The 41,583-nt window shown below is 54.5% G+C and carries 40 protein-coding genes; 36 read left to right on the forward strand and 4 right to left on the reverse strand.

What is annotated here, in order from left to right; genetic code table 11:
* The 8 genes from VLH40_02075 to VLH40_02110 form a co-directional block, all read left to right on the forward strand.
* Positions 1-594, forward strand: a 594-nt coding sequence (locus VLH40_02075) for an adenosylcobinamide-GDP ribazoletransferase (GenBank protein HSV30797.1), incomplete at its 5' end; no start/stop codon positions are given.
* Between the two features lie 69 nt (positions 595-663).
* On the forward strand, positions 664-1,275 hold the full coding sequence (locus VLH40_02080; GenBank protein HSV30798.1) for a histidine phosphatase family protein: 612 nt from the start codon (positions 664-666) through the stop codon (positions 1,273-1,275).
* Positions 1,260-2,219, forward strand: coding sequence for an adenosylcobinamide-phosphate synthase CbiB (gene cbiB, locus VLH40_02085; GenBank protein HSV30799.1), 960 nt, complete (start codon positions 1,260-1,262; stop codon positions 2,217-2,219). The genes VLH40_02080 and cbiB overlap by 16 nt, the downstream gene beginning before the upstream one ends.
* An 85-nt stretch (positions 2,220-2,304) precedes the next feature.
* Positions 2,305-3,531: a lysylphosphatidylglycerol synthase transmembrane domain-containing protein gene (locus tag VLH40_02090; protein HSV30800.1), complete on the forward strand. Its 1,227-nt coding sequence runs from the start codon at positions 2,305-2,307 to the stop codon at positions 3,529-3,531.
* A 143-nt stretch (positions 3,532-3,674) separates the two neighbouring features.
* Positions 3,675-6,296: a methyl-accepting chemotaxis protein gene (locus VLH40_02095; protein ID HSV30801.1), complete on the forward strand. Its 2,622-nt coding sequence runs from the start codon at positions 3,675-3,677 to the stop codon at positions 6,294-6,296.
* A 96-nt stretch (positions 6,297-6,392) separates the two neighbouring features.
* A complete protein-coding gene (locus tag VLH40_02100; GenBank protein ID HSV30802.1) occupies positions 6,393-7,418 on the forward strand; it encodes a biotin--[acetyl-CoA-carboxylase] ligase in 1,026 nt (341 codons plus the stop codon).
* A 38-nt stretch (positions 7,419-7,456) separates the two neighbouring features.
* Positions 7,457-8,047 (forward strand): biotin transporter BioY, encoded by a 591-nt coding sequence (locus tag VLH40_02105; GenBank protein HSV30803.1) that lies wholly within the window; start codon positions 7,457-7,459, stop codon positions 8,045-8,047.
* 113 nt (positions 8,048-8,160) lie between these two features.
* Positions 8,161-10,755 (forward strand): methyl-accepting chemotaxis protein, encoded by a 2,595-nt coding sequence (locus VLH40_02110; protein ID HSV30804.1) that lies wholly within the window; start codon positions 8,161-8,163, stop codon positions 10,753-10,755.
* A 165-nt stretch (positions 10,756-10,920) separates the two neighbouring features.
* Here VLH40_02110 and VLH40_02115 read toward each other — a convergent pair whose 3' ends face one another.
* The 3 genes from VLH40_02115 to VLH40_02125 form a co-directional block, all read right to left on the reverse strand.
* On the reverse strand, positions 10,921-11,919 hold the full coding sequence (locus tag VLH40_02115; protein ID HSV30805.1) for an aldo/keto reductase: 999 nt from the start codon (positions 11,917-11,919) through the stop codon (positions 10,921-10,923).
* A 159-nt stretch (positions 11,920-12,078) separates the two neighbouring features.
* A complete protein-coding gene (locus VLH40_02120; GenBank protein HSV30806.1) occupies positions 12,079-12,423 on the reverse strand; it encodes a hypothetical protein in 345 nt (114 codons plus the stop codon).
* A complete protein-coding gene (locus VLH40_02125; protein ID HSV30807.1) occupies positions 12,420-12,569 on the reverse strand; it encodes a hypothetical protein in 150 nt (49 codons plus the stop codon). The genes VLH40_02120 and VLH40_02125 overlap by 4 nt, the downstream gene beginning before the upstream one ends.
* 86 nt (positions 12,570-12,655) lie before the next feature.
* On the opposite strand from VLH40_02125, the gene VLH40_02130 reads away from it, so the two are divergent.
* The 8 genes from VLH40_02130 (at position 12,656) to VLH40_02165 (ending at position 19,334) form a co-directional block, all read left to right on the forward strand.
* Positions 12,656-13,318, forward strand: coding sequence for a hypothetical protein (locus tag VLH40_02130; GenBank protein HSV30808.1), 663 nt, complete (start codon positions 12,656-12,658; stop codon positions 13,316-13,318).
* Between the two features lie 66 nt (positions 13,319-13,384).
* On the forward strand, positions 13,385-13,867 hold the full coding sequence (gene rpiB, locus VLH40_02135) for a ribose 5-phosphate isomerase B (GenBank protein HSV30809.1): 483 nt from the start codon (positions 13,385-13,387) through the stop codon (positions 13,865-13,867).
* A gap of 444 nt (positions 13,868-14,311) precedes the next feature.
* Positions 14,312-15,394, forward strand: coding sequence for an LptF/LptG family permease (locus VLH40_02140; protein HSV30810.1), 1,083 nt, complete (start codon positions 14,312-14,314; stop codon positions 15,392-15,394).
* 8 nt (positions 15,395-15,402) lie between these two features.
* On the forward strand, positions 15,403-16,107 hold the full coding sequence (locus tag VLH40_02145) for a tetratricopeptide repeat protein (GenBank protein ID HSV30811.1): 705 nt from the start codon (positions 15,403-15,405) through the stop codon (positions 16,105-16,107).
* 1 nt (position 16,108) lies between these two features.
* The gene (locus VLH40_02150; protein HSV30812.1) at positions 16,109-17,317 is read left to right on the forward strand and encodes a tetratricopeptide repeat protein; all 1,209 of its coding nucleotides are present in this window, start codon (positions 16,109-16,111) and stop codon (positions 17,315-17,317) included.
* A gap of 30 nt (positions 17,318-17,347) precedes the next feature.
* The gene (locus VLH40_02155; protein HSV30813.1) at positions 17,348-17,926 is read left to right on the forward strand and encodes a sigma-70 family RNA polymerase sigma factor; all 579 of its coding nucleotides are present in this window, start codon (positions 17,348-17,350) and stop codon (positions 17,924-17,926) included.
* Positions 17,927-17,964: 38 nt separating this feature from the next.
* On the forward strand, positions 17,965-18,495 hold the full coding sequence (locus tag VLH40_02160) for a glycogen-binding domain-containing protein (protein HSV30814.1): 531 nt from the start codon (positions 17,965-17,967) through the stop codon (positions 18,493-18,495).
* Positions 18,492-19,334 carry a hypothetical protein gene (locus tag VLH40_02165; protein ID HSV30815.1) on the forward strand — a complete coding sequence of 281 codons (843 nt, stop codon included), beginning with the start codon at positions 18,492-18,494 and terminating at the stop codon, positions 19,332-19,334. Before VLH40_02160 ends, VLH40_02165 begins: the two co-directional genes overlap by 4 nt.
* A gap of 65 nt (positions 19,335-19,399) precedes the next feature.
* On the opposite strand, the gene VLH40_02170 is transcribed toward VLH40_02165, so the two are convergent.
* The gene (locus VLH40_02170) at positions 19,400-20,461 is read right to left on the reverse strand and encodes a 3-isopropylmalate dehydrogenase (protein HSV30816.1); all 1,062 of its coding nucleotides are present in this window, start codon (positions 20,459-20,461) and stop codon (positions 19,400-19,402) included.
* A 767-nt stretch (positions 20,462-21,228) separates the two neighbouring features.
* Between VLH40_02170 and VLH40_02175 the strand changes: the two genes are divergently transcribed.
* The 20 genes from VLH40_02175 (at position 21,229) to VLH40_02270 (ending at position 41,343) form a co-directional block, all read left to right on the forward strand.
* Positions 21,229-23,259, forward strand: a complete 2,031-nt coding sequence (locus tag VLH40_02175; GenBank protein ID HSV30817.1) for a flagellin — start codon at positions 21,229-21,231, stop codon at positions 23,257-23,259.
* 154 nt (positions 23,260-23,413) lie between these two features.
* Positions 23,414-23,734 (forward strand): four helix bundle protein, encoded by a 321-nt coding sequence (locus VLH40_02180; GenBank protein HSV30818.1) that lies wholly within the window; start codon positions 23,414-23,416, stop codon positions 23,732-23,734.
* Entirely contained in the window at positions 23,731-24,105 is a 375-nt protein-coding gene (locus VLH40_02185; protein ID HSV30819.1) for a flagellar protein FlaG, read from the forward strand. Before VLH40_02180 ends, VLH40_02185 begins: the two co-directional genes overlap by 4 nt.
* Entirely contained in the window at positions 24,105-25,481 is a 1,377-nt protein-coding gene (gene fliD / locus VLH40_02190; protein HSV30820.1) for a flagellar filament capping protein FliD, read from the forward strand. Before VLH40_02185 ends, fliD begins: the two co-directional genes overlap by 1 nt.
* A 320-nt stretch (positions 25,482-25,801) precedes the next feature.
* Positions 25,802-26,218, forward strand: a complete 417-nt coding sequence (gene fliS / locus VLH40_02195; protein ID HSV30821.1) for a flagellar export chaperone FliS — start codon at positions 25,802-25,804, stop codon at positions 26,216-26,218.
* The gene (locus VLH40_02200; GenBank protein ID HSV30822.1) at positions 26,211-26,591 is read left to right on the forward strand and encodes a hypothetical protein; all 381 of its coding nucleotides are present in this window, start codon (positions 26,211-26,213) and stop codon (positions 26,589-26,591) included. The genes fliS and VLH40_02200 overlap by 8 nt, the downstream gene beginning before the upstream one ends.
* A gap of 250 nt (positions 26,592-26,841) precedes the next feature.
* Positions 26,842-28,191, forward strand: coding sequence for a sigma-54 dependent transcriptional regulator (locus tag VLH40_02205; GenBank protein HSV30823.1), 1,350 nt, complete (start codon positions 26,842-26,844; stop codon positions 28,189-28,191).
* Positions 28,192-28,813: 622 nt separating this feature from the next.
* A complete protein-coding gene (locus VLH40_02210; GenBank protein HSV30824.1) occupies positions 28,814-29,185 on the forward strand; it encodes a carboxypeptidase-like regulatory domain-containing protein in 372 nt (123 codons plus the stop codon).
* Between the two features lie 2 nt (positions 29,186-29,187).
* Complete coding sequence (locus VLH40_02215; GenBank protein ID HSV30825.1) at positions 29,188-29,802, forward strand: carboxypeptidase-like regulatory domain-containing protein; 615 nt, start codon at positions 29,188-29,190, stop codon at positions 29,800-29,802.
* A gap of 48 nt (positions 29,803-29,850) precedes the next feature.
* Positions 29,851-31,080, forward strand: a complete 1,230-nt coding sequence (locus VLH40_02220) for an ROK family transcriptional regulator (GenBank protein HSV30826.1) — start codon at positions 29,851-29,853, stop codon at positions 31,078-31,080.
* Between the two features lie 70 nt (positions 31,081-31,150).
* Complete coding sequence (locus VLH40_02225; GenBank protein HSV30827.1) at positions 31,151-33,178, forward strand: chemotaxis protein CheA; 2,028 nt, start codon at positions 31,151-31,153, stop codon at positions 33,176-33,178.
* A 6-nt stretch (positions 33,179-33,184) separates the two neighbouring features.
* Positions 33,185-33,550 carry a response regulator gene (locus VLH40_02230; protein HSV30828.1) on the forward strand — a complete coding sequence of 122 codons (366 nt, stop codon included), beginning with the start codon at positions 33,185-33,187 and terminating at the stop codon, positions 33,548-33,550.
* A gap of 43 nt (positions 33,551-33,593) precedes the next feature.
* On the forward strand, positions 33,594-35,117 hold the full coding sequence (locus VLH40_02235) for an ATP-binding protein (GenBank protein HSV30829.1): 1,524 nt from the start codon (positions 33,594-33,596) through the stop codon (positions 35,115-35,117).
* Positions 35,117-36,457: a hypothetical protein gene (locus VLH40_02240; GenBank protein ID HSV30830.1), complete on the forward strand. Its 1,341-nt coding sequence runs from the start codon at positions 35,117-35,119 to the stop codon at positions 36,455-36,457. The genes VLH40_02235 and VLH40_02240 overlap by 1 nt, the downstream gene beginning before the upstream one ends.
* 308 nt (positions 36,458-36,765) lie before the next feature.
* Positions 36,766-37,176, forward strand: coding sequence for a flagellar basal body rod protein FlgB (gene flgB, locus VLH40_02245; GenBank protein ID HSV30831.1), 411 nt, complete (start codon positions 36,766-36,768; stop codon positions 37,174-37,176).
* A 2-nt stretch (positions 37,177-37,178) separates the two neighbouring features.
* The gene (gene flgC, locus VLH40_02250; protein HSV30832.1) at positions 37,179-37,574 is read left to right on the forward strand and encodes a flagellar basal body rod protein FlgC; all 396 of its coding nucleotides are present in this window, start codon (positions 37,179-37,181) and stop codon (positions 37,572-37,574) included.
* Positions 37,575-37,659: 85 nt separating this feature from the next.
* Complete coding sequence (gene fliE, locus VLH40_02255) at positions 37,660-37,962, forward strand: flagellar hook-basal body complex protein FliE (GenBank protein ID HSV30833.1); 303 nt, start codon at positions 37,660-37,662, stop codon at positions 37,960-37,962.
* A gap of 5 nt (positions 37,963-37,967) precedes the next feature.
* Positions 37,968-39,566: a flagellar basal-body MS-ring/collar protein FliF gene (fliF, locus tag VLH40_02260; protein HSV30834.1), complete on the forward strand. Its 1,599-nt coding sequence runs from the start codon at positions 37,968-37,970 to the stop codon at positions 39,564-39,566.
* 3 nt (positions 39,567-39,569) lie between these two features.
* Positions 39,570-40,589, forward strand: coding sequence for a flagellar motor switch protein FliG (gene fliG, locus VLH40_02265; GenBank protein HSV30835.1), 1,020 nt, complete (start codon positions 39,570-39,572; stop codon positions 40,587-40,589).
* Between the two features lies 1 nt (position 40,590).
* Positions 40,591-41,343, forward strand: coding sequence for a FliH/SctL family protein (locus VLH40_02270; protein HSV30836.1), 753 nt, complete (start codon positions 40,591-40,593; stop codon positions 41,341-41,343).
* Positions 41,344-41,583 lie beyond the last annotated feature (240 nt).

Genomic DNA, 41,583 nt, shown 5'->3' on the forward strand with positions numbered 1-41,583 from the left:
AATTTGGGTGCCTGGCGATTTGTTCTGGCGGCAACCGGCGACCGGATGATTGCCGCACTGACGGTGGTCCTGGTTTGGATCGGGCTCACCCGGGCGCTTCATCTGGACGGGGCGGCGGATATCGCCGACGCTCTGTTTGGAGGCTGGACCCCGGAACAACGGCGGTCGATTCTCGCAGACTCCCGCCTAGGGACGTTCGGAGTCGTTGCGGTGTTTGTTCTCCTCGCAGGAAAACTCGTTTTCGTTTTCGGCTTAGCGACCTCTTTTCCGCTGGTGCTGGCTCCGGTTCTGGGGCGGACGGCAGCCTTATATATGGGGATCTTGTTCCCCCCCCTTCCTTTGGGGGGAAAAGGGATGGGAAAGGAGATCAGCGGCCGGATTCCCGCTTGGTATGGCTTACTATGGGTGGCGATCGTTGCCGGCTTCAGTCTGGCGCAGGGCGGCCGGACTCTTTTGAAAACGGCGGTTATCTTTATTATGATCTACCTGTTTGGGCGAGCGTTGGTGCGTACCCTTGAGGGAGTAAACGGCGACGGGCTCGGGGCCGGAGTCGAATGGGCGGAATTCCTGTTTCTTTTCCTGCAAAGAGCGTGAATGACTTCGAGATTAACGGGAACGATGCTCGAAGACAAGTAAGACTGAAGAATGCGAGGATTTGAGTCGATGAAAGAGATAACGTTATTGCGTCATGGAGATACCGAAGCTACGGAGAAGGGATATTTTTCCGGCTGGAGCGATGTTCCCCTCTCAAGGCGGGGGCGGGAACGCATCGCCCTCCTCCGTCCGTTGTTCTCGGATCGGCGATTTCAAGGAATTTTTGTCAGCCCCCTGAGCCGAGCGTTGGAAACGTTCCGCCTGCTCTTCCCGGAGGGTTCAAGCTTCGAAGTCCACGAAGACATCAGAGAACGCTCTTTCGGAGACTGGGAAGGGGTCGCTTGGGAAGACATCGGGAAACGATTTCCTGAAGAGATAGAGCGCTGGAAAGCGGAACCGTTTTTGTTTACTCCCCCCGGCGGGGAAAGCTTTGTCCAAATGCAAAACCGGATTAGCTGTTTCTGGGAAGAAATCACTTCCCGGGAGGACGGAAGGTATCTGGTGGTGACCCATGCCGGGACAATCCGCTGTCTTCTCGCGCACCTGACCGGGATGTCGTTTCAGACGACATTTCATCTGCTGCTTGATCCGGGGGTACGGTTGAACCTCCGCCATGGCCCGCTTTTTACCCAGGTCGTCTCCCTGGAAAACTCCGAGGTCCCAACATGCCCGCCCTTTTGAGGTTGCTGGCCGGATTTTTCCTGGACCAGGTCCTAGGAGATCCGCCGGACCGATGGCATCCGGTGGCCTGGATCGGCCGGCTGATTGATGCCTTGGAGCGGATTTTCTTTCCAAAGGTCCGTAACTTCAAAAAGGAGTTTGTTTTCGGTTTTATCGTAGTGTTTCTTACCGTCGGAGGGCTGGGGACCGGCTACTACTTTCTCGCCCGCTTTCTGCGGGGGGTTCATCCGGGTCTTTTTTGGGCCCTGGAAATCTATTTTATTTTCCACTTTCTGGCTTTTTACACGTTATCGCGAAGGGGCCGTGAGGTCAAGCGCTCTCTTGAGGGGGGCGACCTTGCTGCGGCACGGCGGAAGCTCCGGCACCTGGTGGGACGGGACACCGCTCACCTCTCTGAACGAGAGATGGTGCGAGGCACGCTGGAGTCATTGGCCGAGAATTTCAGCGATGGCTTTGTTGCCCCGCTTTTCTATATAGCGATTTTTGGGGCCCTGGGCGGACTGGTATATAAAACGATCAATACGCTGGATTCCGTGCTCGGCCATAAAGATTATCGATATTATTTTTTCGGATTTGCCTCCGCCCGGGTTGATGACGTCGCGAGCTTTATCCCGGCTCGCCTGTCTGTTTTGTTTGTCGCGCTGGCGGCCTCTGTCTTGGGAGCCTTCGGGCGGGAGGCGATCGAATCGGCCTGGCGGGATGCCCGCCGCCACCCCAGTCCGAACGCCGGCTGGCCGGAAGCGGCTCTGGCCGGAGCGTTGGGGGTTCGGCTGGGAGGGAGCAACTATTACCAGGGAAAGCGGGAGGATAGGCCGTTTATGGGAGAACCACGGCGTGAGCTGACGCCAATGCGCATCGACGAGGCCCTGTGGGCCTTGAAAGTCGCCTCCTTCCTAACCATGGCGGTCTTCGCCTGGATCCCGATTATACTAGTCAGGCTCTAAGGACCGGGCGGACCCGTTCGGTGGCCGCCCGAAAGACATGCCGGAAGAGAGCAAAATATTCTTGTTGAATCAGAGAGGCTAAAGAATGAGCACCCTTAAGAATCAAGAGCCAAACGGACCGCCGGAAAAGTCTGTAGCCGGAGGGTCCGAATCAGAAGAAGGCATCCTCTCGAGAACCCTGTACGGACAGAAGCGTTTTGAACGGAAGAAAATCATCCGGCAGGTTCTCGCGTCCGTTGCGATCAGCCTGGCCAGCGTCGCCCTGATCTTTTTCTTTTTTGCTCAACGGGGGATTGTGGTCGACCTCTCCGTTTTTCGTCCGGCCTGGTTTTTCGTCGGGCTCATCACGATGGTAGGGAAGTGGCTTTTGGATGGGACGCGGGTTTTCCTGAGCGCCAGGGCTTGGAAAAAACGCCTTCGCTTTCGGGACGCCGTGGGAGCGGTGCTTTCCGGGCACTTCGTGTCCGCGATCACTCCCTTTTCTACCGGCGGGAGCCCGGTACAGGCGTTTGTGTTGGCCCGCTCCGGGCTGACCTGGGGAGAGGCCGGCAGTTTTGTGGTCATCACCGGAATTCTCTTTCAGTTCAGCCCCCTACTGCTGTTTATCGTTATGATGGGCGTCTTTCGGATCGGTTTCACATTGCGAGGATTTTTGCTTGACCTATTATATTTCTTCGCCGTTTTTTATTCGGCCCTTCTTTTGATGCTCTTCTATCTGCTTCTTTACCCGAAGACGCTCTACCGTCTGATCAACTGGGGTATGCGCGTTGTTCGCCGTCGGCTTCGCCGGATCAAGTTCAATGAAGATGTGGTTTGGAAATGGATCAACGATTTTATGGGAGACTTCCGCCGCGGCTTTAAAATATTTATTTTACAAAAACCCCAATACCTGATCTGGAATCTGGGCTGCTACCTGGTCCAGAGCTTGATGTCTTTTTCCGTGGCCCAACTGGTGCTCCTCTCGCTGGGGGCTCAACCTTCCTACCTGGCGGTGGTGGAATCTCAGATCCCGCTCTTTTATGTCTTTGCCCTGACCCCCTCCCCAGGAGCCAGTGGTGCTGTGGAATTCTCCATCGCCTCGGCTTTCCTGCGCTTTGCAGGAGCCGAGAGGCTGGGCGTGTTCGTCCTTTTCTGGCGATTAAGTACCTATTATTTCACCCTACTTATCGGTGGCCTGACCCTTTTTTTCATTTTGAAAAAAAACGGCAAGCAGACGTCTTCTGGTGACACCGGCGGCGCCGGAGAGCCCGCGGGTCGGGAGCGGCTTTCCAAAAAAACCGCAAACCCTGAAAACACCCAAACCCAAGTCTAAAGATTTCCGGGATGCGGACGATAATACTAAAATAAATATTCCGTCCGCTTTCCGGAGAGCCTGTCCGAGAAATAGCAAGTTAGACAATGTGGGCTTGGAGAAGAAGGCCAGAGAAGTCTACTTTCGGGAGGAGAAGATAGGCCATGACCATTCGTTCAAAGCTGCTTACCGGCTTTATCGTTGTCGCTGCCCTGGTTGCCCTGGCTGGCGGAATCGGCATCTTCGCTTTTTCCCAGATAGTAAGGAACATCTCGCGCATGGAGGAAACCATTCCATGGTTGTTTTCATCCTTTCGCATGAAAGAGCGGTTGGCTCAGAGCTTCCAGGTTGTGACCCGCTACCTTGCCGAGCGGGATCCCTCCCGCCTGGCCGCCCTGGAAGAGGATTTTTCTTTCTTAATGAACACCGTAGAGATGTACGAAGAGGCATTGCTATCCGGAACGGACAGCCCTGCTTTTAAAGAGAAGGGGCAATTTCGGACAGCATGGGAAAAAGAAGGACTTCAACTTCCCATCTCTCGGATTACGGAGGGTTCAGAGACGAGTGAACGCGTGCGGGAGCTGTCCCAGCTTCGGGAAAATTACCGCGCACTCACGGCACAGTTGATCAACACACACCGGGAGCGACTTATCGGTAATGAAGAACTCGCCCGGAAGAGCCTGGCCCTGGATGATCCGGTGGCCTCCCTGGAGAGATTCATGCTCTCGCTGGAAACAGCCATTGCACAGAACAACGTATCGATCGGCCAGACCCGCGATCTGCTTGCCCAATATGCGCTGACCAGGAACCGAATAGGCAACCAATTGGGGCCGGTTGATGGATCGCTTAACATGTTGGAGTCGGGAATCGAGGGCAATATAGTTTTTTCACGCGCGACCAAGGACCTTTTAATCGAACGGATGGCTTCGATCCGCGAACACCGGGAACGCCTTGTGGAAGTGATTGTCCGCTCAGAAGAACTCCCGGGATCCGATTTCGAGGCGGAGATTCTGCAGACGTTCCGGGACACCGTCTCCGAAATCAACCGGCTGGGGCGCGAACTCAGTAAACTGAGCCTCAATGAATGGATCACCCAAATCGGGGCGATGAATATCGCCCGAAAAAACTATATCATCGCTCCGGACGATGAGAAAGAAACCTTTCGCCAGGCCCACGACAGTATCTTCAGTGCGCTTGGCGAATTCTTGGGTGGGGAATTCCTGAAAAGCTATGAAGAACGGATGGCTAATCATATCTATGAAAAAAACTGGCAGGAATATGCACTGCTTTGGTCGGATGTGGTCGAAACCAGCGACCGGCTGGAGGCGCTCGAAAACGAACAAAATCAGGCTCTGGAGCGCATGCATTCACTCCAGGCGGATTTCTCGCATTCCCTCGACGAGTTCAACCGCGTGATCAGTGGCGAGTTCCGATCAGCAGTCGGAAGCATCCACGCCACCGAACAATCCCTGCAACGGGTTCTTTATGGGACGACTGCCGCGGGGTTGGTCATCGCCGTAGTCCTCGGATTGCTTCTGGCCTCCTCCATTGTCCGCCCTCTCCGCAAGGGAATGGAGTTTGCTGGCACCCTGGCCTCCGGAGACCTCACCGGCCGAGTGGAAAACCGAAAAAAGGACGAAACCGGCCACCTTCTGGAATCACTGAATACCGCCTCCACCTCCCTTCGTTCCTTCATGAGTGAAGTAGCCACCTCGGCCCGCTTTATTCAGGAAAAAGTCACTGACTTGGCCACCTTCGGCAATGAAGTGGCCCAGACCGGAGAGCAGATTGCTCAGACCGTTTCCCAGGTCTCACAGGGCTCGGAAGATCAAAGTCGTAATCTGAGCGAGGTATCTGAAAAGATGGGCGAACTGGTCGAAGCGGTTCGACGGGTTTCCGGACAGCTCGTCGAACAGGTTGAGTGCTTTGGGGAGGCCTTTTCCCAGGTCGAAACGATATCCCGGAGTATAAACGAAACGGCCAGGAATCTTGATGAAGCCCGTACCCGTACCCAAGAGTCGGCCGAGAGCACCAGGCAGGGACAGGAACGGTTGACTGCCGTTTCATCGGCCATGCACGGCATCCAGAAAAGCGTGGTCCACGTGTCCCAGATTATCGGCCGGTTGGGCGAGAGCTCCCGGGAGATCGGCAACATCACCGACCTCATTACCGGCATTGCCGATGAAACCAACCTTCTGGCCCTGAACGCGGCCATCGAAGCGGCTCGGGCCGGCGAGGCGGGACGGGGCTTTGCGGTGGTCGCCCAGGAGGTGCGTAAATTGGCCGAAGAATCCGCCCAGGCCGCCCAGCGCATCTCGGGGCTGATCGGCGACATCCAAAAAGAGGCCCGGCTGGCGGTCGGCTCCATGGAAGAGAGCACCGGGCGGGTTTCTCAAGGGGTAGGAGCCGTCGCAGAAGCGGGCCGCTCCTTTGAGACGATCACCCAGCTTGGTCAACGGGTCAACGAAGAAGTCAGTCAGATCGCGCGCTCCTTTAAGACCATCGAAAAAGCCTCGCAGCAGGTGGTGGACACCTTACAGGGGATGGTGGGTATCTCCCGCTCGTCCCACGATTCGGCCAATGAAGCGGCAAGCCTCTCGGAAGATATTTCCGTTACCCTGGCAAGCGTAGCTTCCATTTCGGAGGAGAACGCCGCTTTGAGCGAAGAAGTGGCCGCTGGTTCTGAAGAGCAAAACGCCGCGCTCCAGGAAATTCGTAGGAACATCGAGGAAATCAACCGGATGGCCAAGAGACTGGAAGACAGCCTGGGAAAATTCAAAATTTGAAAATTCAATGATTTTTGACCCTGAAGATTCCGACTGGAGATTGGAGAGGCAAACCACCACAGTTCACCGCCGTCCGTGGATCAAGAGCGATAGTCCATGCCCAACGATCCGATGAGATGGGAAAACGGGAAGGATCTGGCTGACCGGATTCTTCCCCTCCTGGCCGAAACAAGCCCTGGTTTTGTTTCCGGAGAGGAGATTGCCGGGAGGATGGGCGTCAGCCGGGTCGCGGTGTGGAAGGCGATTCAACGACTCAAGGGACACGGCTTGGCGATACAAGCCTCCCGGAAAGGATACTGCTTGGAGGGGAGACCGGACCTTCTCTGGCCATCTTACCTGGCATGGCTCCTCGGGGAGCGGTTCCCAAACCTCTCGATTGTGTACCGGGAAACGATTGATTCGACCAGCACCCTAGCCAAGCGTCTTGCCCAGGAAGGAGCCGGAGCCGGCACCTTGGTTATCGCCGATCAACAAGGGCGGGGGCGGGGCCGCTTAAGCCGCTCCTGGTTCTCCCGACCCGGAAAAAGTCTGCTTTTTTCTATCCTGCTCCGGCCCCAAGTAGCCCCCGAACGCCTGCCGTCTCTTTCTTTGGTTACCGCCCTGGCTCTGGCCAGGAGCCTGGAAAAACAGAACCTCCGTCCGATGCTCAAGTGGCCGAACGATCTCCTGCTCGGGGGGAAAAAGGTGGCGGGAATTTTGCTTGAGTCGTCGATGGAACCAGATCAGATCGAGTGGGTCGTGGTGGGTGTGGGTATCAATGTGAACTACTCTATAGAAGATTGGTCACAGGAACTGGCTCCCCGATCGACCTCTCTTCAGGAAGTGACCGGAAAATCGCTGAACCGGGCAGAACTCCTGAGAGGTTTTCTGGAGGAATTTTCCCGCCACATCGACCAGTGGACGACAGCGGGATCGTTTGCGGCTCAGAAAGGTGCCTACCTCGAGCGCATGGCCTGGCTGGACCGTGTAGTCGATATCCGCTCCGGTAAAGAGTGTAAACGGGGAGTCGCGATCGGCGTCGGAGACGGAGGAGACCTGCTTCTCCAGGTCGGAGGTGAAATCGAACGGATAAGGTGGGGGGAAGGCTCCCTGGTGATTGACAGGAACAACCCAATATGTTAACTTAGCTGTAATATCAAGTTAACGTAAGGGGGTTCCCCATGATCAGAAACAGAAGAAAAATGGTAAGAAGCGCGCTGTTTGCCGCCTTGATTGCAGCCACGGCGCTGTTTTTCCGCGTGTCTTCCGGTATTGTACCTTTTAGTCTCGTTCCCTTGGTAATCATATTAGGAGGCTTGTTGCTCGAACCGGACGAGGCCCTTACCGGCACCAGCCTTTATCTGGCCCTGGGACTGGTTGGTTTTCCGGTTTTTGCCGCACCTCCTTTCGGAGGCCCCATGTATGTTCTGCAGCCGACGTTCGGCTTTCTCCTCGGTTTCCTGTGGTCTGCCCCCCTATTGGCTTTCATGGTGCAACGGTCCCGCCGGAGGACGTTCACCCGTCTGTGCCTGCTCTCAGGGGTGGCCATGGGACTCCTCTATCTCCCCGGCCTAATCTATCTCTGGCTGGTTCTCAACTTTATTATGGGAGTCGATACGGGAATAGCGCGGGTTTTCTCGATCGGTTTTTGGCCCTTTATCGGCCCGGATATCTTGAAAGCCCTGTGCGCTGCCCTTCTGGCTTGGCGCCTCCGCCGCCTGCCCTGGGTCGCCCATTCCCGGAAAGAGATCATTGTCGAAATGAACCGGTGAGTTAGTTTTGGGAGGCGAGGCGGCAGGGCAATTATTGGCAAGAAAATTCATCTTCCTTTCATAGGGGACCATAGAACCCAAATAGGTCAATTCGAGAAGGGAGGATACCGGGTTTGAGGATTTCGGCGAAGATTTCTCTTGGTTTTATGTTGCTGGCGATCCTGGCGGCGGGTATCGGCAGTGTCGCGATTTTTGCCTTTTTCCAGGTGAGAGGCTCTCTGGAAGAGGTTCGGAAACAAACTCCCATGTTTTTCACTACGTCTCGCATGAAAGACGTGTTGTTTGATCTGAATGCTCTGATGAATGCCTTTCTGTGGGAGGAAAACGATGCGGCGCTCGACCGGATGAGCGGGGAGTTCGATCGGCTGGAACAGAGATTTATGGCTTATATGGAGGCCCTGCGCCTAGGGAGTGAATCGGTGGAATTTCAGGAGTCGCCTTATGCTCAGGCATGGGACGAGGAGGCCTTTCCCTTTCCCTTGGAAGCGATACCCCAGGAAAGCCCCTTGCAGGCCAACCTCCAGGCACTGAGGATGTTAGATATCAGGCACCGGTCGAATACCCGGGTAATTCAAGACCTCTGGAGAGAGCGACTGCAAATCCGCCGGACGATCAGCGAGACCTCCCTGGCGATGGACGAGCCATCGCGCATTGTGGAAAGCTTTATCAGCTTGGTGGGCGACACCGTCGTCAGACTGACCAATCCGATCGACGAGGTCTTCTTTCTACTTTTTCGCTACACGGCGGGCGGAGCCCGAGACCAGCGGCTCGCGGCGGGGATCGATGCGTATTTCGCGAGCTTCGAACAGGACGTGGAGCGGTCTACGCTGATATCCCAGGCCAGCAAGGACGATATTTTAGCGAAAACGGATATCTTTCAAGAAGCCTGGTCGCGGACCGTGGCGATCATCCGGGCGGGCGAGGACCCTGGTGAGACCTTCATGGAGTTTAACCGAAGCTATCGCGCTCTGAAAGGGTCGTTGAATCGGTTGCGCTTGGATCCCTGGCTCAAGGAGATCAACACCATCAACCAGGGACGAATGAATTATCTCGTCGCGGCCGATCCGGAAAAGAAGGCGCAAATCCGTAAACAGATAGACGCGGCATTTACCGCTCTGGGGGGGTTTCTGGAAGAAGAGTTTTTGGTTGCCTACGACGCGACGATGGCCCAAAGCGTGATCGAAGATCGCTGGCTGCCCTTTCGGGACATGTGGCGGGATATCATCCGCCATGAAGGACTTCTCGCGCCGTTGGACAGCCAGACACAAAGGGCGATTCACGAAACGCGGGAGATCGGACAACGGCTTTCGGATTCGATGGAAGAGATGAACCGGGTGGTATTCGTGAACTTCGAAGAAACCGTCGCCGACCTCGCAATGCTCGAGTCACGGCTTTCCCGGATCCTGTACCTGGTGACCGCCGTCGTTTTGCTTTTGGCCGTGACCCTGGGGGTTATTCTTTCCCGGAGCATTGTCCGACCGATCCGGCAAAGCGTCGCGTTTGCCCAGGTGTTGGAGCATGGCGATCTCAGCCAAGAGATAGAGGAAAAGCGTTCCGATGAAATGGGCACTCTTTTCACCTCTCTGAATCGAGCGTCGCGTACTTTGCGCGAATTTCTCAGGGAAGTGGCCGATTCGTCGGAGCGGATCATCAATTCCATGCATAATCTACACCGCACATCACAAGAGATCGCCCAATCGCAAGACCAGATCGCCCAGACAGTTTCGCAGGTCGCCCAGGGATCTGATGAGCAGAGTAAAAGCCTGACCGAAATTTCCCGAAACATGGAGTCGCTCCTGAACGGGATCCGGGAGATGGCCCACCGGCTCATGGACCAGTCGGAAAAAGCCTCCCGCTCTCTTGAGGAAGTGAAGGAAGTCCGAGAAAACATCGGCTTGACCGGTGAAAACATGGCGAGCGTAAAAGAGGCGGCCTCTTCGGCTTTTCGGGCGACTACCCTGGGGCAGGAAACCCTGAAGGACGTAGTCGTGGCCATGGGGGATATCCGGGAATCAGTTCTTTCTGTAGGCGAGGTGGTTGAAAAGCTGGGGAAGAGCTCCCGGGAGATCGGCAACATCACCGACCTCATTACCGGCATTGCCGATGAAACCAACCTTCTGGCCCTGAACGCGGCCATCGAAGCGGCCCGGGCCGGCGAGGCGGGACGGGGCTTTGCGGTGGTCGCCCAGGAGGTGCGTAAATTGGCCGAAGAATCCGCCCAGGCCGCCCAGCGCATCTCGGGGCTGATCGGTGAGATTCAATCCGAAGCGGGGAAGACAGTCAAATCCATGGGAAAGAGCCGGGAAAAGGTCGAAACGGGAGCCGGGGCGGTGGAAAAAGCCCGGGAAGCCTTTGGGGATGTGTTCCAGGCCAACCGGGTGGTGGCCGACGAAGCCGAAAAAATTACCATCTCCTTCTCCCGGGTAGAAGCATCGTCCCAACGGATTGCCGAACTGGTCGGCGAAGTTACGGAAATATCCCGTCAGGCGTACGCACAGACCCGGTCGGTTGTCGAATCTACCGAGTCGGTTTTTGGAAGTCTGAACACCGTGGCATCCATTTCGGAAGAAAACGCCTCCGGAGCGGAGGAGGTGGCGGCGGCTTCCCAGGAACAACATGCGGCGTTCCAGGAGACAGAGAAAAGCGTCGCCGACACGGTCAAGCAGGCCGAAGCCTTGAAAGGAGACCTGGAAAAATTTACGATATAGACTTTCGGGAGTTCAGTGGGCGGAGCCTTTCAGGTCAGCCGCCCACTGAACAAACAGCCGGAGTCTTCGGCGCGGCTCTCCCCGGAAGACTCCTCGGAAAAAAGAATGGTGAACAGTGATAATGGACCTTCCTCCCTGACGCTGTCAGCCGCGCTGACTGGGCAACTATTCTGTGATGAGGTGGTTAGCCCAGTCGATGAAGCGATAAGGATAGAGTTCGGGTGGCAGGCTTGCCCGGTCAAGTAGTTTCAGATCGTCGTCCGCGAGGGTCCAGCCGGTGCATCCTAAGTTATCTTCCAATTGTTGTGGAGTCCGGACCCCCAAAATGGGAATCGTTCCTGGGCGGGTGAGCAACCAGTTCAGGGCAGTTTGTGAGACGGTCTTTCCATATTTTTTTGCGGCTGCCTCAAGGAGGGCAAGGATTTTGAAGTTCTTTTCCGTTGCCCGGCGCTCCCAGGAATCTTCGTATTCCTTGCGCTGGCCGGGAAGCCGGCCTTCCGCCGGCCGCTCTCCGGCTCGGTATTTACCACTGAGAAACCCGCCGCCCAGCGGCCCCCAGGCCATGACGCTCAGGCCACAGGCATGACAGGCCGGCACCACTTCGTACTCGATATTCCTCTCCACTAAGCTGTACTGCATTTGAGCGGAGACAAACCTCGACCACCCCCCGCACCCGGCAACGGCGGAAGCTTGGGCGATTTGCCAACCGGCATAATTGGAACACCCCAGGTAGCGGACCATCCCCCGCTGCACAAGCGAGTCAAGGGTTTCCATAATTTCGTCGAGGGGAACGGTATTGCTCCAGCAGTGGACCTGGTAGAGGTCGATATAGTCGGTCTGCAGACGCTTGAGGCTGCTTGTGAGCGCTCTGAAAATAGCCTTACGGGAAACATCGGCTCCGTAGGGTCCCGGCTCCGTCCGGAAATAGACCTTGCTGGCCAGCACCACCTCTTCCCGCCGTCCGACCAACGCCCGGCCCAGGATTTCTTCAGACCGTCCATTGGCGTAGACGTTAGCGGTATCGATAAAATTGCCGCCGGCATCTATATACCGGTTGAGCATGGCCAGCGAGGTTGCCTCATCGGTTTCCCGCCCAAAGGTCATGGCACCCAAGGACAACTCCGATACCAAAAGACCGCTTTGACCCAGGACAACATTGTTCATGGTTTTAGCCCCCTGTCTTCATCGATAGATCCCATCCTTCTTATTATACTCTTTGCCAAAGACTTTTTCCCAAGACCCTGCATCCTGCCACTCTTCGATTTCTATGCCCTTCTGCCAGCTGTTGACAGAGGCGGTTTGGTTTTTTCGTCCCCGGTTTTGTTATGGACCATTTCGATCCCCCAATTCCCGAAGGCGTCGTCCGGCCGAGTCGATCAGGGTGCTACCTCCCATGCGCAAGGGGCCGGCAGGAATCGGTCTGAGGTCAAAGTGTTTCCTTCCCTCGACGACGAGTCGACCCTGGCTACCGGCAATCAGGCCCTTGACCATCCAAGAAACGGGATCCCATTCGATTCTGTGCGTGAAGGAGACATACCGCTTCTGTCCGGGGAAAAGCCAGATATCGGCAAATTCGGATTGGGAGATCCTGATCCCGTCCTCAGCCAAAAGAAGATCGATGCGGCCTTTGGTAACCTGCAAAGGGAGCAAGCCGCCGTTCGACATCACCAGTGTCCCAGCCGGCTTGCAGTGATCCCGGCTAATGTTCTCGATTCCGGTCGGAGCCGAGAGGTCACGGTTATCGACCGCAGGGTGATCACAAGAAGGACGGCCAAGAGAATGACCATGATAGCGATGATCAGGAGTAGTCGCATTTTTCAGCCTTCTCTCATTTCAGTGCTCCACTGACACTATGATATCATGCTCCACGGTTCCTCTCCCTATCTGCGTAAATCCCAAGATGCTATGCGCCTTCGTGGACGGAACCAAGACCATGGTGGAGATGGCCGAAGTGTCCAACGCCACCGGTGCGCTCCCCGATATCCCCGGCATGCACGGAGCGCCGGTGGACCTGGTTAACCTCTCCTACCACTATATCCCTCGGTCTGAGGGTGGTTTGTTCGGGCATGACTTTGTGGTAGACTATTCTACGGGAAAAGTAGCCCCCGGAGTCTTCGTGGTGTTCACTACCCCCTCTGGACATTTGCGCCGGGACCTCGGGTTTTATTCAATGGGAGAGGGTCCCTATTATACCCTGTTCCGTCCTTATCATCTGTGTAGTTTCGAGACGCCCATTTCGATAGCCCGTGCGGTGATTGCCGGTGAACCAACTATCAACACGACACGGGTTCATTCAGAAGTCGCTGCGATGGCCAAGCGGGACCTGGAGCCGGGTATGGTCATCGACGGAATCGGGGGTTTTGACGTTTTCGGAAAAATCTACTCCTGCCAAGAGGCAAAGTCCTTGGATGCCTTACCCATTGGTCTGTCGGCCGGGGCCCGGGTTTTCGTTCCGGTTAAAAAAGGCGGGATGATCACCCGACAAGGTGTAGAGGTCAGCCGGGAATCCTTCGCTGCCAAACTGAGAGACTTACAGGACACCTTGATGACCATGGAGCGCTGAGTCTACAGACGTTGAAGGTAGCCGGCGGGCGCAATTCGGAAAAACGCTGAGGAAGGAAGAAGGCACATGATCATTGCCCTGGGTTCAGACCATGCCGGCTTTGAACTGAAAGATACGATCAAGCGCAAGCTCGAAACGGGTCCTCACCGGGTGATCGATGTTGGGACACAGGCCTCGGAGCCGCCGGTCGCGACCGCCGCCATCGCCCGGCTGGTCGCTCAAAAAGTGCTTCGCGGGGAAGCGGAGCGAGGAGTTCTCATATGTGGAACCGGGGGAGGTATCTCGGTGGCCGCGAACCGTTACCCCGGAATCCGGGCCCTACTCTGTTTCAACCGGTTCACCGCCGAGATGGCCCGGAAGCATAACGACGCTAACGTCCTGGCGCTTGGCTCCCGGACCACCGAGGTCGAAGTCGCTTGCGAACTGGTGGACATCTTTTTGAACACCCCGTTTGGGGGGGGGAAATATCTTCCCCGGATCAAGCTTCTGGAAGAAATAGAACGAGAAGTATATGATCTTTTAAAAGAAAAATACGGATGCCGGGAATAAATCCGGGCATATCCCTTATTTAACTAATAATGGAAGATACAACCAAGCGAAGCGGTTGACCGGTCAAAACCAGACCCCGGACGCGCGCGTCCGGGGTCTGGTTTTTTTGCGACATCTCAGACCATTATGCCGTTATGATGTTCCCGGGAAAACTGTTATAATACCGATCGGAGTTTTTCTCTCCTTACGCCCCAAGGAACCGTTCCGAGAGATGGCTTGTTCATCCCTCCTGGTCCACGTCGACTCGATTGAGCCACGCTCCGAATGATGACGAAGATAGGGGTGGAGGGTAAGGCGAGGAACCCGTTGATCGGGATTCGTATATATGAATTTATCTTGCAGCTTGAAGGGGTAAAGTGGAAACCCGAATGCTCTTCTCAAAGGACGCTCTCCTGGTCCACAGGCTCCTCCCCCCTTTGATTGGCCAATTTGGAGGGTTTTTCTATGTTTAGAGTCATGGACCGGTATCTTATGAAAGAGAGCACGATCGGCATGTTCACCTGGGTGGGAGCGGTCACCATTGTCATGTTGGTCCAGACCATTTTCGAATTGGCCGATTTCTTCGTGAACAAACGGGTGCCCCTTTTAATTGTCCTGGAAATCCTCCTGCTTTATATTCCCGCGCACATGGTGATGACGTTTCCTATTTCCGGCTTGCTTGCTTCCCAATTGACCCTCAGCAGGCTGTGCCGGGAGTCGGAATTGGTCGCCATCGAAGCCGGAGGGGTCAGCCTGAAGCGTTTTCTGCAGCCCTTCCTGATTTTCGGCCTATTCGTAAGCCTCGGTGCGTATGCCATCAATGATTTCGTGGTACCGGAGGCCAATCACCGCGCCCAGGTATTGATCCGGGAATTTGTTTATAAGGAAGGACCTCCCCGTATCGAGCAGAACGTTTTTTTCCGGGATGCCGACAACCGTTATTTTTATGTCGGCGAAATCGATAACGAAAGCTGGGAGTTGCGTAACATCATTATTTACGAACTCGGGACCCGGCACGATTACCCGGACGTCATTCTGGCTCAAACCGGACTGTGGCAGGATGAACACTGGATTCTTCGGGAGGGAGTCACGCACCGGTATAATGAACTTGGTCATCTCATCCAGGAGATCGAATTTTCGGAAATGGTCATTGACATGCGGGAAGAATTGAAAGACTTTTTCACCCGGCAACGGTCCCCGGAGGAACTGTCCAGCCGGGATCTCAGCCGCCAGATCGATATTCTCCGGCAGGCCGGAGCGGCCACCGAAAATTACGAGGTGGCCTATTATCTTAAGATGGCTATCCCTTTTTCAGCCTTTGTGTTTCTGTTGTTCGGCATGCCTTTGGGCATCCAGCGTACCCGCGACCCCAAAGCCCTGGGAGTGATCGTTACCGTGCTCATGGCCTTTGTCTACAACATGCTGTTATCGATAACCCGTTCGCTGGGGAGGGGCGGGGTGATGGAACCATGGCTGGCCGCTTGGTTGCCGGATATCTTGTTCGGGGTCTTGGGCTTAATTCTGTTTGTGACCGTAGACCGGAAGTGAGGAGGCTTATGAAGCAGACTCTATACCGACAGCGTGGATGGATGATCGGTATTCTCTTGGTACTTGTGGTCGCCCAACATACGGGTATGGTCATGGCGACCGAAAATGATCTATATCGGCAGGCGATGGAGGCTCGGTCCCGAGGTGAATTCGACGAGGCCTATCGGCTGTTCGAGCGTTCAGTGGAGGCGGGGATCCGCGTACATGATGCTTACTGGGAAATGGGCATGATCCTGCTGGAAAAAGGATCGAGTTACCGGGTCATGCGCCAGGCGCTTCGCCTGTCGCCCCGGATTGTCGAAGCCTTCCAGGAACACCTCGCGTCCTCGCCGGATGACGATTGGAGTTGGTTCCGACTCGCTTATGTCCATGGATTGAGGAGTAAGGCCCCAGGTATCCGGGAGTGGGAAGAGGCGGAAATGGCTATTCTTCGCGCTCTGGAGATCTCACCAGAAAATTCCTTTTACCTGCTGCATCTTGGTTACATTTATTATAAAATGAATGAGTTACAAAAGGCGGTGACCGTTTTTCACCAGGCCTTGGAAAAGGATCCGACCTATTGGGAGGTCCGGTATTACCTGGCCCTGGTATACCTTGAGCTCAACGAGAAGGACCTGGCCCGGGAAGAGCTACGCATGATCACCGACAGTCTTCCTCGGGATACGGATCTTTATGATCGGGCGGCAAGAGAGCTCAGAAGATTGGGGGATTGAGATGGCATTCAGCGCTCGTTTGTGGATTACGCTGACCGGCATCACCTTGACCCTTATGTGCCTGACCTTTCTCTCCGGATGCGGTGGGATCGGCGTACGGGAGACCGGCTCGGTGTCCGGTGAAGTCTGGAGTGATTTCGAACCTCTTTCCGGTGTGCTGGTGGAAGCCCAAGGAGTAAGTACGACCACCGGACCGGAGGGGGACTTTTTTCTTGACCGGGTGCCCGTCGGAGAGCGTTACCTCTTTTTTTCCCGGACCGGCTTCACCGGCAACTTCAGCCGAGTGCGAGTCGAAAAGGGCAGAACCAGCCTGGTCAATCCGGAAGGCAGGATTTTCCTGGCCTTGCGTAATGAACAAAGCCTGGCCGAGTATATTTTTATCCTTTACGAGGGCGGACTATATGAACGGGCTATTTTCGAGTCCGAGCAGTTTTTAACCGAATATCCAGCCGGCTCCCGAACCGGCGATATTTTTTTTATTCAAGGTGCATCGTGGTACTATCTGGGAGAATACCAGAAAGCAGTGGATGCGCTTTCTGAGATGTCGGCCTTTTATCCGGAAAATCTTTTTGCTGATGACGCCCGCTATCTTTTAGCCAAGAGCTATGGCGAAGGCTTGGGGAACTTTGGGGCGGCGATCGTTCAATACCGTTATTTGGTGGACAATTACCCCCACAGCCCGCTGGTGCCCACCGCCTATTTCGAAATGGCTGACGCGTATTACATTCTGGGATTCTTTTTCGAAGCCGCCCAGATTTATGAACTGACGATAGGATTGGGAGGGGAGGTAGGCCGTAAGGCGACCTATGCATTGGGGCACTGCTATTACCGTATGAACCAGCATCAGGAAGCAGCCCGCCAATTCGCCCTGTATGTTGCATTATACCCGGCAACCGATCTGTCTGACGATGCCCAGTACTTTGAAGGAGCATCCCATTTCCAGAACAGAAAATTCCCGGAAGCCCTGATCGCTTTTGAAAAGACGGTCATCAATTATCCGAACGGGACTTGGTATAACGGGATTCTCATCGCTCCGGCCGCTCTTTTTCACAAGGGCCTAAGCCTAGAGAGAATGGGCCGGTTCCAGGAAGCCCATGACGTGTATGTCGGTATAATTGTCAACTACCCCAGGGCCTTGTGGGCTGACGGGACCTCGCTTGTCAACAGTGCCCGATTTCGGATCGATTGGCTAAGGGCCAACGTCCTATAGCGTCGCGTCTCTAATAACAAGCCATCTGACATGACGGAGAGAAACGACCGGGATATAGTCAATGAAGTGTTGAACGGGAACGCGGAGCTTTTTTGCTTATTGATTCACCGTTACGAGAAAGCCATTTTCAACTATATCTACCGCATGGTCAAACAGAAGCAGGAGGCCGAGGACCTTGCCCAAGAAACTTTTGTCCGGGTCTTCTCGAAACTGAGGAAATACAATAACACCTACGAATTTACCACGTGGATCTACCGAATCGCCCTCAATGTCTGCCGTGATTCCTTCCGTAAAAAAAGGCTGGTGTTTTTCTCTCTGCAAAATCCGGTTGGAGAGGAAGAGGAATCCGAGCTGGAAGACTTTATCGAACAGGCCTCTTTCCAGGATCCCGATGGTGATGTACTCAATCAGGAACTCCGTTTGGAAATCGAGCGGGCGATCGAGCGACTGCCGCTCAAGTTCCGGGAGATCATCGTTCTGCGCCACATAGAAAATTTGTCGTATGAAGAAATCGCCGCGGTCACCGGATTACCGATTGGGACGGTAAAAACCTATATTTACCGGGCTCGGAAGCGACTACAGGACGATCTTCAGAGGTATTTGGACTGAAACCGGCGCGGGTTTTTTACGTATAAGAGGGTGAGGCGATGATCATGAATCACAGAGAAGAGAAGCTCATAAAATTTTTGGAACAGCTACCGAAGAAAGAAGTTCCCCCCGATTTTTCCTCTCGGGTGATGACGGTCCTGGGAAATCGGCGAGCTGGAGCAGTGGTCTTTTCCGACATCAAAAAATGGGTGGTCATTTCCCTGGCCGCTGCGTTCCTGGGCTTGGTGTTTCTTACCGACCTTCCCCTGCTGCCGCAGATAGAAGTAACTCAAACGGTTGGTTATCATAAGGTGGAGCTGGTATTTTACCCCTCTTCACAGAGTCCCCGAACGGTGGCGGTGGCTGGTGATTTCAGCGACTGGGATTCCATCCAAATGGACCGAAAATCGGGAGATTACTGGAAAGTCACCCTACAGGTTAGACCGGGAAGGTACCAGTATGCCTTTGTTGTGGACGGTTCTTTGTGGATTCCCGATCCCCTGTCATCCCGTAAGGTGGCCGACGGTTTTGGGGGGTTCAATTCCGTTTTGGTGGTTAACGGACTTTTGAATTATAATCCTGTGGAATGAAAGCGTTTGCCATTGTTCTGTTCATCCTTTGTTTTTGCATTGTCCCTGCCTTTGCCGGAGAGACAATCGAGGGCTTGATCGAAGACGCTTCATCATACAGTGAAGAAGACCGCGCCTACCTCCTCATCCGGGTCAATGAGATTGTCCGGGAAATGGACTCATTAGGGCTTCCCACCGAACCGGTTTTACGGAAGCTCCGGGAAGGACTGCGCAAGAAGGTCTTGCCCTACAATATCGTCCTGACCTTGGAAAGCCGGAAAAGCTCTATTTCGGAAGCGCGGGCCATTCTCAGTGAAATCGACCCGGCATTCGAAGGTGATGAAGGACTGCTTATCAACTTGGCCCTTTCTCTCGAACACGCCGTCCCGCCGGAAGCTGTTTTGGAAGCCCTCCGGGAGACGATCGCCCGGGATGGTGATTGGATCCACCTTATGGTAGACTCCCTGTCTACATTTTTGGAGATGGGCGCCTCCCCTCAGCAGGCCGCTAGCCTCACCCGCGAGGTGGCCCGGAGAAACCCGAGTCCCCGGGATTTGCGGCGCATCACCAAGCTGATCGAGCGCGCTCGGCGGGAAGGGGTCGACCCGCGAAGGACCGCCGAAGCGTTGGAGGCGGCGCTTGGCCGTTTTGGGAACCTGAACCTGGTGGAAATGGAAATGCAAAGCTTCATCAGTGACGCCCGCAACCAACCTTCTCTCTCAATTGGTCAGGGCTCGATCGTTACGGAACCGGGTATCTCCTCCGGTGGGACTCCTGCCCAAGAGGGCGGTGCCCCGATCGAAGCGACCCCTCCTTCTGGAGTCCCTCCTGCCCAAGAGGGCGGCACCCAGCTTGATTAAAATGCATTAACGCCTCTCTGTATTGACTCAGAAAAGCCTCTTTACCCTCCGCCATCCTTGCTTCCTCAGTCCAAAAGCCTGGTGACCAGATCGCCGACCTCAGAGGTGGATAATCCCATCTTTCCCGCACTCATACTTTTAATCCGGCCGGTGGAGAGCGCGGCAACCATCGCCCTCTCCACGGCTCCCGCCGCTTTCTTTTCACCGATCACGTCCAGCATCATCTGCAGCGCTCCAATGGCCGCCAGCGGGTTGATGATATTCAGGCCAGTATACTTGGGAGCCGATCCACCGATTGGTTCGAACATCGACACCCCGGCGGGATTAATATTTCCACCGGCGGCGATACCCATGCCGCCCTGGATCATCGCTCCGAGGTCGGTGATGATGTCTCCGAACATGTTGTCGGTGACGATTACATCAAACCATTCCGGGTTTTTCACCATCCACATGGTGGTTGCGTCGACATGGGCGTAATCGGTTGTGACCTCCGGGTAGTCTTTGGCCACTTCATGAAAGGTCCGCTCCCACAGGTCGAAGGCATAGGTGAGGACGTTGGTCTTGCCGCACAGGGTCAACTTTTTCTCCTGGTTCCGCTTCCGGGTATATTCGAAGGCATAGCGCAGGCAGCGCTCCACGCCGTGCCTGGTATTCACCGACTCCTGAATGGCGACCTCCTGGGAAGTTCCCTTCCTCAGAAATCCGCCCGAGCCGACATAGAGTCCCTCGGTGTTTTCCCGGACCACCACAAAGTCGATCTCTTCCGGGCCTTTGTCTTTTATCGGGGTCCAGACATTCGGGTAGAGCTTGACTGGTCGAAGGTTGATGTATTGATCAAGAGCAAAACGAGTACGCAACAAAATCCCCTGTTCGAGAATACCCGGCTTGACCTCGGGATGACCGATGGCTCCCAGATAAATCGCGTCGAGAGAGCGAAATTCGTCGATCACCGAATCGGGAAGGGTTTCCCCGGTTTTTTGGTAGTATTCGCCCCCGAATGGATAGGCCACCGTCTCGTAAGCGAATCCATATTTGCCAGCTACCGCCTCCAGTACTCTCAATCCTTCGCGGACTACCTCTGGTCCGGTTCCGTCTCCTGGGATTACACCGACCTTGTAAGTATTCATCTAAGAACTCCTTTCTGCGTTGCAATATCCAAATGGGAATGCGTCTTTGCGTGAACCCGCCTCTGGCCTTCAGCAATGTAACACGAAGACAGGCAATACACAAGCGGCGGGTTTAGATCTACGAACTCGCGGTGGATCCAGGAGCGCCTGATCGGCGATACTCAGCATGAAGTGTTTGCCCACCTTCCCTCCGCGGAGGCAGGCTTTAGTGGCCCCGAACAAGACCTCCCGGGGGCGGGTGCGGTCTTCGACCAGGAGGGGGTTGAAGCAGACGATCAGCCGTTCCCCGGGGTAGTTGATTCCCGCAGGAGGATGACCGGAGGGGAGGGGGCTGCCGGTTGGGTACGATATCGCTATGCGTGGTTGTATCTATGGGGTGGTCATATTGGGTTGGAACTTCGCTCTGTGACCGTTGGTGACTACCCTCGGAGTCGGGGCGTCTGAGTCCGGCCGGGTTCGAAAGGAGGTGGCCTTTGGAGAAAGCTCTCTGGAAAATTTTTCTAAAACCCCCTTTCTCCCACTAAAGTTTCCGCTCGTTTGGCCGATAATTACCAGTGTATAAGTTTCTCGGGGCAGATGAGACGAGGCAACCCCGGCACTTTTTTAGGAGGTGATAGCCCAAACATACCGAATGAGCGATACCCACAACCAAAGGGACGGCAACTTGTCCGTTCCGGGGATGAGCAAGTAACGCTCATCCAGCGATAATGCAAGTTCCAACAAGGGCATGGATGCCCGAACATACCTTATGGAGGAGGTAAATTACAATGGGTCTGCGTATCAATCAGAACATGATGGCGCTCAACGCGCATCGTAACCTCGTGTCCACCAACAAAGCCCTCTCCCGCTCACTCGAAAGACTCTCTTCGGGTCTGCGCATCAACAGAGCCGCCGATGATGCCGCGGGATTGGCCATTTCGGAGAAAATGAGGGCTCAGGTACAAGGCCTGGGCCAGGCCATGCGTAACGCCGAAGACGGCATCTCCCTCATCCAGACCGCCGAAGGCGCGCTCAACGAAGTTCACTCCATCCTCCAACGCATGCGGGTGTTGTCCGTCCAGGCGGCCAACGACACCCTGACCTCCAGCGACCGGGTGGAAATCCAGAAGGAAATCAACCAGCTCAGGGTCGAGATCGACCGCATTGGCAATACCACCGAGTTCAACACCAAGCAGCTTCTCGATGGGACCACCGCGGCTCTGGCCTCGACCGATAGACTGTCGACGGTTGTTTTTATGCGCGACGGAATGAGAGTCATTGACCAGTTCGGTCAGAAGGCTGTCGGTGGCGGAAACTACCGCATCGATATCCAGGCAACTCCCGGTGCTGCTCAAGTGATGATGACCGACATCATGAGGGTCATGCACGCGGAGAATGTAAGGAATGTTCCCGGAACCGGGGCAAACGTGAGCATGGTACAGAGGTTCAATGTAGTGGGTGCCGCTGGAGCAGCGATATCTGAGATTAACATTGAACTTACCGCTGCCACTGCTACAACAACAGCTACCACTGTTACTTGGTCTGCAGCCGGCACTATAACCGTTCAGTTAGCTAGGGATGCGGCAGGGGCCGTTACCGCAACCACCCAGGATGTTTACAACGCATTGGCTGCAACTGCCGCTAATGTTTCTGTTCAGTCGCCGACCGGGGCAGGCCCTGTAGATATGGCTTTTAATGAGGTTTTCAACTTCAGACTGGGCGATGGGACCGTTGTGGCCCAAGAAGGATTGACTACCGTTGCCAATCAAATCGGCAGTTTCGTCGGTGATGTAGCTAACTTTTCTTCGGAGCTGCGCAACATCGACCGTTTTTGGGATGCCAGCGGGAACTTCCTGCTCCAAAACCCACAAACCATAACTCTTATCCAGGGCAATGGAAGGGAAGCCTCGATTACCCTGTTCAGCTCAGACACTGTTCAATCGGTGATCGACAAGCTCAATGTAGCTATCGGAGTTGGCCTGGAACAGAATCAGGATATTGGGACCGCCAGAGTCACTAATTATGTAAGCTACGTGAGTCCCCACCAGACGGCTGCCATAACAGATCAAGGATTTATGTCGGTTCCGGGTAACTTTGTCATCCAGACCGCGGTGACCGGAAATGACGGAGAGTTGAACTTTCTCGGGGACGAAGACCTGATCAAGGCGCTCAGCCTCACCACCGTTCAGCAATCAAGAGAAAATACTTTTAGTATCGATGTCTTTGACGCCCACGATCCGACCAGAATCGTAGCTTCCAATGTGGAAATATCCGGAAACCGCCTGATCGGACTTGTCCACTCCAGCGTCGACGTGGAGTTCGCCTCCAATAGCGGTCTTAGCGTAGCTTGGTCAGCCGCTTCAAGCTCATGGGTGTTCACGGGTGGGACAGCCAACCAAACCACTACTTTCGTCCACCTGGCTGACAATACCCAGGTCTTCCAGATCGGGGCCAATCCCTTGCAGGACGTGGGAGCGGCCATCGGTGACATGCGGGCTCGTTCCCTGGGGGTCCACAATGTACTGGTCACCACGCGTGACCTGGCCAACCGGGCGATCAGCCAGGTTGACCAGGCCGTTGCCCGAGTCTCCGGTGAACGTTCCAAGCTCGGTGCCCTGCAAAACCGGCTGGAACATACCATCTCTAACCTCGGCGTGAGCAGCGAAAACTTGGCCGCCGCCGAGGCCCGGATCCGCGATGTGGATATGGCCGAAGAGATGATGGCCTTCACCCGCGCGCAGATTCTCCTCCAGGCCGGCACCGCGATGCTGGCCCAGGCCAATACCATTCCGCAGACCGTTCTGCAGCTCCTGCGGTAGAGACCATAAAAAAAGCGGGGGGGGCTCAGGGCCCCCCGCTTTTTTTATGGCGAGGAGGGGAGGAAGCGATGAAGCGATGAGAGAGAGGCTCCCCTCATCATTGTTTACTGATCAGCGTTCACCGCTCCCTGCATTTACGGAGGAGCCCGAGAATGTGCAGGGGGTTGAAGAAGTGGGGAGTAATCTGGCTGGGGGAGCCGCCCGGTTTTCAAGGAAGGAATTTATCCAGTTTGTTGGAATGGCCCGGGGAGCATTATCTGAATTGGAAACGCAATTAATCATTGCAAAGAAGGTGGGATATCACGTTGATGGATTACTGATGGATGAGGTCGAGGTATTGCGCCGAAAAACGTTGAATTGTCCGCGCTATCTTAGGTTGGGAAATTGTCGTTACGGCGTGACAAAAAACGAGGATAAACCGAAAGAATTTTGTCGCTCTTCCTCGCTTCCTCCTCAAAGGGGTGAGAATGAATGAATGTTCAACCGGTATTGAAGGCGGCGGTTAGCGTGAATAACGCCGCCGTGGGCCAAAAGCGTGAGTTTTCGGAGATCAAGCCACCACGCGGTGAGGAGAAGGCGGCTATAGTCACAGAGGTGTCCGGTCGGGAGAGTCGGGAAATTCCGGAGGAAAAGGTCGCCGAGGTGGCCCGGGTTCTCAACCAGGTGCTGGCGATCCTGGATATCGAGGCCCGTTTTTCGGTGCACGAAAAGAGCCGGGAGATCATGGTCACGCTACTCAACCGGGACACCAAGGAAGTGATCCGCCAGATTCCCCCGGAAAAAGTGCTGGATATGCTGGCCCAGTTGAAAGAGCTGGTGGGAATACTGTTTGACGAGGTGATTTGATGGGCATTATGACGATTGACGGGCTGGTTTCGGGGTTGGATACCAGCGATATTATCAAAAAACTGATGGAGATTGAGCGGGCACCGATTACCCGGATGGAAAACGATAAGACGGTCAACGAGGCGAAAATCGAAATCCTGCAAGATCTCAACACCCGCCTCCTCACTCTGAAAAGCTATGCCGACAACTTGAAAACCCCTTCTTTTTTCCAGTCTAAGTCCGCCGTTTCTTCACAAAGCTCGGTCCTTGGCGCCGAGGCGGGAACGACGGCCCAGCCTGGGCGGCATGCCCTGACTGTTGAGCGGCTGGCCCTGGCTCACCAGGTTGCCGCGCACAACGGGATCGGGCAGGGGTACGCGAGCAAAACCGCGCCGGCTTTCGGGACCGGGACCATTACCCTTCAGATGGGGCAGACAACAAGGACCATCACCATAACAGCGGCGAACAATACGCTCGAGGGGATCCGCGACGCCGTCAACCGGACCGGACTCGCCCTCTCGGCCACCGTCGTCTCCACCGAGACGGGCTTTTCCCTGTTGGTGATGAGCAGAGAGACCGGAGTGGCGGGTGAGGTCGCTTTCACGGTGGATCTTACCGGATTTACGCCGGGTTACGAACTCGCTTTTCGTAACATCCAGCCGGCCCAGAACGCCCGGGTTCTCCTGGGGACCGTCAATCCCCTGGTGTATGAAGGCAACTCCAACCGGATAACCGACCTGATTCCCGGCGTGACCATCGACCTCAAGACAACCAGTGCTGTGCCGGTCATGCTTGACGTCACTGTAGATACCAGTCTCGTGGAAGAAAACATCAGGGGGTTCATTTCCAACTATAACGAAGTGCTGGACACGATCAAACAGCTCACCCGCTATAACCCCGAGACCCGGGACCAAGGGGTGTTTTTGGGAAATTTCGTCGTTTCCAACCTCCGGCATCAGCTCGAACGGGTGGTTTCCGGAATTGTGGCGAGCGCGCCACCGGAAACCAACAGTCTGCCCATGATCGGTATCCGACTCAGCCGGGAGGGACGCTTGCAGCTCGAAGACCCGGAAAAGCTCAGAACAGCCCTAACCGATAATCTCAACGGGGTCAGGAGCCTCTTTACCGGGGGGATCGCCACCGACCTGTCTGACACTTTGCGGAATCTCACCACCTCCAACGGAGGCGTTCTCTGGCTGGAACGCGACCGTTTTCAACAGCGCCTCACCCAAATCGACCGGCGCATTCAGTCCATGGAACATGTTCTTGCCCTGCGGGAAACCCGCCTTCGCCGCCAGTTCACCCGCCTCGAGGAAGTCCTGGGCGACCTTCAGGCCCAGGGCAATTGGCTAACCCAGCAAATACAACGTATGCAGACGGGAGCGGCGGGAGGATAGCAATGGGTGGATGGGTAGATGGGGAGACATGAGACGATCAGCCGTATCATTTCCGAACAATATTGCCGAAAGGGTAGCGAGAGCCTCCGGGAAAGAATATGTTCAGTTTACCTATATTGTCCCGGGAGCGCTCTCGGAATTGAAAACTCAACATCTGATTGCCAGGGGTTCGGTCTTTGTTGACGATGATGATGTGGCCAACAGCATTCTTAGCCCGAGAAAGAAAACTTTAAGCTTTCTCAGGTCGTTTAAAAACGATCAAAAAACCAATAGATTTAATGAATTGAATGAAGCGGTCACCAGAAAGGAGAACATCAGAAATGAATGCCTACAATGGGTTGATGACTCGTTCGTACCAGCGAAACGCGGTGGATACCGGATCGCCCCTGCGGCTGATTATCATGTTGTATGACGGTGCGATCCGGTTTTTTCGTCTGGCGGAGAAGGCCCGCCAGGACGGAAATGCTGAACAGGTTCGGGAGCATATTTTCAAAGCGGAGAAAATTATTTTCGAGTTGATGGCCTCTTTGAATATCGAGGAGGGTGGGGAGATCGCCGCCGGTCTGTTCCGGCTTTATCAATTCATGGTTGATCAGTGCAGTCATGTGCATGAGGAGAACGGAGCGGAGGCTTTGGCCAATATCCTCAAAATACTGGTCGGCTTGCGAGCATCTTGGGTAGAACTGGAAAAGGCGCCGCAAGTTTTTGAGCCTCAGCCGGTGAACGTCAGTGGATGATGCGCGGTACGAGAAACGGAAAATCGAATTGTATCGGGAGATGTACGGAATCACCCGGGATATGCTCTTATGCTCCGAGCGGGGAGCAATGGAGGAAGTGGCGGAGTGTATCGCGAAGCGAACGGTACTCATCGAGCAATTGAAATACCTGGCAGAGGAGGGCGGTCCGCATGGCCCGGATGAGGGGGAAAGCATGGTCGTCCTCTTGTGGGAGATGACGGAAATGGATGAAGCGGTCCGGAATAACCTGGAAAAAGGCCTTAAGGAAGAGACTGCCAGGATAGAAGAGGCGCGAAATCAGATGCGTATGCTCAAAAACGTACGGGACACCGCTTCTTCCTCCACACCCCGGTTTTTGGACAAAAAGGGGTAAAAGGAGACCATCTTAGATTTATTAAATAAATTTATAAATTTACGGCAATAACCCTGCAGTATTATCCTCAAGATACTTCTATTTCCACAAGACTTACAAATGTCTTTCATTTTGTGTACAATAAGACTGTGCTGAAGTCCTTCCACCGGCCATTGGATGACCAGCAGAAAAACAATGCTGGATAAACTGGTGAATAGCGGGATATGGAGAAGATCCGGTGAATTGCTTTTCAACCAATTTGGGGTGAGCCGTGACTGTTGCCAAAGTTCTGGTGGCTGATGACGAAAAGTACATGGCTGAGATGCTCTGTGAGATCCTCGAGGAAGAGGGGATGCTCGTGGAGACCGCCGCCCATGGCCGGGAGGCGCTGGAAAAATTCCGCAAATTTGACTTCGACCTGGTTCTCCTGGACCTCAGAATGCCGGAAATGAGTGGGCTGGAGGTCCTCCAGCAACTCAAGAAGGATGACCCCGACATCCCGGTGATAGTGATCACTGCGTATGGATCCGTCGACAACGCCGTGGAGGCGCTCAAGATCGGAGCGTATGATTTCGTTTCCAAGCCTTTCAAGATCGAAGAGCTGAAGAACGTCGTTTCCAAGGCTCTGGAGCTCGAAAGCTTGCGGCGGGAACGGGAATATCTCCGGGAAGAAATGCGGGAGGAATTCCAGTTCGAGGGGGTAGTCGGGGAATCACCGGCGATGCAGGAAGTGATGAAAGTGGCCAAGCTTGTGGCCAGGACCGGGGCTTCGGTTCTGATTTATGGGGAGAGCGGGACCGGTAAGGAATTGCTGGCCCGTTCGGTCCACAATCAAAGCGAGCGTCGGGACAAACCGTTCGTCGTGGTCAATTGTGGAGCGATCACTGAAACACTTCTGGAAAGCGAGCTGTTCGGACACGAGAAAGGATCTTTTACCGGGGCGCACAGCCGGAAGTTGGGAAAATTCGAATTAGCCGAAGGCGGGACGGTGCTTCTGGACGAGATCGGGGAGATGAGTCCGGCCATGCAGGTGAAACTTCTCCGGGTGCTCCAGGAGAAAAGCTTCGAACGGGTGGGTGGAACCCAGTTGATCCGGGTGGATGTGCGGATTATTGCCGCGACCAACCGGGACCTGAGTAAAGCCATGCAGGAGAACAGCTTCCGGGAAGACCTCTATTATCGGTTGAACGTAATGCCCATTGATTTACCGCCGCTGCGGGACCGCAAGGAGGACATCCCGGTTTTGTGTGAGTTTATCCTGAGAAAACATGCCAAGGTCCTCCACAAAAAAGTCAAAGGGATTTCTCCCCAGACCATGAGATTATTGAAAAAATATCATTGGCCGGGGAACATCCGTGAACTGGACAACGTCCTGGAACGAGCCCTGATCCTGACCCAGGACGAGACCGTCAAGATCGAAGACCTTTGGCTCTTCCGCGAGCAGGGCCGAGCCCAGAAATTCAAGCTGTTACAGGACATGGAAAAAGAATATGTCGCCCGGGTCCTCAATGCGGTGGAAGGGAGCCGAGAGAAAGCAGCCCTGATCCTGGGTATCAGCGAGACAGCATTGAATCAGCTTGCTGGGGAGAACAACACGGGAGAAAAAGGAAAAAAACTGTAAACAGTCAAAAAAAACCTCCTAATCTCAGGTTTCCCTCCTTTTTCTTGGATTATCCTATAATTGATTTTGCTGCAAAAACTCATTTCAGCAAGACCCCGTTGCCATCAGCAACGCCTCATCTGGCATTTTCTGGCACGCATCAATGACCATGTCCGGTTGCAGTGCTGCTAAAAAGGCCATCCTTGGCCTATTTACTTCGAAAATGCGGTGATTTCGGCGGCTGATTTAGGCAACTCAGGCCCCGGCTTCCTTCGTTCTTTTGCAGCAAAATTACTTATTGTAGTAGAATCATAATTTTTATCTGGTAATCTCCGGATCCTCAGCCGCCAGGCGTTCCTCTCCGGTTTTCCCTCACTGGGCGGGTTTTTGGCAACGATGTTTATCTCCTCCCCTTTGGTGAGCCGAGTAAAACCACCAACCCCGAAACTCTTATCCCGGAACTGTACGGCTCAGTGAATTTCATGAGCACTGCCAGGTGGTGTCGGGAGGGAAAAACGGAAGGCCGTTAGGTTGTAGGCTGAGAAACCAAACCGGAGTTTTATCATATTGGGGGGTCCTCTGAGCGCCTGAGCGCCTGAGGAACTGAGTCACTATAGCCTGCTGAAACAGGGGGATTATTCTAATGAAACTATGCCGAAACGGGATTGTTCTTTGTCTGGCCCTTGCCGGTGTTCTTGTGGGAGTGGCTCTTTTGGCCGGGTGTGTCCGCTGGCAGGAGAAAACGGTGGGTTTTTATGTCTATGCCATGGAACCTTTCTCGGTGGAAGGTTATGTCTTACCCCTTTTCGGAGCCCGGGTGGCGATTGCGGGCGGAGTTTCCCTGACGTTGTACACCAATTCCCACGGTAAGGCAGTCACGCAGCTCCCTCCGGGCACCTACCAGGTGACGGCGTCCCATTCCGGTTATTCCCCGGTTAACCGGGTGATTACTCTGTATACCTTGGATTTGGGCCCCCTATACTATGATTTTCAGCTGGCTCCTACGGGAGGGTAGTGATGCCAAGCCGGATTTTCATTGTTCAGGCCCTTTTGATTGGTTTTGTTCTTGTCGGGTGCGGCGGGTCGAACCTCTCCCAACTTCCCCCGGTCCGTCCCATGGTCAGCGTATCCGGCCGGATCACCGACGCCTCGAGCGGTGAAAGGCTTGGCGGAGCTTTGGTTAAGGTCCGGGACTATCCAACTCGTCGGGACCTAAGCGCCGTTGACGGCTCTTTCCTGTTACGCATGGTCCCTACCGGCCGGCAAATTGTCCTGGTCACCCTGTTCGGCTACGACCCTTATGAAACTGTGGTGGAGCTCGAGCCAAATCTCGATCTTACACTCACTGTCGCGATGGTTCCGCAACGGGGGGCCTTGCTGGGATACGTGTTCGATGAAACGGGCAATCCCCTGGGTGGAGCTCGGGTGACGGTCGGGGGGTTGTTCGTGAGCACAACCAGCGACGATGGGCGTTTCTCCTTTGTAGAGCTACCGGTTGGCGGTCATCTGATCGTCGTCGAAAAAACTGGGTATCTCCCACATACGGGAAGTGTCACTATCGCCAAGGGGGAATATGCTGTTTTGGAAATCACCCTTTTATTCCCCTTGGGAGGAGGAACCGGAAATAACTGAATAACATGTTATAATAGAGGGACCATAGGCACAAAAAGGAGGTTTCTGATGCCCAGAAGGAAAAATAACATCGTAAGAAATTACTATAAAGCTCTCATTAAAAACCTCAACCGGGTTTATGGTCCCATATCCCGGACGACTCTCCGGAAAATGACGGGAATGAAGCCGGCCAGCATTACCGACGTGACCAAAGAACTCTTGCAGGAAGGCATCATTCGGGAGAGAGGTCACGAGAGTTCCAAGCGAGGAAGAAGGAAGGTCCTCTTGGACATCAACCCGGACGGGGGACGGGCGGTGGCGGTGGAATTCAGCCCATCCCGGATTTTAGGGCTGGGGATCGACCTCAAGCTCGGGGTTTGCTACAAAACCCGGCGGTCGCTACCACCCAAAGCGGGCAAGGAGATCGTCATCGAGTCGATCAAAGGGGTATTTCGTGAGGTGTTCGACTCCCCTGGTGTCAAGGCGGCTCCGGTCCTCGGGTTCGGGGTGGCCGATCCGGGGATTGTCGATACGCGGGGCGGGATCTCGGTTTTCTCCACTCAGGTCAAGGGATGGGAAAATGTGCCGCTCAAGGAGATTTTTGAAAAGGAATTTCCCTATCCGTTTTTCGTGGAAAGGGATACCCGCTGTCGCTTGATAGCCGAGAAAAACCTCGGGTTGGCCCGTCCTTACAACGACATTCTGATGGTCGACCTTTCCTCCGGAGTCAGCTCCGGAGTCATGTCGGAAGGAAAGCTGTTTCGGGGGAGCCGGGGCGCCGCCGGGGAACTGGGACACATGATGATGGTGGAAAACGGACCCTACTGTAACTGTGGGAGCCAGGGTTGTCTCGAAGCGTTGGTGTCTTCTCGGGCGGTGGTGCAAAGGATCCTGGAGGCCATCCGGTCAGGGGCGACTTCCCTGCTCGAGGACATGGCCGGGGGAAACCCCGAGCGGATTGATATTCACATGGTTGCCCAGGCGGTGGAAGACGGAGATAAGCTCTCCCTGCGGGTGGTGGAGGAAACCGGCCGGCTGATTGGGGAAGCGATTGCCAATGCGGTGAACCTGTACAATCCGGAAATCGTGGTGCTCACTGGGGAACTTCTTTCCTTCGGGGATCATATTCTTCAGCCAATCGAGGGAACGGTGAGACGCCAGGCCTTGAGCTACAACACGGCCGACCTGAAAATCGAGGTGGCCGAAGTGGGTGAGGAAGGAGCGGCCTGGGGTATGGCTGCCCTGCTGCTTGATCAAGTTTTTGAAATCCGCGGCCTGCATCTGGAGGCAGAAGAATAGCTGCTCAAGAGCCGGCGGTGAGATAGTGCTTCGATAGTCAGCCGAACAATGAAGCCATGGGAGGTTAACCGTGCCGGACCAGTTTGATATCAATAAATATGTCGGGGTTTTCCTGGAAGAGGCCGATGAACATATCGAACGGCTTGAGGAAAACCTGGTGCAATTGGAAAAGGAACCAGGTAATCGAGAGCTCGTACAGGCGGCTTTCCGATCGTTTCATACCATCAAGGGCTCTTCGGGTTCCATGGGTTTTGCGCGAATGATGGAACTGGCTCACATAATGGAGAACGTTTTGGAAGGTGTGCGGGGCGGGCGGCTTGAGCCAGCCCCCCTGCTTATTGATGCGCTTCTGCGCGGTGTAGACCTCCTGAAAATCCTGCGGAACGATATATCCTTCCTCGGCCAAGAACCGGATGTCGACATCGGGACCGTGGTTAGCCTCCTGAAATCTTTTTTGTCTGAAAAACCCGGGGCCAATCCTTCGCCACCCATGGACTCAAAACTACGGCCGGAAAGACTGGCGGAGACTACGGAAGGTTCTTTCACAAGAAAAAAGGATCTGAATTTACAGGTCATCCTGAACGCAGAGTGCTCCATGAAGGGAGTGCGGGCCTACCTGGTGATTAACCGCCTGCAAGAAGCAGGAGTGACGGCGGTCTCTACCAATCCCTCCCTTGCGGACCTTGAAACTGAAAACTTCGGCCAGGAATTCACGGTCATAATCCAAACCGAGAAAGGTGAAGAAAATATCCGTCGGATAGTCGAATCGATCGCCGAAATCGACCGGGTTGAATTTCTGCAGGATATTGACCAAGAAGCGCTTCAGAAATCGGATGTCCCCCAGAAGGTGGTCGAAAAGCGGGGAGAGGAAGAAAAACTGTCCCGCAACCTGAAAAAAACCGTTCGGGTTGACGTCGAGAGGCTTGATGCTCTCCTTAACTTGGTCGGGGAGCTGGTCATTGACCGCGCCCGGCTGGAGGACACCATTCAGAAGTTTTCCGACGCACATTCGAACAACGGGCTTCAAGAGATTCTGACCGAAACCACCACTCATATCGGTCGGGTGACCAACGAGCTTCAAATGGAAATTATGAAAGCCCGCATGTTGCCGCTGTCCGAGGTTTTTAACCGGTTTCCCCGGATGGTCCGAGATCTTGCCCGCCAGTCGGGGAAGGACGTTGATTTTATAGTGGAGGGCGAAGAAACCGAGCTCGATCGCTCGCTCCTGGAGGAAATCACCGATCCTTTGATACATCTTCTGCGTAACGCGGTCGACCACGGGATCGAGGAGCGTGAGGAACGCCTGTCCCGGGGCAAGCCGGAACGGGGTACGATTCTCCTCAAGGCCTACCAGGAGGAGAACTCGGTGGTGATCTTGATCCGGGACGATGGAAAGGGGATGTCTCTCGAGCGTTTGCGGTCCCGTATGCTCCAGTTGAGCCTGTTCACTGGTGATGAAGTGGCGCAAATGACTGACCAGGAAGTGTTGGAGATCATTTTCACCCCCGGATTTTCTACCAGTACGGTTGTGACGGACGTTTCCGGCCGGGGCGTAGGCATGGATATCGTGAAAAAAAATATCGAACGGGTAAATGGGCAGGTTTTACTGGAAAGCGACGAGGGTAAAGGGACCTCCTTCTATCTTCGACTGCCCCTGACGTTGGCCATTGTCCGGGCGCTTCTCATCAAAGCCGATCATTCGATCTATGCGCTCCCCTTGAACGCTGTGGTGGAAATTGAAAAGGTGGAACGGAAACAGGCCTGCTGGGTCAACAAAGTCCTCGTATCGGTTTTCCGGGATCAGACCTTGCCGCTCTTACGTTTGGACGATCTCTTGCGCTCCCGGAAGGCGGAATTCGTTGAAAGTGCGCCAGTTCCGGAAACCCTCTATGTCATAGTAGTGAAAATTGCGCGGAACATGGCCGGTCTGGTGGTGGATGAGATTATCGGTGAACAGGAGATCGTCATCAAATCGTTGGGTTCTTTCGTTGGAGACATCAGGGGATTAGGCGGAGCAACCATTCTCGGTGATGGCAGGATTTCCTTGATATTGGATGTTGCCAGCTTGCTCTGGAAATTTTCTCACGTAGGAGGTTAGCGGTTTATGGCTGGAAAAATCATGATCGTTGACGATGCCGCCTTTATGAGGATGATGCTCAAGGACATTATCACCAAGAATGGCTTTGAAGTGGTTGCCGAAGCCGCCAACGGCCGGGAAGCGGTAATGAAGTTTGACGAACTGAAGCCGGATTTGGTGACCATGGATATCACGATGCCGGAAATGGACGGAATCAATGCCACCAAGGAAATCAGGTCGAAAAATCCTGAGGCGAAAATCATCATGTGCAGCGCTATGGGACAGCAGGCCATGGTGGTGGACGCCATCCAGGCGGGAGCCAAGGATTTTGTGGTCAAACCGTTCAAACCGGACCGGGTTCTCGAAGCGATAAAAAAGGTTCTGGGGTTATGAAATCGACCAGTTGGATGAAGACGGTCTAGGTAAATCGCGGGTAATGACCAGGCTGGACAGCGATTTTGTACGGTATTTTCTCAGGAATCTTCGTCGTTTCCTGAGCGCTTCCTTTGTCGTTCTGGTGAGTGGAGAGAAGAGGGTGCCGGTTTGTTACAGCGGGCTCCACCGGTATCGCGCCTCCTTGCGTAATATTCTCTCGATGCTTCCCCCCGGCAAAAGGGAAGAAACCCTGCGCCTGACGGTGGCCAGGGATCGAGCACTTACCGTCCGGGTGCTTTATTTAGGCGAAAGCGGATTGTTGTTGGTCGGGAACAGTGAAAACGAGGATCACGAATTTCTCAAAATTCCGTTGCCCGGACGGGAACGCCGGGTCCTCGAGCGGTTTCTGATAAAAATTGGAGAGGAAAGCGGCTTGGACGTAGAGTCCGCCCTGTTTTCCTATAGTTTTTTCAGCCGGATTCCCTTCGGATTGTTGGTGATGGATTTCCAGGGAAAAATCATCGAATGGAACGAGAAAATGGCCATACTCAGCGGTTGGTCTAGACAGCAGGTCCTGGGCCACCGGTATTCTGAGTACCTGCTTTGTGACGTGCCCCTGGAAAGCCTGTTGCGTGGTCTATTGTTCGGCGACAGCCTCTTCCTGCGGAATTATCGATTTATGAGCCGGCACCAGGAAGAAATTCTGATGAATGTTCATCTCTTTTTGTGGGAACGGGATGAACGGTTTCCTCGGGTGGTCTTCGTGGTCGAAGATGTCACCGAGAAAGCCAGGCTGGGGGAAAATGTCCGCCAGATTGAAAAACTCTCGACCCTGGGTCGTTTTATTTCCGGAATCGCCCACGAAATCAACAATCCACTGGCGGTCATCTACGGGTACTCCCAGATGCTTCTGCAAAGCTTGGATCGGGAAACGGCGGACTGCCGGGAGTGCAAGACGGTGCGACGTGGTCTGGAACGTATCGAAGACGAAGCTGAGCACTGCGGAAAACTCATCCAGAATCTGATCGATTTTTCCAAGCCCACCTCTCTCCATCGGGAGCTGACCGACATCAACCTACTGGTTAAGGAAAGCCTGAATCTGATGGATATATACCTACTGCAGGGGAGGAAGACGGAATTCAGCCTGGCTCCTGATCTCCCCGAAATCATGGTCGATCGCCTCAAATTGAAGCAGGTTTTTATCAACCTGGCCAAAAACGCCTTCGAAGCCATGACCGGCGAAACCGGACGGATGCTCCTGTCCACACGGCTTCGGACCCTCTCCTCCCTTCCCGGTAAAGATCTGTCTTTGGTTTTGAGCGCGACGGAAAATCGCCGTCAGGACGGTCTCCGCTTCGTCCAGATTATTTTCTCCGACAATGGCGAAGGTATTTCCCGGGACAAGATACCGCACATATTCGAACCCTTTTATACCACGCGTGACCGGGGAACCGGCCTGGGTCTTTCCATCTGTTACGGCATTGTGAAAACGCACGGGGGATGGATCGAGATCGATTCTCCGTGCGAAAACGAGCGGGGGACCACGGTAACGATTTTTCTTCCTGTGGAGGCGAAGACATCCTGATGTCCAGGCTCAGGCAGGTGATGAGAACCGTTACCCGGCAGCAGATGTTACCCAAGATGGTTGTGGCGGGAGAGATGATGGCCATGAACCTGGTTGAACTCGAACAGAAACTCCAGGGGATCCTCGAAGAGAACCCGGCTCTTGACTTCAGTGACGATGGTTTGTGTTTCTTCTGCGGCGGCCGTCTCGGACGACACCATGAACAATGTCCCAACTGTGGCCGCAACCTTCGCGCTGGAAGCCAGAACGAGATGCCCATTGAAGACGTTCCCTCGATTCATCAGATGCGCAACTGGAAAAACCTTCTCCAGGAGGAGATCGAGTCCTTTGTCGAACTTGTGCCGGAGGACATCAACCTGTTCCGCTTATTGATCATTAACCTTGACCGGGAAGGGTTTCTGCGGGTCGACCTGGACCAGTTGGCCCTAATTGCCCAAGAAACGGAAGGCCGCATCCGGGATTTGATCGATAGAATTCGCGCAGCCGGATTTCCCGGTTTTGCCTGCCGGGACGCCGTGGAATTTCTGGTTGTCCAGCTCCGGGACCTGGGAACGCTCGATTCGTCGCATTCCTTTGATGCGATCAGGAAGGAAATACGGAGAAGCCCCCAGTGGTTCGAAAAGCTGGTGGAAACGGTGCGGGACCGGCTATCCTACTCTCCCGCTCAGCTGTTCGAAGCCTCCTTGGGCCAGGAGCGGGACATTGTCTCCAGTGAGGAGGAATACATACGCTGGGACGCGGAAATCTGGGAAAATGAAGAAGGTCGTTTTGATGTCGCCCTGCTTTCCTCATCCCTCCTGGACGTGAATATCAACCGGGAGTTTGTTCGGATCGTGAACCAAGAGACGGCAAATTTTTCGGAAAAAGATCGGTTGTATTGTCAGGAAAAACTACGCGAGGCGAAAGAAGTGATATCCTGTCTGAGTTACCGGCACAGGCTGCTCCTGTCGGTCCTGCAGTATATCGTGAGCCAGGAACAGGATTATTTCCGCCATGGCTTTCGCTATTACGTCCCGCTCAAACAGCGGGAAATCGCCGAGGCGCTGGGGGTGTCCAACAGTGGCATCTGTCAGATCCTGAAAAACAAAGCCGTGCGTTTCCCGGAGGGAACGGTGCGGGACATCAAATTTTTTTTCAATACCTCCTACCCGGTGAAGGAAATGATCCGGATTCTCCTTGCCCGCGAGAACCCCCGGCACCCCTTTTCCGACCGAAAACTCCAGATGGAGCTCAAAGAAAACGGCTTTGCCCTCTCGCGACGCAGCATCACCCTCTACCGTGAAGATATGGGCGTCTTGCCTTCCTTCCTGAGAAGAAGAATGTGGGCTTCAACGCACTGAAGCGGTTCGCTGTGACGGTCAATACTCCTCTCTGATTTTTTCTGATTGTCCTCCTTTTGGCAAGAAATTTTATCCCTATCCCCAATTAGGTGCAGGCAACAGGCCTTGGACTAACCCGACTAAGAGGAAAGCGCTTGTCGTCCCGCAGGGGAGGTATTCATCGGGGAACGTTGTAGGACATTGTTTGACCCCTGATTCTGGATCATGCTGGATCATGACCGGGGGGGAGGTCAAGTGCGGGTGTGTGATGATCAGCGTGGTGGCTGGTACTGGCAACGCATGCCCACCATGAAAGGGAGGTGAAATCGGTGACCGGGAAAATAGTCCATAATAGAATCATCAACCTTTTGGAGCGGGGCTTGGATGCCTCGGCCTTCCGGCATGGGATCCTGGCCGGTAATGTGTCCAACGTGGAAACGCCGGGATATCGTCGGTTCGACATGGATTTTACCGGGTACCTGGAAGCCGGGATTCAAAAGCAAACAGCGAAGCTTCCGCTTGTGTTCACTCATGAAAACCATTTCCGCGAAGGGCCATACCGGATCAAGGGTCTCGAAAAAGAAATGGAAGAATTTGCCGTCCGGCAGGACGCCTCAGGGGTTGATATCGAAAAAGAAATGACTTTGGTTCTGCAGAACGCCCTCTATCATCAAATTCTGTCCCGTATAATTTCCGATAGGCTAAGCGGGCTGCGCAACGTTATCCGGGAGGTCCGATAACCATGAAACTTTTCCGTCATCTTGATATCAGCGCCTCCGCCCTCACTGCCGGACGCTTTCGCATGGATGTTATCGCCACCAACATCGCCAACGCGGAGTCCACCCGTACGGAGAACGGCGAGGTTTTCCGCCGCAGACAGGTCGTCTTCCAGCCGATCAGGGAAACCGGCGGAGTAAAAGTGGTACGGGTCATGGAAGATCAGGTCACACCTACCCGCTTTGTCTACCAGCCCGGCCATCCCGACGCGAATCCCAGCGGGTATGTCGAATTTCCCAATGTGATTATGGTCAATGAAATGGTGGACCTGATGGCCGCTACCCGAGCCTATGAAGCCAATATCACCGTATTGAATGCATCCCGGGAAATCATCAATGCCAGCCTGGGCATTGGAAGGTAAATCGGTGAACCGTGATCAGTGATCGGCGTTCAATCAATTGCCTTGCTCCATCACTGATCACGGTACTTTACAGGAGAGTGGATCGATGATTATTCGTGATTTGACGTCGATATATAACGGATTGAAGTCTTTGCCCGGAACGGAACAGGAGAAAGTTGGACCGGGACCGTCTGGTTTCGGTAACGCGTTGACCGACGCCCTGCAGGAGGTCAATGAACTGCAGCATGCGGCGAATAAGGAGATCGAGAGCGTGGTCCTGGGAACGGAGCAAAACGTCCACCAGGCGCTTATCGCCATGGAGAAAGCCGGTATCGCTATGCAGTTGACGATCCAAATACGAAACAGAGTGGTTGAAGCTTATCAGGAAATCATGAGAATACAGGTATAGATAGAATGCAAAGACCATTTTCCGATCTCCAGAGCCAGCTTAAAAAAGTCTGGGGCGGGATGAGCCAGGGCCAGAAGATCGTCTTCCTAATGATCAGCGCAACCCTGATTGCAGGATTGATTACTGTGGTAATTTATTCCGGCCGGCCTGACTTTGCCGCCATTTACCAGCAGTTGGGTCCGGAAGAGGCTGGGCAAGTGGTGGATAAGCTTCGGGAACTCAATATTCCCTACCGGATTTCCGCGGGAGGGACCCGTATCGAGGTTCCCCAAGATCAGGTCCATGCGGTGCGCATGCGCATGGCCCAGGAGGGCATCCCTCCCCGGGGAACCGGCTTCGAACTATTTGACCGGGGCACTTTTGGGTTGACCAATTTCTTGCAGCGGGTCAATTACCAGCGAGGACTCCAGGGAGAACTGGAACGAACCATCATGCAGCTCGAGGGAGTGGAGAGCGCCCGGGTTCACTTGGTCATGCCCGAAGACGGGCTATTCCTGGATGAACGCCGAGAACCTACCGCTTCTGTGGTACTCCGGATGCGTCCAACTGCAACGTTAGGGGAACCGCAAACCGAAGCTATCACTAGCCTGGTGGCCAACAGCGTCGAGGGTCTCAATCCGAACCGGGTGACCATTGTCGACGACCGGGGGAATATCCTGGCTACAGGCACGGATGAAGCCAGTTGGACCTCGCTTTCCGGTTTTTCGGCCATGCAACTGGCCATGAAGAGAGATTATGAAGACGGGCTGACCCGCCGGATCCAAAGCATGCTCGAAAGCGTCCTGGGGTACCGGCGGGCAGTCGTGAGGGTCAGTGCCGACATTGATTTCGAACGCCGGGAGGGAGAAAAGGAAATTTTCGAACCAATCACCGGTACCGAGGGGATTCCCCGCAGCATTCAGGAGACCGAAGAACGCTATGAGGGCGGTGGCCAGTTTCCGGGAGGCGTCCCCGGTATCGGATCGAATATTCCCGTGTATGGCACCGAAGAACCTCCCCAGGAACACGGTACCTACTCCCGCCGGGATTCCACGGTCAACTTCGAGATCAACCGGATCACCGAGCGCTTTGCAGTCAGTCCGGGCCGCCTCAATCGACTGTCCGTGGCGGTCCTGGTTGACGATACCTTACTTCCCGAAGACCTGGTCAGGGTGAATGAGGCGGTCCGGGCCGCCTCCGGCGCCGATCCGGCCCGTGGTGATGTAGTCATCGTAGAGGCGGTGCCTTTCAACCCCGAGATCTGGGAAGAAGAACGGCGGGCACTAGAAACCCGCCGCTTGTTGGAATTCATCGAGCTTTTTGCCAAATACGGAATTCTGGCTGCCCTGCTTATTCTCATGTTTATCATGGGCCGTCGCATTCTGGCTGCGGCGACGGCGACACCCGAAGAAGTTTTCGCTGAGTTCTATGAAGACGATAAAGAATACGGGGAAGCAGGGGAGGGCGAGGAAGAATTGGTCCCGGTCCGGCTTGGAGATCTGTCGCGGGAAGAGAAGATGCGCATGGAACTCCAGGGACACATGGAAAGCGAGATCAAGAAGCTCTTGCAGAGCAACCCCGAAGATGGGGCAAAGCTGATCCGAAACTGGTTAGTCGAGGAGTAGGCGATGGCGATTATCCCCCGTAAGGAGTTCACCGGAAGGCAGAAGGCGGCGATACTTTTGGTCAGCCTCGGTTCGGATGTCTCCGCGCAAATTCTGAAGCGTCTCTCGGAAGACGAGATTGAGAATCTCACCCTGGAAGTAGCCACACTGGAAAAAGTGCCCCCCGAGATCCGGGAATCGGTGATAAACGAATTTTACCATATGGCCGTTGCCCAACAATTCATATCCCAGGGAGGGATCGATTTCGCCAGGCAGCTCTTGGAAAAAGCGCTGGGCGCCCACAAGGCCCAGGAAATCATTCACCGCCTTTCCTCAAATCTCCAGGTAACCCCCTTTGAAACGCTGCGCCGCGCGGATGCTTTCCAGGTTTTGAACTATGTCCAGAACGAACACCCCCAGACCATTGCCCTGATTCTTTCGTATCTCAAGCCTGACCAGTCGGCCCTCCTTTTGGGGAGCCTCTCGGAAGTCGTGCGGGGAGAGGTGGCCATGCGGGTGGCGACGATGGATCGCACCTCTCCGGAAGTGATCCGGGATATCGAAACGGTGCTCGAACGTAAAATCGCCAACTTCTTGACCCGGGACTTTACCCGGGTCGGCGGCAAGAAGAAACTGGTGGAAATCCTGAACAAGAGCGACCGGGGAACTGAAAAAAGCATTTTGGAGGCCCTCGAAGAACGCAATCCCGAACTTGCCGAAGAAATCAAGTCCGAGATGTTTGTCTTCGAAGACATCGTGGTTTTGGATGATCGTTCCATCCAGCTGGTTTTACGCCAGGTGGACACGAAAGATCTCTCCCTGGCGCTCAAGGGGGTCAGCGGGGACGTGGGCGACAAGATTTACCGCAATATGTCCCAAAGGGCGGCGCAGATGCTCAAGGAGGACATGGAATATATGGGTCCGGTACGGGCCCGTTCGGTCAACGAAGCACAGCAAAAGATCGTGAACGTGATCCGTCGTCTCGAGGAAACCGGAGAGATCATTATTTCCCGCGGTGCCGGAGAGGATGAAATCATTGCATAAAGTGTATAAACTGGTCGACCTCCTTGAGCAAGCCGTGCGGGTGGGCGAACCTCTCGTTACAGACACCCTTGAGGACGAAACTGATCCAGGTGAGACCTTTTCACCGGATAATGATGGCTCCCGGGAAAAAATACTTCGGGATCGTCGGGAAGCGATTTTAGAGGAAGCTCGCCGGGAACGGGACGCTATCCTCACCCAAGCCCGACAGGAGGCGGAGATCCTGGTAAAAGCGGCCTGTGAAGAGTGTGAATCGCTCCATGAAACTGCCCGGGAAGGGGGCCGGGAAACCGGTGTCCATGAAGGGCGGGAATGGGTCAAGCAAGAATGGGAGCGAAAGGTCGCCCTTTTCGAACAGTGGTTCCAGACAATCCGGAAAAGCCGGGAAGAGCTTCTGGAGACCATCAGGGAACCATTGATGGATTTGTGTGTCTTTATTGCCGAAAAAATTATCCAGCGGGAAGCGGAACGGGACCCCTTCATCATGCATATGATCAAGCGAGCTTTGGAGAAACTCTCCCATCGGGAGCGGGTGGTAGTCCGCGTCAACCCGATGGAATACGTACTGGTCCGGGAATTGAAAGACGATCTTCTGGCCCGGGTGGACGGAATCGATTTCCTGGAAATTCGGGAAGATAACCGGATAGAAGCCGGCGGCTGTCTGGTGGAGACGCTCTATGGCACTGTCGATGCCCGGATCAAAGACCAGTTGGACATTATCCGGGAGATCCTCCGCGAGGCCATCCGCATTATCTAAATGAATTAACGTGTGACCGGGCAACCGGTAATCTAATCTTGATTTTGCTGCAAAAACTCATTTCAGCAAGGCCCCGTTGCCATCAGCCCCGCCTCATCTGGCATTTTCCCGCACGCATTAATGACCACGTCTGGTTGCAGTGCTGCTGAAAAGGCCGTCCTTGGCATATTTACTTCGAAAATGCGGTGATTTCGGCGGCTGATTCAGGCAACTCAGGCCCCGGCTTCCTTCGTTTTTTTG

This window comes from Atribacteraceae bacterium (genome assembly GCA_035477455.1).
GTDB lineage: Bacteria > Atribacterota > Atribacteria > Atribacterales > Atribacteraceae > DATIKP01.

Coding starts and splice junctions, on each gene's coding strand:
- flgC (HSV30832.1), top strand. CDS start 37,179: ATGAAACTTTTCCGTCATCTTGATATCAGCGCCTCCGCCCTCACTGCC.
- VLH40_02155 (HSV30813.1), top strand. CDS start 17,348: ATGACGGAGAGAAACGACCGGGATATAGTCAATGAAGTGTTGAACGGG.
- VLH40_02125 (HSV30807.1), bottom strand. CDS start 12,569: ATGCGACTACTCCTGATCATCGCTATCATGGTCATTCTCTTGGCCGTC.
- VLH40_02130 (HSV30808.1), top strand. CDS start 12,656: ATGCTATGCGCCTTCGTGGACGGAACCAAGACCATGGTGGAGATGGCC.
- fliF (HSV30834.1), top strand. CDS start 37,968: ATGCAAAGACCATTTTCCGATCTCCAGAGCCAGCTTAAAAAAGTCTGG.
- VLH40_02140 (HSV30810.1), top strand. CDS start 14,312: ATGTTTAGAGTCATGGACCGGTATCTTATGAAAGAGAGCACGATCGGC.
- fliD (HSV30820.1), top strand. CDS start 24,105: ATGGGCATTATGACGATTGACGGGCTGGTTTCGGGGTTGGATACCAGC.
- VLH40_02115 (HSV30805.1), bottom strand. CDS start 11,919: ATGAACAATGTTGTCCTGGGTCAAAGCGGTCTTTTGGTATCGGAGTTG.
- VLH40_02235 (HSV30829.1), top strand. CDS start 33,594: ATGACCAGGCTGGACAGCGATTTTGTACGGTATTTTCTCAGGAATCTT.
- VLH40_02160 (HSV30814.1), top strand. CDS start 17,965: ATGATCATGAATCACAGAGAAGAGAAGCTCATAAAATTTTTGGAACAG.
- VLH40_02175 (HSV30817.1), top strand. CDS start 21,229: ATGGGTCTGCGTATCAATCAGAACATGATGGCGCTCAACGCGCATCGT.
- fliG (HSV30835.1), top strand. CDS start 39,570: ATGGCGATTATCCCCCGTAAGGAGTTCACCGGAAGGCAGAAGGCGGCG.
- VLH40_02165 (HSV30815.1), top strand. CDS start 18,492: ATGAAAGCGTTTGCCATTGTTCTGTTCATCCTTTGTTTTTGCATTGTC.
- VLH40_02100 (HSV30802.1), top strand. CDS start 6,393: ATGCCCAACGATCCGATGAGATGGGAAAACGGGAAGGATCTGGCTGAC.
- VLH40_02090 (HSV30800.1), top strand. CDS start 2,305: ATGAGCACCCTTAAGAATCAAGAGCCAAACGGACCGCCGGAAAAGTCT.
- VLH40_02145 (HSV30811.1), top strand. CDS start 15,403: ATGAAGCAGACTCTATACCGACAGCGTGGATGGATGATCGGTATTCTC.
- fliE (HSV30833.1), top strand. CDS start 37,660: ATGATTATTCGTGATTTGACGTCGATATATAACGGATTGAAGTCTTTG.
- VLH40_02170 (HSV30816.1), bottom strand. CDS start 20,461: ATGAATACTTACAAGGTCGGTGTAATCCCAGGAGACGGAACCGGACCA.
- VLH40_02150 (HSV30812.1), top strand. CDS start 16,109: ATGGCATTCAGCGCTCGTTTGTGGATTACGCTGACCGGCATCACCTTG.
- VLH40_02210 (HSV30824.1), top strand. CDS start 28,814: ATGAAACTATGCCGAAACGGGATTGTTCTTTGTCTGGCCCTTGCCGGT.
- rpiB (HSV30809.1), top strand. CDS start 13,385: ATGATCATTGCCCTGGGTTCAGACCATGCCGGCTTTGAACTGAAAGAT.
- cbiB (HSV30799.1), top strand. CDS start 1,260: ATGCCCGCCCTTTTGAGGTTGCTGGCCGGATTTTTCCTGGACCAGGTC.
- VLH40_02240 (HSV30830.1), top strand. CDS start 35,117: ATGTCCAGGCTCAGGCAGGTGATGAGAACCGTTACCCGGCAGCAGATG.
- VLH40_02080 (HSV30798.1), top strand. CDS start 664: ATGAAAGAGATAACGTTATTGCGTCATGGAGATACCGAAGCTACGGAG.
- VLH40_02105 (HSV30803.1), top strand. CDS start 7,457: ATGATCAGAAACAGAAGAAAAATGGTAAGAAGCGCGCTGTTTGCCGCC.
- fliS (HSV30821.1), top strand. CDS start 25,802: ATGAATGCCTACAATGGGTTGATGACTCGTTCGTACCAGCGAAACGCG.
- VLH40_02185 (HSV30819.1), top strand. CDS start 23,731: ATGAATGTTCAACCGGTATTGAAGGCGGCGGTTAGCGTGAATAACGCC.
- VLH40_02215 (HSV30825.1), top strand. CDS start 29,188: ATGCCAAGCCGGATTTTCATTGTTCAGGCCCTTTTGATTGGTTTTGTT.
- VLH40_02230 (HSV30828.1), top strand. CDS start 33,185: ATGGCTGGAAAAATCATGATCGTTGACGATGCCGCCTTTATGAGGATG.
- VLH40_02095 (HSV30801.1), top strand. CDS start 3,675: ATGACCATTCGTTCAAAGCTGCTTACCGGCTTTATCGTTGTCGCTGCC.
- VLH40_02220 (HSV30826.1), top strand. CDS start 29,851: ATGCCCAGAAGGAAAAATAACATCGTAAGAAATTACTATAAAGCTCTC.